The organism is Kitasatospora sp. SC0581 (assembly GCF_048159585.1).
Lineage (GTDB): Bacteria > Actinomycetota > Actinomycetes > Streptomycetales > Streptomycetaceae > Kitasatospora.
Genome location: NZ_JBLRWA010000015.1, coordinates 112,004 through 159,624 on the forward strand (window position 1 = coordinate 112,004; position 47,621 = coordinate 159,624).

Sequence of the window (47,621 nt, forward strand, 5' to 3'; positions counted from 1 at the left end):
CCACGTTGTAGACGAGCGGCAGCCAGGCGGCGACCAGCGCCTCCCGGGCCTGCCGGTCACCTGCCTGCGCCGCGAGCACCAGGGTGGTCCCGGTCCTGTTCTGCACCTCAGCGTTCATGGTCCGCACTCCGTGTTGCCGTGTATCCGTCCGCCGCTGCCTCCTCGGAGACCCGTGGGGAGTGATCAGATAACAACAATGTGCACGGAATCGGAAAATCGGCCCGGATCGGCGGGCCCGGTCTGAGGGTCAGACCGGGCCTGGGCAGGAGCGGAAGCCGGGACGATCAGGCGTGAGCCACGGTCGGAGCGGGTCCGAACGGAGGCCGGACCAGGGTCGGTTCAGGGCCGGTTCACGCCGGGGAGGCGAACACCTGGGTCCACCACGGGCCGTTGTTGCCGGTCCGCACGCCCACGCCGAGCTGCTTGAACGCGCAGTTCAGGATGTTGGCCCGGTGGCCGGGGCTGTTCATCCAGGAGTCCATCACCGCGGCCGGGTCCTTCTGGCCGCGGGCGATGTTCTCGCCCCAGGTGCTCCAGCTGTACCCGGCGGCCTCGATCCGGTAGTCGGCGTGCTTGCCCTCGGGGCTGGCGTGGTCGAAGTAGTTGCGGTCGGCCATGTCGTCGCTGTGCGACTGGGCCGCACTCGTCAGCCGGGGCTCGGCGCTGACCGGCCCGCAGCCGGCCTTGCCGCGCTCGACGTTGACCAGGTCGACGACCTGCTGGGCGTACGACGGGGCCGCGCCTCCGCCGGCCGGCACGCCCCCTCCCCCAGGCATGCCCCCGCTCCCCGGGAAGCTGCCGCCCCCCGGCATCCCCGGGATGCCCCGCTTGGCGGTGCCCTGGCCCGCGGTGGAGGCACCGGCGGCGGTCGGGGTCGCCTTGACGGCGGAGGCCGTGGGAGTGGGGACGGCCGTCGGGGAGGCGGCGGCCGAAGCCGTCGGGGAGGCCGGAGCGGTCGGCGTGGCGGAGGCGCCCTGGGTGGCCGCCGGGTCGGCCGCGGTGGGGGTGGCCGGCAGCGGAACGTCCGGGTTCGTCCCCCCGGCGCCGGGCACCTGGATGCCGTCGTGCGTGCCCAGCTCCGCCGAGATCAGCATGTCGGCGGCCAGCGACTGGCCCGCCATGTCGCGGTCGGTCTGCTTGCCGCCGTACGCCGCGTAGCCCGCACCGGCCAGCGCGGCGAACAGCCCCGTCCCGGCCACGGCGACGACGACCGCGGTCACCGGCACGATCCCGCCGCCCCGCCGCGCCCGGCGGCCCCGGCCGGCGTGCCGCTCGGCAGCCCGCCGCGCCGCCCGGCCACCGGAGCGGCCGCGGGCCCCATGCCCGCTGTCGCTGCCGGCGCCGCCCCCGCTCGCCGGGAGGATGGTCGTCCTGTCGTCGCTGTTCACGTGGCCACGCTTTCTGTTCCGGGTCGACTGGTCGGGTGTCGACACATGGGAGACCTCCCGGCGGGGCGCCGATAACAGAAATTCCGAACGAATGTCCGGGGGCCAGGCCGCGGTCTCAGCCGGCCGGTGCCTCCGGAGCCATGTCGTAGGTGATGAACCTGGTCTGATTGGCGACCTTGTCATATTTTCCACGGGCCCGGTAATTGTCTTCAGAGGTGATCCAGCGGACGGTGTTCCACCCGCGTTCCGCCGCGATTTCCCGCAGCCGGCCCAACAACGCGTCCACCGCCCCGCCGCCGCGGACCTCCGGCGCCACGAACAGATCGTCCAGGAAGCACCCGACCGCCCCGTGCAACGGCCGCGAGAACGGCCGGTAGTGCGCCAGCCCGACCGGCCGCCCCTCCCCGTCCCGGACCAGCAGCCCCGCCACCTCGTGCCCCGGATCCATCACCCAGGACCACACCAGCTCGGCCTTCTCCTCCGGAATCGGCACCCGGTAGAACTCGCAGTACCCACGGAAGAGTTCACGCCAGGCCGGGTAGTCACCGGCCTCGGGCACGCCGACGCTCCAACGGGCCGTGGAGGTGTCGTTCATCTCGGTCTCCATCACTCAGGGGGCGGTACGAGCCACCCAGCATGACGCCCCGTCGCCCCACCGCGGATCACCGCCCCGGCCAAGAGCACGTACCCGCTACGCCACTCCGGCGCCTTGCCTCCCCGGCCAGGACCCCCGGACGCAGCACCGCCCCGATCAGCCCAACCCGCCCGGGGCGGGGGCAGGGGCGGCCTCGGACACCGGCCCGCCAGGCGCGCGAGCGGGTGGACACGGGGGCCGGGCCGGGCCCGGCTGGGCGACGGCTGCACGGGTGCTCGGGTGCGGGGGTGGGGGTGGGGGCGGATGCTGAGGGGGGTGGAGGTGGTGGTGTGGCGGGGTTGTCGAGCTTGGCGTCGGTGTCGCGGGAGGTGGCGGCGGAGGCGGGGCGGCGGGCGAAGACGGGGCTGTTGGCCGGGTGTCTGCGGGGGCTGGGGCCGGTGGAGGGGGCGGCGGCGGTGGCGTTGCTGTCCGGGGAGTCGCAGCGGTTGCGGACCGGGATCGGGCCGGCGGCGTTGCGGGGTTTGCCCGGGCCCGCGGCGGAGGCCTCGCTCGGGGTGCGGGAGGTGGAGCGGGAGCTGGAGCGGATCGCGGGGGTGCACGGGGCCGGGGCGCAGGCGGAGCGGCGGCGGCTGCTGCACGGGCTGTTCGCGCGGGCGACGGCGGAGGAGCAGGGGTTCCTGCGGGCGGTGCTGGTCGGGGACCTGCGGCAGGGGGCGCTGGAGGCGGTGGTCGGGGACGCGGTGGCGCGGGCGGCGGGGGTGCCGTCGGCGGCGGTGCGGCGGGCGCTGATGTTCCGGGGGTCGGCGCGCGCGGTGGCGGAGGCGGCGCTGACCGGCGGGGAGACGGCGCTGGCGGCGTTCCGGCTGGAGGTGGGGCGGGCGGTGCGGCCGATGCTGGCCGCCTCGGCGCCGGACGTGGCGACGGCGCTGGAGCGCACCGGTCCGGCCGCGCTGGAGTGGAAGCTGGACGGCATCCGGGTGCAGGTGCACCGGGAGGGCGGGGAGGTCGCGGTGTTCACCCGCGGCCTGGAGGACATCGCCGCCCGCGTCCCCGAGGTGGTCGAGGCCGCGCTGGCGCTGCCGCTGCGTTCGGCGGTGCTGGACGGCGAGGCGATCGCGCTCGGTCCGGACGGCCGGCCGCGCCCGTTCCAGGAGACCGCCGCACGCACCGCCTCCCGGCGGGACCCGGACCGGCTGCGCGCCGAGGTCCCGCTCGACGCCTACTTCTTCGACCTGCTGCACCGGGACGGCGAGGACCTGGTGGACCGTCCCGGCCGGGAGCGCTGGGCGGCGCTGGCCGGGGCGGTGCCGGACGGCCTGCGGGTGGCCCGCACCGAGACCGGGGACCGCGACCGGGCGCTGGCCTTCTTCCGCGACACGCTGGCGCTCGGCCACGAGGGCGTGCTGGTGAAGGACCCGTCGGCCCCGTACGCGGCCGGGCGGCGCGGCGCGGGCTGGATCAAGGTGAAGCCCCGGCACACCCTGGACCTGGTGGTGCTGGCCGCCGAGTGGGGCAGCGGGCGGCGGCGCGGCTTCCTCAGCAACCTGCACCTGGGCGCCCGGGCGGCGGGCGAGCCGGGGCTGGGCCCGTGGGTGATGCTCGGCAAGACCTTCAAGGGCCTGACCGACGAGACGCTCGCCCGGCAGACCGTCGAACTGCTGGCCCGGGAGACCGGACGGGACGCCTGGACGGTGCGGGTCCGGCCGGAACTGGTCGTCGAGATCGCCTTCGACGGGGTGCAGCGCAGCTCCCGCTATCCGGCCGGGCTCGCCCTGCGGTTCGCCCGGGTGGTGCGCTACCGGCCGGACAAGGACGCCGCCGAGGCGGACACCGTCGCGACCGTACGGGAGATCGCCGCCGCCGAGGGGCTCTGAGCCGGGAGCGGGCGGCTACGGGCAGCGCCCGGCGGCCGTGAACCACCGTACGGTACAGGCTTGTTGGGGTGATGCCGGTTCAAACCTCCCGCGCCGCTCCGGCGGCTCCGACGGGAGCCGAATCGGCCATTCTCGGCGATCCCGCCACCGCGCCCTCCGTGGACGGAGTAGCGGCGGTTAGGTTGGCAATGACAACGAGAGGCGGCCGCCGGGCAGCCGGCGGCGCACTGGCGAGAGGTGCCCGACCATGCGGGTGAGTGTCGACCGGGACCGCTGCTGCAGCTCCGGGATGTGCGTCACGAACGTTCCCGAGGTCTTCGACCAGGACGACGACGACAGTCTGGTGAAGCTCCGTCAGACTGCCTTCAGGCCCGACCAGTTCGAGGATCTCAGACTGGCCGCCCAGCTCTGCCCGGGCGGCGCCATCACCGTGGTCGAGGACGGGCCGGCGGAGGCCGGGGCCGCCTCGGTCGACGGCTGACCGTACGCCGGTCCGGGCCGGCCGCGGACCGGAACCGCACCCGGGACCGGCGAACGTCCGGCAACCCCACCCCCACCGGAGAACCATCGCGACGCAAGGAGACCCCGCCTTGACGAGCACACCCACCGTGCCCGCCGTCCCGCTGCCGGCCCGGCACTCCGCCGGCTGCCCGTTCGGCCCGCCGCCCGCCTACACCGAGGCCGCCGCCACCGCGAACCTGAGCCGCGCCGAGCTGCCCGGGGGCGAGTCCTGCTGGCTGGCCACCGGCTACGCCGAGGTCCGCGCCATCCTGTCCGACCGCCGGTTCAGCGCGGACCTGCGCCACCCGACCTTCCCGCTGCTGATCGCCGGCAGCCGGGAGCGGATCGGCGAGAACCCGAACTTCCTGAACCTCGACGACCCCGAGCACGCCCGGCTGCGCCGGATGGTCACCGGGGACTTCCTGGTCAAACGGGTCGAGGCGATGCGCCCGGACATCCAGCGGATCGTGGACGAGGCGCTGGACGGGATGACCGCGGGCCGCGCCGAGGCCGACCTGGTCGCCGACTTCGCGCTGCCCGTCCCCTCGCTGGTGATCTGCCTGCTGCTCGGCGTCCCGTACGAGGACCACGAGTTCTTCCAGGGCATCAGCCGGACACTGCTCAGCAACACCAGCCCGTTCGAGGAGCTCCTGGCGGCCCGGGACGAGATGCTGGAGTACCTGGAGGCGCTGACGGCCCGCAAGCGGGAGGAGCCGCGGGACGACATCCTCAGCCGGCTCGCCGTCCGCGACGACCTCACCCCGCGCGAGGTCGCCAGCACCGGCTTCCTGCTGCTGGTCGCCGGGCACGAGACGACCGCGAACATGATCTCGCTCTCCACCGCCCTGCTGCTGGACCGGCCCGAGCAGATCGCCAGGCTGGCCGACCCAGCCGCGGTGCCCGGCGCGGTGGAGGAGCTGCTGCGCCTCCTCACCATCATCCACACCGGGGTGCTCCGGGTGGCGCTGGAGGACGTGGAGCTGGGCGGTACGACCGTCCGGGCCGGGGAGGGCGTGGTCGCGATGCTCTCCACCGCCAACCGGGACGGGGCGGTGTTCGGCGGCGCCGACCGGCTGCCGGCCGACGAACTGGACCTGGACCGGGACGCCCGGCGGCACATGGCCTTCGGCTTCGGCGTGCACCAGTGCCTCGGCCAGCCGCTGGCCCGCGCCGAGCTCCAGATCGCGCTGGCCACGCTGTTCCGGCGGCTGCCCGGGCTGCGGCTGACCGTCCCGCGCGACGAGCTGGCGTTCCGCACCGACGCGTTCATCTACGGCATGCGGTCGCTGCCCGTCGCCTGGTGACGCCCGGGGGTCTCCTGGCGCTCGGGTGGGGTCCGCGGGGCGCTTCCCGGGTCACCCGGCTGGCCCTCGCGCCGGGGCGGAGGCAGGCTGGAGGGGCGAAGAGCCACCACCGGTCCCGCCGCGCCTCCGGCCCGGGCGCGCCAGGACCGGCCGAGGAGACGGAGCCCGCGATGACCGACATGAGTGACCGGTCCAAGGTGAGTACCGAGGACGACGAGGACATCCGCGCCGCGGACCCCGAGGAGGGCGTCCCCTCGATGCAGAACCTGCACGCACAGGACACCTCCCAGGCGGAGGGCGCCCCCATGCTGGACGAGCCCGGCCAGCCCGGCTGACCGTCCGCCGTACCGACTCGACCGCCCGGTGCCGCCGGGCGGTCGCCGCGACCGCAGGTGTCGCTGCTCCGGCGGCGGGCCACCCGCGGGGGAGGATAGGCGCATGACCGAACACGACCAAGGAAACCGCCAGGCCCAGCCGCCCGCGGACCCGCGCACGTCGTGGGCGACCTGGACCACCCAATCGATCATCAGCGGCCCCGGCGGGGTGACCACCACCGAGATCGGCCCGATCTCCGGCGACCTCACCGTGCACACCACCTGGGTGGACGGCGAGGCGAGGCTGACCGTCCAGTACACCGGAGCGCTGGACTGGTACACGGTCACCGGCAGCCCGGTGCCGGCGCAGGACGAGACCACCGCTCGGGCGATCCACCAGGCGATGGTGAACGGCGTCAAGGCCGGCCGGGGCGCGGGTGCCCCGGCGCCGCCGAAACCCTAGGAACCCCGGGAACCTGGACGCCCGGGGTTCCCGAGCCTCCGGCGACAGGCGCGCCCGGGACCGTCACCGGTCCCGGGCGCGCCTGTCACTCCTCCCCCGGTGGCCGCGGAGCCGTCTCCCCCTTCGGCGGCGGCGCGGCCGCGGCCCAGTAGGCGCCGTCCGCCGGGCGGCGCTCGCGCAGGTCCCCGCGCACCTCGCCGGCCAGCCGGCGGGTATCGCGGCGGTTCATGGTGGCACCTATGCCAGCGCCGACCAGCAGCGGCGTCACCGCCGGCAGGTGGCGCAGCGAGCTGCGGGTCAGCCGGCGGCGGACCTGCTGGCGCACCTCCGAGCCGATCGCCAGCGCGGCGAAGCCGGCCGGGCGCACCAGCAGGCCCGCGTCGATCCCGCGGCGGTTGGCCCAGGCGCCGAGGTAGGCGCCGGCCCGCTGGGTGGCGGTGCCCTGTGCCGGGGTGCCGTAGACCTCGTGCAGCTCGGCGATCAGCTTGATCTCCACGGCCGCGACCGCGAGCGTCTCGGCCGCGATCTCCAGCGGCATCGCGGGCGGCACCGGCAGCATGGCCGCCGCGCCGACGCCCGCGCCGAGCGCGCCGGAGGCCCGGACGGCGCCGGTGACCAGCAGGTCGGCCAGCTGCTCCGGGAAGGCCGCGTCGGGGTGCTGCGCCCGCAGGGTGGCGAGGTCGCGCACCGGGATCCGCGGCGCGGTCCGCACCAGCTGGTCGGTCAGCGCCTTGCCGCCGAACGCGGCGCCCTTGGCCGCTCCCCTGGCCGCCCCCTTGGCGGCGACCCGGCCGCCGTGGCCGAGCAGCCGGGCGGTGTGCAGGACCACGGCCCGGCCGCGGCCGCGCTGCCTCGCCGCGTACGCGGCGACCGGGCCCCGGCCGACGGGCTGCTCGGACTCCTCGACCAGTTCGGCGAGCCGCTCGCCCAGGTCGGGCTCTGCCACGTCGGGCCCGCTCGGGTCGGGCTCGGCCGGGTCGGATCCGGGACGCGGCCGGAAGCGGTCCGGCCTGCGGAAGACTGCCATGGGCTCCGGTACCCCTTTCGCGAGGACGGCACGGCCCGGGGCCGCCTACTCGGCGACCACCACCCCGCGCCAGAAGGCCACCCGGCCGCGCACGTGCTCGGCCTCGGGCTTCGGGTCGGTGTAGTACCAGACGGCGTCCGGGTTGGTCCGCCCGTCCACCTCCAGGCTGTAGTAGCCGGCGGTGCCCTTCCAACCGCACACCGTGGTGGTCTCCGAGGGGCGCAGGTACTCGGTGCGCACCGCCTCGGCCGGGAAGTAGTGGTTGCCCTCGACGACGACGGTGTCGTCGCTCTCGGCGATGACGACGCCCTGCCAACTCGCTGTGGTCATACCGCGATTGTGCCCGACGGACGGAATCCGCGCCGGGGTTCCGAGTCCTCGCCCAGGGTTCCGGGCGGTCAGGGCAGCGGGTGGGCGTGCACCGGCAGGTGCGGGCTCTGGTGGCCGCCGCTGGCGAGGATCCGGACCTCGCCGGCGTCGCTGATCTCCGCCCGGACGATGCCGCTCTCGTCCTCGTACACCGGGTGGCCGCCCGGACCGGTCGCGTCGGTGCGGGTGACCACCACGACGTCCTGCGGGGCCTGGGTGCCCGGGGTGCCGGGGAAGGTGAGGGCGTAACGCTCGGCGTGGCTCATCACAGCTGCTCCTGCCTACCCGGCGGCCTCGGCCGGCACGGCGGCCCGGGCGTGCGGGCCGCGGACCTCCAGCTCGGCGAGCAGCCGGGCGGTGGCCTCCGCGACGGCGTCCACCGCCCGGTCGAAGGCCTCCCGGTTGTGCGCCGCGGGGGCGCGGAACCCGGACACCTTGCGGACGTACTGGAGGGCTGCGGCGTGGAAGTCCTCCTCGTCGGCGTCGGGCGTGACGGGAGGTCGCAGCGTCTTGATGTTGCGGCACATGCTCCCAGTCTCGCGCGCGGGAGCCGCGTCGGCGACCCCCTTTCGTCAGCCGGCGACGCCCTTTCGTCACACGCACCTCACGGCGCCGTCATCCGGCCGGATTAGGATTCCGGACGAACGAATTCATCCCGCCGTCCTTCCCGCCTTCATCCCGCCGCGCGCTTCCCCGGTCCGTCGGCATCACTCCGGAGTCACCCCCTTGCCTCTCGCGCTGCTCGCGCTGGCCGTCACCGCGTTCGCCATCGGAACCACCGAATTCGCCGCCATGGGGCTGCTCCCCCAGGTCGCCGACAGTCTCCACGTCTCCATCCCGCAGGCGGGCTGGCTGATCTCCGCGTACGCGCTGGGGGTGGTGGTCGGCGCGCCGCTGCTGACCGCGCTGGCCGCCGGACGGCCGCGCAAGGCGGTGCTGGTGGCGCTGGCCGCGCTGTTCGCGACCGGCAACCTGCTCTGCGCGGTGGCCCCGGACTTCTGGACGCTGGCCGCCGCCCGGCTGATCACCGGGCTGCCGCACGGCGCCTTCTTCGGAGCGGGCGCGGTGGCGGCGGCCGAGCTGGTCGCACCGGACCGGCGGGCCCGGGCGGTGGCCGTGATGTTCTCCGGACTGACCGTCGCCAACATCGTCGGCGTCCCGGCCGCCACCCTGCTCGGCCAGCACCTGGGCTGGCGGGCGACCATGCTGGTGGTCGTGCTGATCGCGGCCGCCGGAACGGTCGCCATCGCCCGGCTGGTGCCCGCGCTCCCCTCCTCCGGCCAGTCCGGGCTCCGGCACGAGCTGCGGGCCTTCCGCAGCGGCCAGCTCTGGCTGGCGCTGGCCACCGTGGTGTTCGGCTGCGGCGGCTTCTTCGCCTGCTACAGCTACATCGCGCCGCTGCTCACCGAGGTCTCCGGGTACGCGACCGGCTCGGTGACCCTGGTGCTGGCGCTGTTCGGGGTCGGCATGACGATCGGCAACGTGCTGGGCGGCTTCGCCGCCGACCGGGCGCTGCGCCCCACCGTCTGCGCGGCCTTCGTGCTGCTCTCCGCCACCCTGGCGCTGTTCGCGCTGACCGCGCACGCCCGCTGGTCGGCGGCCGTCACGGTGGTGCTGATCGGGCTGTTCGGCTTCGCGATCGTGCCGGCCGTGCAGACCCTGGTGCTCCAGAAGGCGCGCAGCGCGCCGACCCTCGCCTCGGCGACCGTCCAGGGCGCCTTCAACCTGGCCAACGCCCAGGGCGCGTACTTCGGCGGGCTGGCGCTGGACGCCGGGCTCGGCTGGACCGCGCCGACGCTGGTCGGCGCGGTCCTCGCGGCCGCGGGCGCGGTGGTCGCGGTGCTCGCCTGGGCGGCCGACCGCCGCCGGCCCGCCCCGGTGGCGACGGAACCGGCGGCCGCGGCAGCGATGACCACGGCCTAGCCGGGAAGCCGCTAGATCTCGCGGTGGGCGTCGGCGAGCAGCTGGTAGCCGGCGCCGTTGGCCTTGATGCCGGTCTTCTCGTCCTCGGTCAGCTCGCGGCGGACCTTGGCCGGGACGCCGGCGACCAGCGAGCCGGGCGGGACGACCATGCCCTGCGGCACCACCGCGCCGGCCGCGACCAGCGAGCCGGTGCCGATCCGGGCGCCGTTGAGCACGGTGGCGTTCATGCCCACCAGGACGTCGTCCTCGACCGTGCAGCCGTGCAGCACGGCGTTGTGGCCGACCGAGATCCGCTCGCCGACCACCAGCGGGAAGCCGGGGTCGGCGTGCAGGGTGCAGTTGTCCTGGATGTTGCTGCCCGCGCCGACGCTGATCGACTCGGCGTCGCCGCGCAGCACCGCGCCGTACCAGACGCTCGCGCCGGCGGCGACGGTCACGTCCCCGACCACGACGGCGTTCGGCGCCACGAAGGCGCCCGGGTCGACGGCGGGCACCCGGCCCCCGACTGCGGCGATCAGCGGCTCTGCCATGGGTCGTCCTCCTGTGACGGTCGGCGGTTCTGTCGCCGGTCAGCGTAGGGGGTCGGTCACGGTGCCATGCGGGCGAGGTCGGGTGCCGCGGCCGCCGCCTGGGCGCCGCACAGGGCGGTCGTGGTCACCTTGCGCCAGGCGGTGTTGGCGGCGTCCGGGTCCGGGGCGTCGTAGAAGGTGGTGTCGGCGGCGAACGAGCGGCTGCCGTCCGGGGCGGCGAGCATCATCGTGCTGTAGCCGGGGATGCCGCCGGCGTGGCCCCAGAACGGGCCGCAGGGGGTGTCCAGGCGCTGGAGGCCGAGGCCGTACGTCCGGCCCTCGCCGTGGTCGGTGGTCCGCTTCATCGCGGCGAGTTCGGCCGGGCGCAGCAGGCGGCCGCCGAGCAGGGCGTCGAGGAAGGCGGTCAGGTCGGTGGTGGTGGAGATGCCGCCGCCGGCCGAGCCGGCCATGGACGGGTTGAGCACGGTGACGTCGGCCGGACCGGTGTCCGTCCTGACGTAGCCGTGGGCGTGCGGGCCGGGGATGAACGGGAGGTCGCCGGGCATCCAGGTGCCGGTGAGCCGCAGCGGGCGGATGATCCGGCGGGTGACCTCGTCGTTCCAGCTGTGGCCGGTGAGCTTCTCGATGATCATCCCGACCAGGATGTAGTTGGTGTTGGAGTACTGCCATCCCTCGCCGGGGGCGAAGTCCGGCGGGTAGGTGTTCGCGAGGTCCACCAGGTCCCGCAGCCGGTAGGACTTGTAGCGGCGGTCGGCCAGCCAGTCCCGGTCGACCTCGAAGGCCCGGTCCCGGGTGTAGTCGGCGACGCCGCTGGTGTGGTCGAGCAGCTGCCGGACGGTGATCGCGGTGCTGTTCGGGACGATGCCCGGCAGCAGGCACTCCAGGCGGTCGTCGAGGTCCAGCCGGTGCTCGCCGACGAGTTGGAGCAGGGTGGTGGCGACGAAGGTCTTGGTGGCGCTGCCGATCCGGAACGCGCCCTCCGGGTCGGCGGGTTCGCCGGTGCCGAGTTCGGCGACGCCGGTGGCGTTGCGCCAGACCAGCCGGCCGTTCTCGCGGACGGCGGCGAGGGCGGAGGTCGAGTAGCCGGGGTCGGTCATCCCGGCGAGGGCGGCGTCGGCGGCCGTCCAGTCGCCCCGCCGTTCGGCGGCGCCGTCGGTGCCCGTGCCATCGCCGGGCGTGCCGCCGGTGACCGCGAGGTGCACGGCGCCGTGGCAGCCGGGGGCCGGCGGCCGGCCGGCGGGCCCGGCGACGGCGGTCGGGGCGAGGGTGGTGAGCAGTCCCGCGCCCACGGCGGCGGCGACGGCGACGCGCGGGGCGGTCCGGCGGCGGGCGGGGGCGGTCGGGTCGGCGGTCATGCCGTCCTCCCTGGTCCGGGGTCGGCGGAGTGGGCAACTCCGGTCGGCTGGTGCTCACCTGACACCTTGCCGGATCGGCCGGGCCGGATCGTCCGCCTGGGGAGGGGGTCCCGCCCCCGAGGGATCCCGGAGCCGGACCCCGAGACGCCTCGGGGTCCGGCTTCGGGATCAGCGCTAGACGAGCGGCGCCTTGGTGCGCAGGACCTCGATGAAGGCCCGCAGCCAGGCCGGGTGGTCGGGCCAGGCGCGGGCCGAGACGACGACGCCGTCCACCACCGCTTCGCCGTCCACGAACTCGGCGCCCGCCGCCTTGATGTCCGGGGCCAGCGCCGGGTAGGCGGAGCTGCGGCGGCCGTCCAGCAGGCCGGCGGCGGCGGTGATCAGCGGGCCGTGGCAGATCTGGGCGACGGGCTTGTCCTCGGCGAAGAAGTGCCGGGCGATCCGCTGTACGTCCGGGTCGTTGCGCAGGTACTCGGGGGCGCGGCCGCCGGGGATGACCAGGGCCGCGTAGTCGGCCGGGTCGACGTCGGCGAGGGCCACGTCTGCGGGCCAGGTGTAGCCGGGCTTCTCGGTGTAGGTGTCGAAGCCCTCGACGAAGTCGTGCACCACGAACTGGAGGCGTTTCTTCGTCGGGGCCGCGATGTCGACCTGGTAGCCCTCCTCGCGCAGCCGCTGGTAGGGGTAGAACACCTCCAGTGACTCGGCGGCGTCCCCGGTGACGAGCAGGATCTTCGATGTCATCGCCGACATCCCTCCACGTGGTCGAGCCTCGGATCGGGTACGGGCGCCGGGCGGTGGCGGCCGGCCCGGGCCCGGTCCAACCTCCCGTACCGGCGACACCGTTGGCAACGGGGCGCACCGGGCGTACGACGGCGCATACGGAGCTACGCGCGCCGGTTGCGGGGAGTGCGCGCCTGGTCGGGCGCCCGGCTGCGGGGGTCGGCGGCCCGCGTCCTAGACTCCTGCTGCCCACGACCGTCCCGCTCCCGGAGGAGCCCATGCCCGACCGCACCACCTACCTCGTCCTCCCCGGCTACCAGAACTCCGGCCCCGAGCACTGGCAGACCCGCTGGGAGGCGGCCGGGCCGGAGTCCTTCCGCCGGGTCGAGCAGGCGGACTGGGACCACCCGGAGCGGACGGACTGGGTGGCCCGGGTGGACGCCGCGGTGGCCGCGGCCGCCGCCGAAGGCCCGGTGGTGCTGGTCGCCCACAGCCTGGGCTGCGTCACCGCGGCCCACTGGGTCGCCACCGCCTCCGCCGAGCGGACCGCCGCCGTCCGGGGCGCGTTGCTGGTCGCCCCGGCGGACGTCGACACCGCCGAGGTCCCGGAGCTGGTGAACTTCCGCCCGGTGGCGCTGGAGCGGTTCCCGTTCCCGGCCCTCGTGGTCTCCTCGACCGACGACCCGTGGGTCTCGGCCGAGCGGGCCCGCGCGTTCGCCGCCGCCTGGGGCGCCCGGTACGTCGAGCCGGGCGCGTACGGGCACCTCAACTCCGACTCCGGACTGGGCGACTGGCCGGAGGGCCGCGAACTGCTCGCCGGGCTGTGACCGCGGCGACGGGGGGAACGGGGGCGCGGGGACGATGAACCGGGGGACGATGAACCGACGGACGTCCCGGACCAGGCGCGTCCTGGTCCGGCTGCTGGCGGGCAGCGGGCTGGCCGCCGTCCTGCTCTACACCGAGGGGCAGTGGGAGAGCCGCTCGGGCGGGCTGATGCTGGTCGCCGACCTGCTCAACCAGCCGGAACTGCTGATCGGCGGGGCGCTGGCGGCGCTGATCGCGGCCGCCTGGCTGAGCGACCCGCGCGCCGCCGTGCGGACGGCCACCCGGGCGGTCACGGTGACCGCCGGGGTGGTGTTCCTGCTCGGCGTGCTGGCCGCGCACAAGGTGTCGGCGGCCGAGACCCGCAGCCGGGAGGACGCCCCGGCCGGGGCCGAGCGGGCCCTGGTGGTGGTGCACCGCTCGTACGCCACCGGGCCGGGCCCGGACGAGCGCTGGCAGGTGCTGCTGGAGAGCGGCGAGGGCTGGTCGGCCCGGCGCTGGTCGCTGGCGGACATCGGCCGGCGCCCGGGCGACGCCCGGCTGGTGGAGGCGAGCTGGACCGGGCGCTCGCAGATCACCGTGGTGACCGACTCCTACCGGCGGGTGTTCAACCTCGACCAGGACAGCGGCGAACCGGTCGAGGCGCGGTAGCCGGCCCCGCCTGGGTACGGGTACTCAGGCGGGGCCGGGCAGTTCACCGGTCGTCGGGGTCACCGCTGCTCGGGGTCACCGCTGCTCGGAGTCGCTGCTCCTCGGGGTCACTGGTCCGACGGGTCGGTGGTGCCGGGCGGGGCGGACGGCGCGGTGCGGCCGGTCGTCGGGCCGGTGTCGCGCGGCCGGCCGGTGTTCCCCGGGCCCCCGGTGGCGGGCGCGCCGCTGCAGGTGACCGAGCCCGGCGAGCCGCTGGCGGTGGTGCAGTTGGCGTCCCGCCGGGGCGGGTCCGGGATGCGGACGGTGGCGAACGGCTTCTCCGGCATGCTCCGGACGGCGTCGCTCATCGCCTGCTGCCAGATCGGCCCGGGGCCGGTGGCGCCGAAGACCTCGGCCTGGTACTTGCCGCCGATCCGGATGTTGCGCATCGGCACCTTGGTGCCCGGGCTGCCCAGCCAGACCGAGCCCGCCAGGTTGCCCGTGTAGCCGGTGAACCAGGCCGACTTCTTCTCGTCCGTCGTCCCGGTCTTGCCCGCGATCTGGCGGCCGTCGTCCAGGCCGAGGTCGCGCGCCGTGCCGCCCTTCTCGGTCACCCCGAGCAGCACGCTGTTGATCACGTCGGCGGTGTCCTCGGACATCGCCGGGGAGCAGCGGACCGGGGGCACCGGGACGTCGGTGCCGTCCACGGTGGTGATCCTGTTGATCGCCAGCGGCGCGCAGTAGGTGCCCCGGGCGGCGAAGGTCGCGTACACGTTGGCCATGGTCAGCGGGCTGACCTCCTGGGTGCCGAGGCCGAGCGCGGGCAGTTCCTGGAGCGGCTCGCCGTTCGCCTTGCCCTCCATGCCCAGCTTGTTGGCCATCTGCTTGACCGCGCAGAGGCCGATCTCCTGCTCCATCTGCACGAAGTAGGTGTTCACGGAGAGCGCCATGGCCTGCTTGAGCTCGTACGGGCCGACCTCACCGGCGCTCTCGTTGGGGATGGTCCCCTCCTTCTTGCCCTTGCTGAGGTTCTTCCAGGTGCCGTCGCAGGTCTTCATCGTCGGCCAGTCCATCCGGTTCGGCGAGTCGTACCGCTGGGTGGGCGACAGGCCGGCCTCCAGGGCCGCGGCGGCCACGATCGGCTTGAAGTTGGAGCCGGGCTGGAAGCCGATGCCACCGCCCATCGCCGCGTCCACGTTGTAGTTGACGACGGTCTCGTTCTTCTCCTTGGCCAGGCCGTACGGGCGGGTCTGCGCCATCGACAGGATCTTGCCGCTGCCGGGCTCGACCATCGTCATCGCGGCCGAGACCGGGTCGGTGACGTACACCTTGGTGGAGACGGCGTTCTGGGCGGCGGCCTGCTTGTCCGGGTCCATCGTGGTGTAGATGTTCAGGCCGCCGGTGTCCCACAGCTTCTTGCGTTCGGCCGAGCTCTTGCCGAACACCGGGTCCTGCTTGACCACGTGCCGCACGTAGTCGCAGAAGAAGCCCATGCCGGCCTTGGCGGTGATGCAACCGTTCTGCGGGTCCCGGTAGTTGAGGCCGAGCGGGGCGGCCTTCGCCTCCCTGGCCTGGTCCGCGGTGATGTGCTTGTTCTCCACCATCTTGTCGATGACGGTGTCGCGGCGCTTCTGCGCGGCCACCGGGTGCAGCTTCGGGTCGTACTGGGACGGGTTCTGCACCAGCCCGGCGAGCATCGCCGCCTCGGGCAGGCTGAGGTCCTTGGCGTCCTTGCTGAAGTAGCGCTGGGAGGCGGCCTGGATGCCGTACGCCTGGTGGCCGTAGAAGGTGATGTTGAGGTAGTTGGTGAGGATCTGCTCCTTGCTCAGGTCCTCCTCCAGCTTGATGGCGTACCGGAGTTCCTGGATCTTGCGGCCGAGGGTCTTGCGCTGCGCCTCGCGCACCGCGTCCGCGTCGTCCCCGGCCTTCTCCACGTTGACGTTCTTCACGTACTGCTGGGTCAGGGTGGAGGCGCCCTGGACGGCGGCGCCGCTCTCCGCGTTCTTGGTGATCGCGCGCAGGATGCCCTTGAGGTCGACGGCGCCGTGCTCGTAGAACCGGGCGTCCTCGATGTCCACCTGCGCCGTGCGGATCAGCGGGGACATCTGGTCGGCGGGTATGACGGTGCGGTCGCGCTCGTAGACCTTGGCGATCAGGCCGCCGTTGGCGTCGAAGATCTGCGTCGCCTGGCTCAGCGGCGGGGTCCTGAAGTCGTCGGGGATGCTCTCGAAGCCCTCGGCGCCGTTCTTCGCGCCGAGCCCGACCGCCCCGGCCGCCGGGAGGATCAGGCCCGCCAGCAGCACCCCGCCCAGCACGCTGGAGCCGAGGAAGGTGGCCGCGTGGCCCAGGAAGCCGATCGGGGTCTCGCGGCGCCTCGGTCGCGGCACCCAGGTGTCGCCCGGGTCCGAAGCGGCGGGTATGCGGCTCTTCGGTGACATAGATCGAACATTACGGCCGTGAACAGGCCGTGGGGAGCGGGTGTTGGCGAAGGATTGTCACAAAATCGCGACGGATTCGACTCATTCCCGAGGGTCGAACGGGCGTGCACGACGGGGCAAGGACCGTTCGTCCACGGCCCGTTGCCCCGCGCGCCGCCCGGCCGACCTCGCTCGGCCGGTTCCGCTCAGCCGAACCCGCTCAGCCGGCCGGGCAGAAGACGTCCCGGGCCGGGCGGTGGCCGGTGACCAGGTAGTCCGTCACCACCTCGTCGCCGCAGGCGTTCCCGTTGGCCCGGTACACGTCGTGGCCGCCCGAGTCCACCGTCACCATCCGCGCCCGGTCGCCGAACGCCGCACGCAGCTTGAGCGCGCCGGTGTACGGCGTCGCGGGGTCGCGCAGGTTCTGCGTGAGCAGCACGTTGGACGGGCCCCGGTCGGTGACCCGCACCGGCGGCTCGGCGGGCGCGAACGGCCAGAAGGCGCAGGGCATCACGTTCACCGGCAGGCCGGCGGTGAGCGGGCGGGCGGCGCGGTCGGCGGTCACGGCCTTGGCGTAGCCGGCCGGGTCGGCGGGCCACCGGACGTCGTTGCAGAGGGTCCCGACCGAGACGGCGATGGTGTTCTGCACCGCCGCCTCCGGCGGCACCACCGGGGCGGGCAGCGGACGGCGGCCGAGCCCGGCCAGCATCAGCCCCGCGACGTCCGGGAAGCGGGCGTCCGCGTTCATGCCGTCCAGCAGGGTCTGGCGCAGCACGTTGCCGTTCAGCTCCTCCGGGTTGGCGCCCGGCCAGGGCAGCGGGGCCCGGTCGAGGCGGGCGGCGAGGTCGAGGAAGAGCGGGCGGACCTCCTCGGGGGTGTCCGCGACCCGGTCCGGGTTGTCCGGCGCGGACGCCCACCTCGCGAAGTCCGGGAAGCGGTCCTCGACGCCCCGGCCGTAGGCGTCCAGCCAGCCGCGCCCGACCCGCGACGGGTCCGGGTCGTCGTTGCTGTCCAGCACGACCCGGTCGGTCCGCTCCGGGAACATGGTGGTGTAGACGGCGCCCGCGTAGGTGCCGTACGAGACGCCCCAGAGGGAGAGCCGGCGCTCGCCGAGGGCGCGGCGGATGCCGTCGAGGTCGCGGGCCTCGTTGGCGGTGGAGATGCTGCGCAGCACCGGGCCGCCGTTGCGCGCGCAGGTGTCGGCGACGCGGCGGGCGGTGGCCAGGTTCCCGTCGATCGAGCCGTCGGCGGCCGGCCAGGGACGCAGTTTGACCATCGACAGGTCGGCGGGGTCGAGGCCGCAGCTGACCGGGGTGGAGCGGCCGACGCCGCGCGGGTCGAAGCCGACCACGTCGTAGCGGTCCCGGACGGACTGGGGCAGGCGCCCGGCCATGCCGTGGACGAGGTCGAGGCTGGAACCTCCCGGTCCGCCGGGGACGGCCAGCAGGACGCCTCGGCGCCGGCCGGGCTCGGCGGCGCTGATCCGGGAGACGGCGAGGGTGACGCGGGCGCCGTCCGGATCGGCGTAGTCCAGCGGGACGGTGACCTCGGCGCACCGTTGGGGGCTGTCGGCCGGGGCGCCCGGACACGCGGCCCAGGCGAGGCCGTCCCGCCCGGGGTTCGCGCTCTCGGCCGCACCGGCGGGCAGGGCGCTCAGCGCGGTCACGGCCAGGGCGGCGGCCGCGGTGAACGCGGCGGTGACGGTGCGGGCGGGTGTGGTTCGGGTGGGCTTCGTCATGCCCAAGAGTCTGCTGGGGCACGGGACTTGGAACCATGCGGGCAGCGGGCCGGTCGGGGGTGGGGAAATCCCCCGGGCGTCGGGGAGGGGGCGGAGACCGCTTCCGGCCGCGGTCTCCGGCCGCGCGGGGTGGGGGTGGTGGGAGCGGTACGGCGGGGTCCGGTCCGGCTCAGAGGCCGAGCAGGCCCGGTTCGGCGGCCAGGGCGCGCAGCGGCTCGCGCGGGTCGGCGACCAGCCTGCGCTCCGCCAGGTCGAGGATGCCGCCGACACCGGTGATCTCGGCCGCCAGCACGCCGTCCTCGCGGACCAGCCGCTGCACCACCTGGAAGGTCTTGCCGTCCCGCCAGGTGAACGAGCAGCTGACCGCCACCGAGTCGCCCGCGCGCAGCTCCCGCAGGTACTTGACCGTGGTCTCCAGGACCACCGGGCCGACCCCCTCGGCGACCAGGTCCGCCTGGCGGATCCCGGCCGCCCGGAGGTACTCCCAGCGGGCGTGCTCGGCGTACTGGAGGTAGACCGCCTGGTTCAGGTGCCCCTGGGAGTCCGTCTCGTACCCGCGGACGGTGATGTGCGTGGTGAAGTCCTGATCACTCATGCCCCGCACGGTACTCCGGGCCCCCGGGGCACCACCTCGTGTCCTCCGTCACCCGTCCCGCCCGTCCCACCCCGGATCACCCGGATCACCCGGACAGGACGGCCAGCAGCGGCGTGAGGGCGTCCGGCCGCCGGTCGACCGGCAGGTGCTCGACCGGGTGGAAGCCGCAGCCGAGCGCGGTCGCGCCGCCGTCGCAGGTCCGGTCGTCGCCGACCATCAGGACGTCCGCCGGGGCGAGGCCGAGCCGCTCGCAGGCGGTCTCGAAGATCACCGGGTCGGGCTTCTGGGCGCCGACCTCGTAGGACAGCACGTAGACGTCGACCAGCTCCTCCAGGCCGTACGCGCGGAACACCGGCCGCAGGTCCCAGGCGATGTTGCTCACCACGGCGACCGGCACGCCCCGGCGGCGCAGCTCGCGCAGCACGGGGGCGGCGTCCGGGTACGGGCGCCAACTCGCGGGCGCCAGGTGGGACTCGTAGAGGGCGTCCACGTCGAGGGCCGCGGGCGGCTCGGCGGCGCGGGTCAGCGCGGTGTACGCGGTGCGATGCAGCTCGGGGGTCAAGTCGCGGGTGTCCCAGGCCTGCTGGACCTCCGGCGGGATGCGGCGCGGCGGCACACCGCCGGGCAGGGCGCCGAACTCCTCCAGCCGGGCTATCAGTTCGGCCTCCTCCCCGGCGGGCAGGGCGAGGCCGGTGGCGGCGAGGTGGGCCGCCAGCCACTCGGCGGTGGAGACGACCCTGAAGAGGGTGCCGGAGAAGTCGAACATCACAGCTTTGGTCATGGCCCGAGCCTAAGTCCTTCCGGATCAGGGCAGGGTGAGGATCCGCGGGCCGTCCTCGGTGATGGCGACGGTGTGCTCGATGTGGGCGGCCCGGGCGCCGTCGACGGTGCGCAGGGTCCAGCCGTCCGGGTCGGTGCGGTGGTCGTCGCGGCCGCCGGCCAGCAGCATCGGCTCGATCGCCAGCACCAGGCCGGGGCGCAGCGGGTAACCCCGGCCCGGGCGGCCCTCGTTGGGCACGTGCGGGTCCTCGTGCATCCGGCGGCCGATGCCGTGGCCGCCGTAGCCGCCCAGCAGGCCGTACCGGCCGGCGCGGGCGACGGCGCCGATGGCGTGGGCGATGTCGCCGGTGCGGTTGCCGACCACGGCGGCGGCGATGCCGGCCTCCAGGGCGCGCCGGGTGGTCTCGATCAGAGCGGTGTCCTCGGGCCGGGCGGTGCCGACGGTGAAGCTGACCGCCGCGTCCCCGGCCCAGCCGTCCAGGAGGGCGCCGCAGTCGATGCTCACCAGGTCGCCGTCGCGCAGCCGGTAGCCGTCCGGGATGCCGTGCACCACGGCGTCGTTCACCGAGGCGCAGATGACGGCCGGGAACGGGACGGGCGCGAAGGCCGGACGGTAGCCGAGGAACGGCGAGGTGGCCCCGGCCGCCTTGAGCACGCCCCGCGCCACCTCGTCCAGCTCCAGCAGGCTCACCCCGACCGCCGCCTGCTCCCGGACGGCCGCCAGCGCGTCCGCCACCACCCGCCCGGCCTCGCGCATCGCGGCCAGCCCGGCGTCCGACTTGAGTTCGACCATGGTGCTTCTCTCCCCTGGATCCAATTCTTATACCGGTATTTGTATCACGGTCGTGGGGGTGGGACGCCCCAGGGCGGGAGGGCCTGGGCCTGTCTTCAAGCTCCCGTCGTCCGCCCGGAGGGCGGGCGGGGCGGCGTTGGGGTGCGTGCATCGCAAGGCGGAGGAGGGAGCCACTGCGGAGCATTGGCGACCGACGACAACGCGGCGAGGTGCGTGCCCCGGCGGCGCCCCGCAGACGGGAGCTTGAAGACAGGCCCTAGACTCGTCGGCATGGTGAGGACTCCGCTGACCCCGTGGGAGCGCGAGCGCGGCGAGCACTTCGGGGCGCTGCTGCGCGAGGCGCGCGGCGAGCGCAGCATGGTCGAGGTGGCGGCGGTGGCCGGCGTCTCGGCGGAGACGCTGCGGAAGATCGAGACCGGCCGGGCGCCGACGCCGTCCTTCTTCACCATCGCGGCGCTGGCCTTCGCGCTCGACCTGTCCCTGGACGAACTGGCGGCCGCGTGCGCCCCCTCGGAGGACGGCGAGGCGCTCTCCGCCTAGCCCGCGCATGCCCGCCCGCGGCGGACCGACGAACGGCGGCGGCCCGCCCCGCGCGTGGTGCGCGGGGCGGGCCGTCGTCGTGGGCCAGGAGGTCAGCCGACCGAGCTGTTGTAGCTCTCGATCGCCGGCTGGAGCTCCTTGGCCGCGTCGGCCAGGGCCTGCTGGGCGGGCTTGGTGCCGGCGATGGTCTGCTCGATCGCGGTCTCCACGCCCTTGCGTGCCTGCGGCATCACGCCGAGCAGGCAGCCGGCCGTGGCCGGGGTCGGCTTGGTGGCCTTCAGCTGGTCGATCGCGGTCTGGAACTGCGGGTACTTGGCCACCCACTCCTTGTCCTTGGGGTCGTCCAGGGCCTTGGTGTTGACCGGGAAGTAGCCGGTGCCGGTGTGCCAGACGGCCTGCTGCTCGGGGGCGGAGACGAACTTCTCGAACTCCCAGGCGGCGCGCTTCTCGGCGTCGGAGTGGCCGGGGCCGCTGATCCACAGCGAGGCGCCGCCGATCACCGGGCCGCCCTGGTCGGCGGCGGTGACCTTCGGGAAGGCCGCGGTGCCGACGCCGAACTTCGCGGCCTCGGTGTAGCCGCGCAGCACGCCGGTGGACTCCAGGTGCATCGCGACCGTACCGGCCTTGAACGCGGCCTGGGCGTCGTCGGTGGTGCGGCCGGTGTTGGCCGCGTAGCCGCCCTTGACCAGGTCGGCCCACCACTGGACGATCTGGGCGCCCTGGGCGGAGTCGAAGACGACCTTGCCCGCCTTGTTGCCGCGGCCGTTGTCGTTGTCGCAGTACATGGTGCCAGACTCGGCGAGCAGCTGCTCGACGAACCAGCCGTAGATGGCGGCGCCGAAGCCGTACCGGACGGTCTTGCCGTCGCCGTCCTTCTTGGTCAGCTTCTTGGCCAGCTCGCCCAGCTCGGCCAGGTCCTTGGGGGCCTGGGCCGGGTCGAGGCCGGCCTCCTTGAAGGCGTCGGTGTTCAGGTAGAGCAGCGGCATCGAGGAGTTGAACGGCATCGCCTGGAGCTTGCCGCCGACCGAGTAGTAGTTGCGGATGTTGGCGTCCAGGTCGTCCAGCGAGTAGCCGTCCTTGTCGGCGAAGGCCTGGGCCGGGACGGTCTGCTTGGAGTCGATCATGAACCGGGTGCCGATGTCGTAGACCTGCGCCAGGGCGGGGGTGCCCTTCTGCTGCACCGCGGCCTTGTACTTGGTGACCAGCTCGTCGTACTTGCCCTGGAACTGCGCCTTGACCTCGATCTTGCCCTGGTGGGCGGCGTTGAACTGGCCGACCAGCCCGTTCAGCACCTCGGCGTTCTTGCCGGTCATCGAGTGCCAGAACTCGACGCTGGTGACACCGGAGGCCTGGTCGAGCGCCTGGGCGCCGGGCGCGCCGGCGTCGGCGGAGCCGCCGGAGCCGGAATCGGAGCCGCTGGAGCTGCAGGCGGTCAGGGACAGGCCGGCCACCAGCAGGGCAGCGAGCGCGCGCGCACTCTTCTTCACGAGGGTTCTCTCTTTCGAGCGTTCGAGGAGGGGGGACACAGGAGGAGCGGGAGGGGCACGGTCAGCGGACCGCGCCCGCGGTGAGGCCGCGGACGATGAAGCGCTGGCCGAAGACCACCAGGGCGAGGGTGGGCAGCAGGGAGAGCACGACGCCGGCCAGGATCAGCCCGGGGTCGGCCATCTCGGCGTCGCGCAGCGAGGTGAGGCCGATCTGGAGGGTCTGCATGTTCGCCGTGCGGGTGATGATCAGCGGCCAGAAGTACTGGTTCCACGCCGACAGGAAGACGTAGATCGACAGCGCCGCGAGGGCCGGCTTGTTGAGCGGGACGACGATCCGCCACAGGAAGCGCCAGTGGCCGGCCCCGTCGATCCGGGCGGCGTCGCGCAGTTCGCCGGGCAGCTGGCGGAAGGCCTGGCGCAGCATGAAGGTGCCGAAGCCGGAGGCCAGGAAGGGCAGCACCAGGCCGAAGTAGGTGTTGCCGAGCCCCCAGCCGGACAGCGTCAGGTAGTTGGGGATGATGATGGCCTCCCACGGGACCATCAGGGTGGCCAGGAACACCCCGAACACCACGGCGCGGGCCTTCATCGGCAGGAAGACGAAGGCGTACGCGGCGAGGACCGAGGTGAACAGCTGGGCGAGGGTGATGACGGTCGCCACGATCGCCGAGTTGGCGTACTGGCGGGCCAGCGGGATGGCGTCCACGGCGCCGGAGAAGTTCCGTCCGGTGACCGAGTGCGGCACCAGGGCCGGCGGGTAGGAGGAGAGCTCGGACGGGCCCATGAAGGCGCCGGCGACGGCGTAGTAGACCGGGAAGGCCACGGTGACGACGGCGACGGCGAGCAGCAGGTAGACGGCGGCGCGGCCGAGCAGGTCGCGCGCGGAGCGCCCGGCGAGGGCGCGGGCGCGGGCGGGCGGACGGGGCGCCCCGGCCTTCGGCTCGGCCTCGGTGGTGAGGGTGGTCATGCGTAGTGCACCTTCCGCTCCAGGACGCCGAACTGGACGGCCGTGCAGGCGAGGACGACCACGAGCAGCACCACGGCCTGGGCGCTCGCGGTGCCGAAGTCGCTGGAGCCGTAGGCGAAGGCCTTCTCGTAGACGGAGTAGACGAGGGTCCGGGTGGAGCCGTCCGGCCCGCCCTTGGTGAGGATGTGGATCTGGCCGAAGCTCTGGAGCGCGTGGACGGTGGAGACCACGGTCAGGAAGAACAGGTTCGGACCGAGCATCGGGACGGTGATCGAACGGGCCAGCCGCAGGCCGGAGGCGCCGTCGATGCGGGCCGCCTCCAGGATCTCCCCCGGGATCGAGCCGATGCCCGCGGAGAGCACCAGCACGTTGTAGCCGAGGTTCATCCAGACCGTGGTGACGGCCACCGAGAGCAGGGCGTACCGGGAGTCGGTCAGCCAGCCGATCGGGCCGAGGCCCACGTGCGAGAGCAGCCCGTTGAGCACCCCGCTGGCGGGGTTGAAGAACACCGCGAACACCACCGAGGCGCTGGCCACCGAGAACGCGAAGGGCAGCGCGAAGGCCGAGCGCAGCAGTCGCACGCCCCGGATCCGGTTCTCCAGGAGCAGCACCAGCACCAGCGCGCCGAGCACCCCGGGCACCACGGTGAGCAGGGTGAACAGTGCCGTGGTCGTGAGGGTGCGGACGAAGTCGGCCGAGGCGAAGAGGTCGGTGTAGTGCTTGAACCCGACGTAGCGGGAGGGCGCGCCGAAGAGGTCGTTGGCGTGCCCGCTGAGGTAGAGGGTCCGTCCCAGCGGGTAGCCGATGAAGAGGACGAAGACCACCAGGGAGGGCAGCAGGAAGGCCCAGGCCAGCCCGTGTTCTCCCCAGCGGCTTCGACGGGCCGGGAGGGGCCCGGTGTGCGGTGCGGTCGGCATGTGTCGCGCGTCCGCCTTTCGTGATGTCGGTTCCGGCCGAAACCGTGTCTTGCCCGAACGACGGCGCGGAAACCCCGCGGTGATCAACGGGTGTCGCGGGGATTACGCGTTCGCGTCAGATCCGGCCGGTCGTGCCCGGACGGGCGGCGAACCGGCGGCAGAGGGCCAGTTGGGCGACCCACCGCGCTGTCGGAGGGGTGGCGTACGGTGCGCGGGTGGACGAAACGGAATTCGACATCCCGGCCGCAATGGCCGAAAGTGTGCGCTCCCGCGCGGGCGCCTGGGCACTCGTCAGGGGCTTCGCCGCGTACTGGGGCGAGCCGCTGGGGCCCGGCGACGGCTTCACGGACGCGGAGCTGGACGCCGCCGAGCGGCGGCTGGGCCTGCGGCTGCCGGTGGCACTGCGCGAGGCGTACCGGCTGTTCGGCCGCCGGGCGGACCTGACCAGCAGCCAGGACGTGCTGCTGACACCGGACGAGCTGCACGTGCTGGACGGCGCCCTGGTGTTCCGGGCCGAGAACCAGGGCTGCGCGCACTGGGGCGTGCCGTTGGACGGCCTCGACCGGGAGGATCCGCCGACGGTGTTCCGGCTCGACCTGGCGGACAAGTCGCAGGAGCGGTGGGAGCCCTGGGACGAGCGCTTCTCGGCGACGGCCGCGGCGATGGCGCTGATGGAGAAGCTGCTGGAGGACCACGAGCTGACCGACTTCCTCGACTGGGACGAGGAACTGCCGGACGGTCTGGGCGAGTTGCCGGCGCTCGGTCGCCACTTCCGCTGGTACCAGGGCCCGGAGGTGCTGGTCGGGGTGGCCGAGGAGGCCTGGGTGGTGGTCCGGGCACGCACCCCGCAGGCGCTGGACGCGTTCTACGGGGTGGTGCCCGGGGAGTCGCCGGACGAGTAGCCCGGCGGGGATGACGCGATCGGGCGGTCAGGCCGTCAGGCGGTCACGCGATCGGGCGGTCAGGCGGTCAGGCGGTCAGACGGTCAGGCCGAGGAGCCGCCGTCCAGGACGAGGTCGCTGCCGACGGTGTAGCCCGCCTCGTCCGAGGCCAGGTACAGCACCGCGGCGGCCACCTCCTCCGTCGCCCCGGCCCGGCCGACCGGGACCTCGGCCTTCATCCGGCCGGCCTTGGTCGCGGCGTCCTCGCCCGGCCGGGAGGACATCGGGGTGTCCACCGCGCCGGGGCTGACGGTGTTGATCCGCACGCCCTCGGCGATGTGGTCGAGGGCGGCGGCCCTGGTCAGCACGGTGACCGCGGCCTTGCTGGCGGCGTAGGCCCCGACGCCCGCGAGCCGCTTGTGGGCGCCCAGGTTGGACGAGACGTTGACGATCGCGCCGCCGCCGTGGGCCCGCATGTGGGCGATCTGCGGCTGCATGGCGAGCAGGGTGCCGGTGACGTTGATGCCGAACACCCGCTGCCACTCGGCCTCGTCGATGTCGGCGACCGGGCCGGCGGCACCGAACACCCCGGCGTTGTTGACGGCGACGTCCAGGCCGCCGAACCGCTCGACGGTCTCACCGACCAGCCGGGCGGCGTCCTGGGCGTTCGTCACGTCGCCGGTGAGCGCCGCGGCCTTGCCGCCGGCCCGCTCGATCAGCTCGACGGTCTCGGCGAGCGGTCCGGCGGTGCGGCCGGCGACCGCGACCCGGGCGCCCTCGCGGGCGAAGGCGAGCGCGATGGCCCGGCCGATGCCGCTGCCGGCACCGGTGACCAGGACGGACTTGTCGGCGAAACGCGTGCTCATGAGGTGAACTCCTTGATCCGGGTGGTGTGTTCGGGTGCGGTGGTGCTGGTGGTGCGGGTGGTAGGGGTGGCGCGGGACAGGGCGGCGACCGCGACGGCGGTCAGCGCCAGCCCCGCGGCGGCCGCCGCGAAGGCCGCGGCGTAGCCGCCGACGACGCTCGGGCGGGTGGCGGCGAGCGCCATCAGAGCGGCCAGTCCGGCCGTGGGGCCGAGTTCCATCGCCGTGTTGAACACTCCGGCGGCCAGCCCGGTGCGCTCGGGCGGCACCCCGCCGGTGGCGAGCACGGCCGCCCCGGCGAAGGCCGCGGCGGCGCCGGCGGGCAGCAGGAGCAGTCCGGGCAGCAGGCCGGACGCGTAGCCGCTGCCGGGGGCGAGCCCGGCCAGCAGGCCGAGTCCGGCGGCCGCCACGGCGAGGCCGCCGGCGGTGACCGCCACCGGTCCGTACCGGACGGTCAGCGGGCCGGCCAGTCGGCCGGAGAGCAGCAGGACCACCGCGTACGGCACGAAGGCGGCGGAGGTGGCCGCGGCGCTCCAGCCGCGCAGCTGCTGGAGGTAGAGCGAGAGCAGGACGAAGGTGAGCGCGGTGCCGGCGGCGGTGGCCATGACGGCGGCGAGCGCGGTGGCGCGGCGCCGGTCGGCGAGGAAGCCGGGTGGCAGCAGCGGGTCGGCGGTGCGGCGCTCGACGGCGGCGAAGGCGAGCAGCAGGGCGAGTCCGGCGGCCAGCGGGCCGTACGTCCCGGGGCTGCGCCAGCCCTGCTCGGTGGAGGCCACCAGGGCGTAACTCGCCGCGCAGACACCGGCGGTGGCGAGGGCGGCGCCGGGCAGGTCGAGGGCCGGTCGGCGGACGGCGGGGGCATGACCAGGGGCTGCGGGCAGGGCGGCGGGCAGGGTTCCGGAGCGGGCGAGGCCGGCCAGGGCGACCAGGACGGGCACCGCGAACAGCCAGCGCCAGGAGACCGCGGCGGCGACCGCGCCCGAGACCACGCTGCCGACGGTGGCGCCGAGCACCGACAGGCCGCCCCAGGTGGCCATCGCCCGCCGGTAGGCGGCCGGTTCGGGGTGCAGCACCCGGACCACGGCGACCGCCGCCGGGGCGGTGAGGGCCGCGCCCGCGCCCTGTACGAAGCGGCTCGCCAGCAGGACGGGGTAGCCGGGCGCGAGGGCGCAGGCGATCGAGGCGGCGGCGAGCAGCACCAGGCCGGCGCGGAGCACCGGGCGCCCGCCGTGACGGTCCGTCAGCTGTCCGCCGAGCAGCAGCAGGGAGCTGAAGGAGAGGCCGTAGGCGGCGCTGAGCAGCAGCACGCCGGACGGGCCGAGCCCCAACTCCCGTGCCACCAGCGGCAGCGGCACGGTCAGGATCATGATCGTGAAGATCAGCACCGCCTGGACGACGCCGAGCAGCGCGAAGCCGTACCGGCCGGTAGCGATGACGGGCATGTAAAACCCTCCCCCCTATGTAGACCGTTCGGTCCAGTATGAGCCCAGCAGAAGACCCGGCCCGAGCCGGCCGGGTGTCAGTCCAGCAGTGCCAGCGCCTGTTCGGCGGCGTCCCGCGCCAGGGGCGCGCCGTCGGCGGTCTTGCCCACCACCCGGATGCCCTGGAGCAGCACCACCAGCATCCTGGCGAGCGCCCGCGGGTCCCGCCCGGCGGGCAGTTCGCCCTGCGCGGCGGCCCGCGCCAGGGCGGCGGCGAGCAGCGTCTCCAGGCGGTCGAAGCTCGCCTCCACCCGGCGGGACGCGGCCGGGTCGTGCGGGGCCAGCTCCACCGCCGTGTTGGTGACGAAGCAGCCGAGCCGCCGCTCCCCCTCCTCCGCCGTCGCGTACTGGCGGACCAGCGCGCGGACCGCCGGCAGCGCCGGGCCCGGCTGGGACAGGTCGTCCAGCCGCGCCGAGTCGCTCTGCTCGCAGTAGCGCTCCAGCGCCCGCAGGTACAGCTCGCGCTTGCTGCCGAAGGTCGCGTAGAGACTGGCCCGGGCGATGCCGAGCCGCTCGACCAGGTCGGCCATCGAGGTGGCCTCGTAGCCGCGCTGCCAGAACAGCTCCAGGGCCGCCTGCAGCGCCGCGTCCGGGTCGAATTCCTTCGTTCGCGCCATGCCGGGAACAGTAGCCCTTTCTGGATCGGTCGGTCAAGAAAGGGTGATCAGTGGTCCAGACCTGATCTCTGACGGAGCATTGCCAAGTGGACTAGACCATGGCTACCCTTACCGCTCCCACATCCACCTCCTTCCCCCACAGGAGGCGCTTCGCATGTCCACACCCCGTCCCGCCCACTCCCGGCAGACCGCCGACGCCGTCAGACCCGTCGTGCTGACGGCGTTCCGGATCGTCGTCGGCCTGCTCTTCGCCTGCCACGGCGCCGCCTCGCTGTTCGGCGTGCTCGGCGGCGCCAAGGGCGGCGGCACCGTCCCGCTCGGCCAGTGGCCCGGCTGGTGGGCCGCGCTGATCCAGCTGGTCGGCGGCGTCCTGGTGCTGCTCGGCGCCGGCACCAGGGTGGCCGCCCTGCTCTGCTCCGGCTCGATGGCCTACGCCTACTTCACCGTCCACCAGGAGCACGCGCTGCTGCCGCTGCAGAACGGGGGCGAGCCCTCGGTGCTGTTCTGCTGGGCCTTCCTGGCCATCGCGGCGCTCGGCTCCGGCCCGTACGCCGTGGACCGCCTGCTCACCCGCCGGCCCCTGGCGGCGTCGGCCGAACCGGCGGTCCGGCCGACGTCGGCGGTCTGACGCACCGCCCGGGGCCGGTCAACGGTCCGACGGACCGCCCGCCGCCAGGTGTCGCTCGACCGAGGCGACCTTGGCGGTGAGGCCGTCGGTGACCCCGGCCCGGTCGTCGATCTTGATGACCGTGCTCACCCGGTTGCTATGCGCCTTCACCGCCTCGATCGCCGCCCTGATCACCGGCATCACCTCGTCCCACTCCCCCTCGATGCTGGTGAACATCGCGTCCGTGCGGTTCGGGAGACCGCTCTCCCGGACCACCCGGACGGCGGCGGCCACCGCCTCCCCCACGTCCTCGCCGATCCCCAGCGGGGTCACCGAAAAGGCTGCGATCACGGCTCTGCGCTCCTTGTGGTCGACGGCACCGGCCGCGGCCCGGGCCTGCACCCGGACCGCGACCAGGCTAGACGTCCGGCGACCGGGCTGGACGCCCCCGACCGGACCGGACCTCAAGCCACCGAAGGCAGCGGCGGTTCGACGGCCAGCGGGGCGGTGGAGCGGGCCCGGTGCTGGTCGGCCCAGGAGACCAGCGCCACCGTGCAGGCGTGGTCCAGGTGGCGCAGCCCGGACCAGTCCAGTTCCACCGGCCGGTCCCCCGGCAGCCGTTCCAGGGTGTCCAGCAGCCGGGGCAGCCGCAGGAAGGTGGCGTTGCCGCTCAGCCGCACCCGGTGCAGCGGCTGCCCGGCCGGCTGCTCCTGCTCCTCCACCGCGATGTGCAGGTGCGAGGTCTGCCAGGCCGACTTGGCCACCGCCAGGCCCACGCCGATCAGCACCCCCTCGAACAGGTCGGTGGCGATGATCGCGACGGTCGTGACCACCAGCACCACCGCCTCGCCCAGGTGCCCGCGGCAGAGCGCGACGATCCGGCGCACCGGCACCAGCTTGGCGCCGGCGTGCACCAGGACGGCGGCCAGCGCGGTGAGCGGGACGAGCCCGAGCGCGCCGGGCAGCAGCGCGGTGAACACCAGCAGCCAGCCGCCGTGCAGGACCCGCGAGGCCTTGGTGCGCGCGCCGGCCTGGACGTTGGTCGCGCTGCGCACGATCACCGCGGTCATCGGCAGCGCGCCGAGCAGCCCGCAGACGGTGTTGCCGATGCCCTGGGCGGTGAGCTCGCGGTCGTAGTCGGTGCGCGGGCCGTGGTGCATCCGGTCGACGGCGGCGGCGCTGAACAGCGTCTCGGCGGAGGCGATCAGGGTGAAGGCGACGACCGTGCCGATCCCGGCGGGGCCGGCCAGGGCGGTCAGGGCGTCGCGGCCGGGCAGGTGCACCACGTCGAGCAGCCCGGCCACGTGGACGCGGGCCACCGGCAGGTCGGCGGCCGCGGTGACGGCGGCGGCCAGGCCGACGGCGGCCAGCGGGGCGGGGACGGCACGGGCGGCCCGTTCCGGCAGGTACTTCCAGGCGACCAGGACCAGCAGGGTGCCGAGGCCGAGGGCGACGGCGCTCGGGTTGGCCGCGGCGGTCAGCACGTCGCCCAGCAGGCCGGGCAGTCCGGCGATCTTCTCCGGCCCGGTGGCGGGGGCGCGGCGGTCGGCGAGCGCGTAGAGCTGGCCGAACACCAGGGTCAGTCCGATGCCGGCCAGCATGCCGTGCACCACCGAGGCGGACATCGCCCGGAACCAGCGGCCGAGCCGCAGGGCGCCCATCGCCAGCTGGAGCAGGCCGGTGCCGAGCACCAGCAGGCCGAGCGCGCCGACGCCGAAGCGCTGGACGGCGTCGGCGACCAGGACGGTCAGTCCGGCGGCGGGCCCGCTGACCTGGAGGCTGCTGCCAGGCAGCAGGCCGGCCACCAGGCCGCCGACAATACCGGTGACCAGCCCGAGTTCGGCCGGGACGCCGGAGGCGACGGCCACGCCGACGCAGAGCGGGAGGGCGACCAGGAACACCACCAGCGAGGCCGGCAGGTCGTGGCGCCAGGGAACGGCGCGCAGGACGGCGGCCGGGGTGCGGGGCCGGCCCGGCGGGCCGTGCTTGCGGAGGCGGCCCGGCGGGCTGTCGCTCCGGTGGGGCGGCGGGTTCACCCGGTCACCGCCAGGGACCGGGCAGGGGTGCAGCAGCGCATGGGGACGTTCCTTCCGCGCGTCCGCCGCAGCGGGCGCGCCGTTGCAAGGGCGGGGAGCAGGAGGAGGAGCGGGGAACGGGAGGGCAGGGGAAACAGCGGCGACAGCGGTACGGCCGCGGGTCCGGGCGGACCAGAGCGCGGCGGCGGGTGTCGGGTCGGTGCGGCCGGGGGTGCGTCCCTCGCTCGGGTGCGGCGGACCGGGCGCGCTGGTCCTGGACGGGGCCACCGGCGGAGTTCCCCCGCTCCGCGGTGCTCCCGAAACCCCCTGCCGCGGCCTCAGTTGGACGTCACGGGCCCGGCGTGGCACCGACGGTACCCAGCCCGGCGGGGCGGGCCCACAGCAGGCACCGTCCCTTCACCGCCACTGCACACCGGCCGCTCTTCCCGGCGCGGAGCGTCCGCTTCCCCGGGCACACCAGCGCGATCACCGTCCTGGCGTACGAATCCCCGCCGCCCGACGGTCCGCCCACCGCCTTCCACATTCCGTTGAAGTCCCCTTGACGCCCCGACGAGCCCCGCCCTACCGTGTTTCCACATACAGAAACCGTTCTTCCGTATGGTGGAATTCAGGAGATGAGCCCTCCGAGCCACTGCGGGCCGACGCAGGAGAGATCCGATGCCTCGTATGACAGCCGCCCGCGCGGCCGTGGAGATCCTCAAGCTCGAAGGCGTTGAGGTCGCGTTCGGCGTGCCGGGCGCGGCCATCAACCCGTTCTACGCCGCACTCAAGGCCGCCGGCGGGATCGGGCACACGCTGGCCCGGCACGTCGAGGGCGCCTCCCACATGGCCGAGGGCTACACCCGCGCCAGGGCCGGCAACATCGGGGTCTGCGTCGGCACCTCGGGGCCGGCCGGCACCGACATGATCACCGGCCTGTACTCGGCGATCGCCGACTCCGTCCCGATCCTCTGCATCACCGGCCAGGCACCCGTCGCCCGGCTGCACAAGGAGGACTTCCAGGCCGTCGACATCGCCTCGATCGCCGGGCCCGTCACCAAGGCCGCCACCACCGTGCTGGAGGCCGCGCAGGTCCCCGGCGTGTTCCAGCAGGCCTTCCACCTGATGCGCTCCGGGCGCCCCGGCCCGGTCCTGATCGACCTGCCGATCGACGTCCAGCTGACCGAGATCGACTTCGACCCGGAGGCCTACCAGCCGCTGCCGGTCTACAAGCCGGCCGCCAACCGCGTCCAGATCGAGAAGGCGGTCGCGCTGCTCCAGCGGTCCGAGCGCCCGCTGATCGTCGCGGGCGGCGGCGTCATCAACGCCGACGCCGCCGAGCTGCTGCGGGAGTTCGCCGAACTCACCGGCGTCCCGGTGGTCCCCACCCTGATGGGCTGGGGCGTCATCCCGGACGACCACGCGCTCAACGCCGGCCTGGTCGGCCTCCAGACCTCGCACCGCTACGGCAACGAGACCTTCCTCGCCTCCGACTTCGTCCTCGGCATCGGCAACCGCTGGGCCAACCGCCACACCGGCGGCCTGGACGTCTACACCGCGGGCCGCACCTTCGTCCACGTCGACGTCGAGCCCACCCAGCTCGGCCGGATCTTCGCCCCGGACCTCGGCATCGCCTCCGACGCCGGGGCCGCGCTGGAGCTGTTCGTCGAGGTGGCGCGCGAACTGCGGGACGCCGGCACGCTCAAGGACCGCACCGCCTGGGCCGCCGCCGCCCAGGAGCGCAGGGCCCGGCTCCAGCGCCGCACCCACTTCGACGACGTGCCGCTCAAGCCGCAGCGCGTGTACGAGGAGATGAACCGGGCGTTCGGCCCGGAGACCCGCTACGTCACCACCATCGGCCTCTCCCAGATCGCCGGCGCGCAGCTGCTGCACGTCTACCGGCCGCGGCACTGGATCAACTGCGGCCAGGCGGGCCCGCTCGGCTGGACCATCCCGGCCGCGCTGGGCGTCGCCACCGCCGACCCGGGAGGGCAGGTGGTCGCGCTCTCCGGCGACTACGACTTCCAGTTCATGATCGAGGAGCTGGCGGTCGGCGCCCAGCACCGCATCCCGTACGTCCACGTGCTGGTGAACAACTCCTACCTGGGCCTGATCCGCCAGGCGCAGCGCGCCTTCGACATCGACTACCAGGTCAACCTGGAGTTCGAGAACGTCAACGCGCCGGAGGTGGGCGTCTACGGCGTGGACCACGTCAAGGTCGTCGAGGGCCTGGGCTGCAAGGCGATCCGGGTCACCGAGCCGGAGGGCCTGCTGCCCGCCTTCGAGGAGGCCAAGAAACTGGCCGCCGAGTTCCGCGTCCCGGTCGTGGTCGAGGCGATCCTGGAGCGGGTCACCAACATCTCGATGGCCGCCGCCGACATCGACAAGGTCAACGAGTTCGAGGAGTTGGCCACCCTCCCCGAGCACGCGCCGACGGCGATCCGGCCGCTGGTGCCGTAACGCGGCGCACGCACCGGTCGCGCACGCCGGTCGCACGCACCGGCCGTACGCGCCGGGCGTCCGCGCCGGGCGGGTGGGGGCGGACGAGCCGCTCCGCACGCTCCCACCCGCCCCCGTGCCCGGAACATCGGCACGCCGACCGCAGTTGACCAGGTGACGGCCGCTACCGTGGCCCACGAAGAGGCCCGGCCCGACGACTTCCCGAAAGGACCACCCCCGTGAGCCTGTACGACATCCCGCTGCGCACCCTCGACGGCGCGGCCACCTCGCTGGCCGACCACAAGGGCAAGGCGCTGCTGATCGTCAACGTCGCGTCCAAGTGCGGTCTGACCCCGCAGTACGAGGGCCTGGAGCGGCTCCAGCAGCGGTACGCCGGGCGCGGGTTCACCGTGCTGGGCTTCCCCTGCAACCAGTTCGCCGGACAGGAGCCCGGCAGCGCCGAGGAGATCCGCACCTTCTGCTCCACCACCTACGGCGTGACCTTCCCGCTGTTCGAGAAGATCGACGTCAACGGCGAGGACCGCCACCCGCTGTACGCCAAGCTCACCGAGGTCGCCGACGCCGAGGGCCAGGCCGGGGACATCGCCTGGAACTTCGAGAAGTTCCTGCTCTCCCCGGACGGCACCGTCGTCGCGCGCCTGCGCCCGCCCGTCGAGCCGGAGTCGCCGGAGCTGGTCGCCGCGCTCGAGGCCGTCCTGCCGGCCTGACCACACGCACCGCGGAGGCCCGGGGCCCGCGGCCCCGGGCCTCCGTCGTGCGCGCACGCAAGGCCCTCCTCGGGGTGTTGCGGACATGCCCAAGCGCCCCTACCGTGTGTGCCCCCGTTGATCCATCGCCCACGGAGGGCCCACCCTGATGATCCGTCACATCAGAACAGCGGCAGGGGTGCTGCTCGCGGCCGGCCTGCTCGTCACCGGCACACCGGCCGGTGCCTCGCCGGCGGCGGCCGCCGAGGCGCCGACGGCCCTGACCGCGTCCGACTACACCCTCACCTCCGACTACCACCAGTACGACACCCTCGACTCGGCGCTCGCCACGACGCTCGGGACCTCCGCCGTGCACACGGTGATGGAGCACGCGAACCACGACCGGCAGGCGCTCCCCGCGTCCTTCTCCGTGGCCGGCCTGACCACCGGCTTCCGGTTCGACGACGGCGACGACTCCGACTGCCAGAGCTTCCCCCAGGGCATCACCACGAGCCGGGACGCCGTGGGGACCGCGAACAGCGGCAACTACGACGGCCACCAGCTCGTGCTGGTGAGCTGGTACACCAAGGACGGCTGCGGCGGCGCGCAGCAGCGCAGCCGGATCACCCTGGTCGACTGGGACGCCACCTACCCCGACACCTACCGCAAGATCCTCCTGGTGGAACCGACCGGCACCGCGGCCGCGCCGGACTTCAAGGACGTCCCGATCCACGCCGGCGGCATCTCCTGGTACGGCGACCACCTCTACGTCGCCGACACCGGCCGCGGCATGCGCGTCTTCGACCTGCGCAAGATCCTCAACACCGACACCGGCGGCACCGCCGACCAGATCGGCCGCCAGCCCGGAGGCGCCTACTACGCCCACAACTACGCCTACGTGCTGCCCCAGGTCGGCACGGTCACCGCGCAGACCGCCTCCGGAGCCAAGCTGGTGTGGTCGTCGGTCTCCCTCGACCGGGTCAGCAAGTCGATCGTGATGACGGAGTACACCTGCCAGGCGGACTGCGTCGACTACCCGAACCGCCCGCCGAGGGCCGTCCGCTTCCCGTTCGCCGCCGGGGCGACGACCTTCGCCGCGACGACGACCGCGAGCCAGGCCCTCCAACTGCCCTGGTACAACCTCAACGGCGTGGCCTCCCACAACGGCCGGTGGTGGTTCAACTCCTCGGGGCAGAAGGAGCTCTACTACTGGACCCCGACCGCGGGCGCCTCGACCTTCGCCTGGGTGGGCGGCGGCGAGAGCCTCTCCTACTGGGAGGACGCCACCGGCCCCGACCTGCTGTGGTCGCTGCAGGAGACCACGGGCGGGCGCAACGTCTTCGCGGTCACCCAGTCCACCTACGGCGGCGGCTGAGCCCCTGGCTCGGGGTCGGCGGGGACGACTCGCCGGGGCCCCGTGGCGCACGGCCCGGTCGACGACGGCGACCCCGGGCAGGACCGTCGGCGACGGTCTGCCGGATGATGGGGGCAGGGGCACGGCAGCGGATGTGAGGGCGACACGGTGACAGCAGGCGAATCCATGGGGCTGGAGTCGGGACACCGGTCGGCGGACCGCGAGGGCCCGGAGACCGTCGCGGCCGCCGACCGGCCCGAGGCGGGCACGGAGCCCCCGGGCGGGGGCGCGGGGCGTCGGCGTTCCCTGGTCCGACGGCTGGCGGTCCTGGTGCTCGTCCTCGTCCTCCTCTGCCTCCCGCCCTGGTGGACCCTATTCGCCTCCGGCGCCGACTGGCCGTTCCCGGTCCTCCTGGCCGGCACGGTCGTCCTCGCGGCCTGGATGGTCTCCTTCCCCTTCCTGATGGTCGCGGGCCACGGGCGGCGGCGCAGCGACCGGGCCGCCCGCGTCGCGGACACCAGCCTCGGGGTGGTCTGGGTGCTGTTCACCTGGTCGGTGCTGGGCGGCTCGGTGGACCTGCTGCTGGCCGGGCTCGACGTCGGCGGCACCGACCGGGCCAGGGTCGTGGCGGTGGCCGTCGCCGTGGTCTCGGCCGGGCTGCTGGGCTGGGGGCACCACGAGGCGATGCGCGTGCCCCGGGTGAAGCGGGTGGACGTGCACCTCCCGCGGCTCGGCGCCGGCCTGGACGGGACCAGGGTCGTGGTGCTGGCCGACACCCACTACGGGCCGATCGACCGGGCGGACTGGTCGGCGCGGGTCGCCGAGGCGGTCAACGCGCTCGACGCGGACGTCCTGGTCCACGCCGGCGACATCGCCGACGGCACCCCGGCCCAGCGCCGGGAGCAGTCCGCGCCGCTCGGGACGGTCCGGTCCCGGCTGGCCAAGGTCTACGTCACGGGGAACCACGAGTACGGCAGCGAGGCCCAGGGCTGGCTGGACCGGATGGCGGACCTGGGCTGGGAGCCGCTGCACAACCGCCACCTCGTGGTGGAGCGCGGCGGCGACGCCCTCGTGCTCGCCGGGGTGGACGACGTGACCGCGGAGTCCTCCGGCCTGGCCGGACACCGCGCGAACCTGGTCGGCGCGCTGGCGGGGGCGGACCCGGCCCTGCCGGTCCTGCTCGTCGCCCACCAGCCCAAGTACGTCCCGCAGGCCGCTGCCGCCGGCATCGACCTGCAGGTCTCCGGGCACACCCACGGCGGCCAGATCTGGCCGTTCAACTTCCTCGTCCGGATCGACCAGCCGGTGGTGCACGGCCTGAGCCGGCACGGGGAGCGGACCCAGCTCTACACCAGCCGCGGCACCGGCTTCTGGGGCCCGCCGTTCCGGGTCTTCGCCCCGAGCGAGATCACCCTGCTCACCCTGCGCTCGGGCGGTCCGTCGCCCGCCGCGTGACCGACCGCTGAAAGGCTCGAACCGGGGCTCAGGGCAGCAACAGCCGCGTCCCCGGCGGCAGTTCGCCGTCCCGGGCGGCGTCGCGCAGGTGCGCCAGCAGGGTGTCCCGCAGCGCCTCCGCCGCGCGGGTGAGCGGCACCTCGTGGCCGTGGGCGACGGCGATGGTGCGGCCCAGGCCGGGCCCGGCGAAGGCCGTCACCGCGAGGCCGGAGCGGGCGGCCACCATGCCGGGGACGACGGCGGGCCCGATCCCGGCCCGGACGAAGCCCAGCACCGCGTCCATCTCGCCGCCCTCCACCGCGAACTCCGGCTCGAACCCGGCCGCCCGGCAGGCCGCCAGGGTCGCCTCGCGGACGTCGTAGCCCTCCCGGAACATCACCAGCGGCCGGCCCTTCAACTCCGTCACCCGGACCTTGCGCCGGGCCGGCCGCCCGGCCGCGACCAGCACCAGCTCCTCGTGCAGCAGCTCGGTGACCGCCAGCGCGGGCTCCTGCTCCCCGCTCGGCCGGGTGATGGTCAGCGCGAGGTCCAGCTCCCCCGCCGCCAGCCAGCCGACCAGGTCACGCGAGCCGCCCTCGCGGACCACCAGCGCCACCCCCGGGTAGCGGTCCCGGAAGACCCGCAGCACGTCCGGCACCAGGCTGGTGCACAGGCTCGGCGGTGCGCCCAGCCGGACCCGGCCGCGGCGCAGCTGCACCGTCTCCTGCACGGCCAGCCGGGCGGTCTCGGTGTCCGCGAGGATGCGCCGGGCCAGCGGCAGCAGGGCGTCCCCGGCGTCCGTGAGCGCGATGTTGCCCCGGGTGCGGTGGAACAGTTCCGCGCCCAACTCCCGTTCCAGGGCCCGGATCTGTTGCGAGAGTGACGGCTGCGCGACATGTGCCGCCTCGGCGGCCCGGGTGAAGTGCCGGGTCTCGGCGACGGCCAGGAAGTAGCGGAGTTGCTGGAGCTGCACAGGGCCAGGATAGGCCGCATCGATAGCCCATGCCTATCGTCATGAGCCGCATCATGTCTTGGACGTACCCTCGCCGCCGTCCCTACCGTTGCTGCCATGACAACCGCGACTCGGACGGCCCGGCATCCGTCCACCCTGGCGACCCTGTGGCGGTCGACCGTCGGCAAGAAGGCGGTCATGGCCGTCACCGGACTGGCCATGCTGCTGTACCTGGTCGCGCACATGCTGGGCAACCTCAAGGTGTTCTTCGGCCCGGACGACATCAACGGCTACGCGGCCTGGCTGCGCACCATCGGACAGCCCTTCCTGGGCCACGAGTGGTTCCTGTGGATCGCCCGGGCGGGCCTGCTGGCCGCCGTGGTGCTGCACGGCGTCTCCGCGTACCAGCTCAGCCGCCGCGACCTCGCGGCCCGCCCGAGCCGGTACGTGCACAAGCGCCGCCGCGCGAGCTACGCGACGCGGACCATGCGCTGGGGCGGGGTGATCCTGGCGCTGTTCATCGTCTGGCACATCCTCGACCTCACCACGCTGACCGTGAACCCGGGCACCGATCACGGCCAGACGTACCAGAACATCGTGGCCTCCTTCGGCCGCTGGTACGTCGACGTGTTCTACGTCGTCGCGATGCTGGCCGTCGGCCTGCACATCCGGCACGGGTTCTGGAGCGCCGCGCAGACCCTCGGCGCCAACAACGCCCGCCGCGACCGGGCGCTCAAGCTGGTCGCGAACGGCCTGGCGCTGGTGCTGACCGCCGGCTTCCTGTCCGTCCCCGTGGCCGTGATGACCGGAGTCGTGAAGTGAGCAGTGGTGGCCCGAGGCGTGAAGTGAGCAGTGCTGACCGGAGCGGTGAAGTGAGCAGTGGTGACATGAGCTACCTGGAGTACACCCTCGGCGAGCCGGTCGCCGACGCCAAGGCCCCCGCCGGGCCGATCGAACAGCGCTGGGACCAGCGGCGGTTCGACGCCAAGCTGGTCAACCCGGCCAACCGGCGCAAGCACACCGTGATCGTGGTCGGCACCGGCCTGGCCGGCGGCGCGGCCGGCGCCACCCTGGCCGAACAGGGCTACCACGTGGTCCAGTTCTGCTTCCAGGACTCCCCCCGGCGCGCCCACTCGATCGCCGCCCAGGGCGGCATCAACGCGGCCAAGAACTACCGCAACGACGGCGACTCGGTCCGCCGGCTGTTCTACGACACCGTCAAGGGCGGCGACTTCCGGGCCCGCGAGTCCAACGTGCACCGGCTGGCCCAGGTGTCGGTGGAGATCATCGACCAGTGCGTGGCCCAGGGCGTGCCCTTCGCCCGCGAGTACGGAGGTCTGCTGGACACCCGGTCGTTCGGCGGCGTCCAGGTCTCCCGGACCTTCTACGCCCGCGGCCAGACCGGCCAGCAGCTGCTGCTCGGCGCCTACCAGGCGCTCTCCCGGCAGGTCGCCGCCGGGAACGTGGAGCTGCACCCGCGCACCGAGATGCTCGACCTGCTGGTGGTCGACGGCCGGGCCCGCGGCATCGTCGCCCGCGACCTCGTCACCGGCGAGATCCGCTCCTACACCGCGGACGCCGTGGTGCTCGCCAGCGGCGGCTACGGCAACGTCTTCTACCTCTCCACCAACGCCAAGAACTCCAACGCCACCGCGATCTGGCGGGCGCACCGGCGCGGCGCGTACTTCGCCAACCCGTGCTTCACCCAGATCCACCCGACCTGCATCCCGCGCTCGGGCGACCACCAGTCCAAGCTCACCCTGATGAGCGAGTCGCTGCGCAACGACGGCCGGATCTGGGTGCCCAAGGCGAAGGGCGACAACCGGCCGCCCGGGCAGATCCCGGAGGAGGAGCGGGACTACTACCTGGAGCGGATCTACCCCTCCTTCGGCAACCTGGTGCCGCGCGACATCGCCTCCCGGGCCGCCAAGAACGTCTGCGACGAGGGCCGCGGCATCGGCCCCGGCGGCCAGGGCGTCTACCTGGACTTCGCCGACGCGATCCGCCGGCTGGGCCGGGACGCCGTCGAGGCCAAGTACGGCAACCTCTTCGAGATGTACGAGCGGATCACCGCCGAGGACCCGTACCGGGTGCCGATGCGGATCTACCCGGCGATCCACTACACGATGGGCGGGCTCTGGGTCGACTACGACCTGCAGACCACCGTCCCGGGCCTGTTCGCGATCGGGGAGGCCAACTTCTCCGACCACGGCGCCAACCGACTCGGCGCCAGCGCCCTGATGCAGGGCCTGGCCGACGGCTACTTCGTACTGCCGCCCACCATCAACGACTACCTGGCCCGCCACCCGCTGCCGGCCGTGCCCGCCGACCACCCGGTGCTCGCCGAGGTGGAGGCCGAGGTCGAGGACCGGCTCAACCTGATCCTCGCGGTGGACGGCGACCGCACCCCGGACTCCTTCCACCGCGAACTCGGCGAACTGCTCTGGGACGAGTGCGGGATGGCCCGCGACGAGGCCGGGCTGCGCCGGGCGCTGGAGCGGATCCCGCTGCTGCGCGAGGAGTTCTGGCGCCGGATCAAGGTGCCGGGCACCGGGCAGGAGCTCAACCAGTCGCTGGAGAAGGCCAACCGGCTGGTCGACTACTTCGAACTGGCCGAGCTGATGTGCCTGGACGCGCTGCACCGCGCCGAGTCCTGCGGCGGCCACTTCCGCACCGAGAGCCAGACCCCCGACGGCGAGGCCGCCCGCCGCGACGAGGACTTCTCCTACGCCGCCGCCTGGGAGTTCACCGGCACCGGCGCGGCACCCGTCCTCCACCGCGAGGAACTCGACTTCGAGTACGTCCACCCCACCCAGCGGAGCTACGCATGAACCTCACCCTGCGCATCTGGCGCCAGGCGGGCCCGGACGCACCCGGCTCGATGACCACCTACCGGGTCGACGGGATCAGCCCGGACATGTCCTTCCTGGAGATGCTGGACACCCTCAACGAGGAGCTGATCACCCGCGGCGACCAGCCCGTCGCCTTCGACCACGACTGTCGCGAGGGCATCTGCGGCGCCTGCGGCATGGTCATCAACGGCCAGGCGCACGGCCCCGAGCGCACCACCACCTGCCAGCTGCACATGCGGCACTTCCAGGACGGCGACACCATCGACGTCGAGCCCTGGCGGGCGGCGGCGTTCCCGGTGGTCAAGGACCTGGTGGTGGACCGCTCGGCCTTCGACCGGATCATCGGCTCCGGCGGCTACATCACCGCCCCCACCGGCAGCGCCCCCGAGGCGCACGCCACGCCCGTCCCCAAGGAGACCGCCGACACCGCCTTCGAGCACGCCGAGTGCATCGGCTGCGGCGCCTGCGTGGCGGCCTGCCCGAACGGCTCGGCGATGCTCTTCACCTCCGCCAAGGTGGTGCACCTCAACGTGCTGCCGCAGGGCGCGCCGGAACGGGCCGCCCGGGTACGGGACATGGTCTCGGCCATGGACGCCGAGGGCTTCGGCGGCTGCACCAACACCGGTGAGTGCGCCACCGCCTGCCCCAAGGGCATCCCGCTGCCCAGCATCGCGGCGATGAACCGGGAGTTCCTGCGGGCCGCCCGCGGCTGACGACTCCCCCACGACGGTCGGCCCCTCGCTCTGGTGCTCAGGCGAGGGGCCGACGCCGTTCTGGAACAGGGCGTGCGGTCGCGGTTCGCGCTACCCGTACGGGTGGTGGATCGCCCGGGGCCGTGCTTCCTGACGGGGAATCGCGCTACGGTGGTGTCCGCTACGGAAGGACGGCATATGCCCGAGGTTCAGTCCTGTTCCGGTTGCGGCGGGTCCGGGGGGACCCAGAAGACCGAGGCCACGGTCGAACTGGACGAGGAAGGAAGCATGGTGCCCAGTGTCCACACCTTCTGGTCGCCCTGCGGCCGGTGCCACGGATCCGGAACGGTGATCGTCGGATGAGGTTCGTCTTCGAATGCGTCGAGTGCGGTGGGCACTACCTGCCGCCCGAGGAGATGGTGTACCCGGACGGGCCGGCCTCGCCGGTCTGGTGCACCGCCTGCCAGAGCGCCAAGCGCGCGGCCGGCGTCCGGGAGGACCCGTTGCTCGCCCGGGTCGCGCTGGCCGCCGCCCGGGCCGCACTGGCCCGGCGGGCCGCGGAGGCGGCCGAGCAGCCCGCCCGCCCGGACGTCCGCCCGTCCCGCCCGCCGCGGTCCCGCCGGGCCCGCTCCGGCCCCGGCGTGCTGCGCGGCAAGCTGGGCTGACGGCCCGCGGGACGACGGGTCGGCGGGACCAGGGCCGGGGCACACGAACCGACGGTGCGTCAGTTATCCGCCACGACAATGAACTTGTGCGGACCCGGGACGTGCTGGCACATTGTCCTCCCTCGCACGACAGCCTTGGGGGACATGGCCATGCAGCCGACCGATCCTTCCGATTCGACCCGGGCCGGACAGACCGGCTCCTTCCCGTTCGTTCCGCCGCCTCCGCCCGGCGGGCCGCCGACACCGGCCCCGTTCGGGCCGCCGCCGCCCACCACCCCGCCGCCGGCCTTCACGAGCGGTCCCGCCGGCACCCCGACCACCACCCGCGTCGCGGTCACCAACCGCATCCTCTGGATCGGGCAGGCCGCGTACCCGCTCGCCAACGTGGCCCGGGTCGGCACCTCCCTGATCGTGCCCGGCCGGCGCCGCGCGCTCCTGCGGCTGCTCGCCTTCGGCCTGGTCGTCTTCCTGCCGGTGCTCGTGATCGCGCAGGCCACCGACGGATCGTCCTCGGACTCCGGGTCCGGCACGCTGCTCCTCGTCGCGATGATCCTCGTGGCGCTCTACTTCCTGATCTTCACCTGGCCGGTGCTGCGCCGGCCCGACCTGTACGTGCTGGCCGTGGACACGGCCGGCCCGCCGACCGCGGTGCTGGCCTGGCTCACCGCGGAGCCGGCGTTCGAGCTGCAGGCCACCATCACCCGCGCGATCGAGAACCCGCAGGCCGAGTTCCAGCAGATCGTCCAGACCATCAGCGTGGACCTGCGGCAGTACCAGTTCGGCGACAGCGTCAACATCTACGGCGGCCAGGGAAACACGGGAGTCAGCAAGTGAACGACAACGAGCGTCCGGACGTCCAGTACGGCGACCGCGTCACCATCCACGGCGGCAGCGGCAACGTCGGCATCCAGCACAACAACGGGGCGGTCGGCGACCAGGCGCTGCCGCCGGAGGTCGCCGCGCTGTTCGCCCGGCTCGCCACCGTGGTCACCGAGCTCGCCCGGGACGGCCGGCTCCACGAGGCGGACCGGCAGAGCCTCGCCGAGGCCCTGCCGGTGCTGACCAGCCCCGCCGCCGAGGAGCCGAGGAGCCGGCGCAACACCCTGCTGCTGCTGGCCGGCCTGGCCCAGAGCGTCGGCGAGGCCGCCGCGCCCGCGCTGGGCCTGGCGAACCAGCTCCTGGCCCTGCTCAGCGGCTGACCGACCGGCCGGCGCCCGCCCGCTCGCGGGCGCCGGCCTACGCCGTACCCCTGGCCTCCGTCTCCGCCGCCGTCTCGGTGAGGAAGCGTTCCACCAGCTCGGCGACGGTCTCCGGGGCGTCCTCGGGGCTGTAGTGGCCGACGCCGGGCAGTTCGACGGCCCGGCCGCGCGGGAACGCCTCGGCGAACAGGGGCAGGAAGTGCCGGGCGGCGAGGGTGCGGTCGGCCGCGCCCCAGAGCGCGAGCGCGGGCAGGGCGGCGAGCGCCGCGCGGGCCTCGGCGCCCGGGGTCTCGAAGGTGTGCGCCCCGGTGGCGAAGCCCTTCGCCCAGCCGATCGCCCCGGCGGCCTCCGCGGGGGACGGGAAGGCCGCGCCGTAGGCGGCCAGCCAGGTGTCGGTGATCAGGGCGTTGTTCTCGAAACCGTTGAGCTTCAGGGTGCTGAGGACGGTGTGCCGGAGTTCGCCGAGGACGGCGTCCAGGCTGCCGTCGGCGTGCGCCCGGGCGATCCAGCCAAACCACGGGGACTCGGCCGCGTTGGCGGCGAGCGCCGCGCCGAGGCCGGGCTGGCCGAACGGCGTGGGCCCGTTGACGCTCACCACCCGGGCGATCAGCTCCGGGCGGCGGGCGGCCAGGCCCATGCCGACCGGCCCGCCGAAGTCGTGCAGGACCAGGGTGAGTTCGCGCAGGCCGAGGTCCAGGACGAGCGCCTCCAGGTTGTCGACGTGGTCCTGCAGCCAGTAGGTCCGGTCGGCCGGGGTGGCGCTCTTGCCGAAGCCCATGTGGTCGGGGACGACCACCCGGTGGGTCGGGGCCAGGCGGCGGACCAGGTCGCGGAAGAGGTAGCCCCAGGTGGGTTCGCCGTGCAGGCAGAGCACCACGGGGCCGCTGCCCTCGTCCACGTAGTGCTGGCGGAAGCCGGCGGCGGTGCTGAAGTGCGGCCGGTACGGGAAGGTGCCGTCGAAGGTCTCGTGGGCGGCGATCATGGTCGGGCTCGCTCCAAGGTGGTAGCAACTTAAAACCGCAAGGCCGAGGCTAGGCCTTGCGGTTTTATTACGCAACCACGCTGGTCGGAGCGGTCCTTAGCGGTCTCAGAACAGCGCCTCCTGGGTGTCCGGCTCCGGCGGGCGCAGACGCTCCTGGAGAACCAGGCCCTCGGACCCGCGGCGGGTGACCGGGCTGAGCGTCCAGCCGGTGAGCAGCCGGGTGTCCAGCAGCAGCGGTCCGGAGCCGTCCGCCTGGTCCAGGAAGAGGTGCCGGCCGACCGGCGCGCGGAGCCGGCCCGCGAGCACCGCGCCGTCGGCCAGCCCGGCGATCTCCCGGTACGCCTCCGGGGCGCCGCCGGCCAGTCCGTAGCGCTCGACGTGGTCGACCACCGGCCGGTCGGCGAGCAGCTCCACGGCGTGGCCGTCCAGCAGCCGGTGCGCCCGGGCGCGGGCGTCGCCGAGCACCGTACGGCGGTACGGGACGTCGCCGTGCGACCACCACTGCTCGGTCTTGATCCGGGACTTGTACCGCTCGCGGGCCAGGCCCGAGGCGGCGACGGTGAGTTCGGCGCGCCGGACCGCCGGCAGGGCGCCGCGGGCGGTGAACGCGTAGGCCAGCGCGCCCTGTTCGAGCAGCCGGCTGTCGCCGCGCTGCTCGGCGGTCAGGCCGACCTTGAGCAGGCCCTCGCCGAACCAGGCGAGGTAGAGCAGGTAGGTGCGGCCGTCGTCGAGGATCTGGTCCCGGGCGAGGGCGAGGCCGCGGTCCACGCTCTGGCAGGCCGGGCACTGCGTCGCGCCGCCGCCCGGGTCGATCACCGCGTGGTGCGGGCAGGGCGTGCGCTCCGTCGCCCCGACCAACCAAGCCCCCACGCAGCGGCGCGGGCCGCCCAGCAGCCAGCCGACCTCCACCCCCGGCGCCACGGCGCGCTCGTGCACCTGCGCGCCGCGCGCGGCCCCGAGCACGGCGCGGCCGTCCCGCCAGCTCAGGCCGGTGGAGACCCAGCCGGCGGGGCGGGCCTGGCGCTCGGGGGTCTGCGGGGGCTGCGGGGGGATCGTCACGTTTCTCCTGGCCGTCGGTAGCCGACGAGACTACCCGGTGCCACCGACAGGCCGGGCGGCCCGACGCCGCCACACCCCTGCCACCCCGCCCGCCGGCCCCCTCGACAGGGTGTCAGGTCCGTGGCGGCCGGCCCCTCCTTCCCGCCCGAAAGCCCCGCAGGTCACCGGCGCTTGGCCGGGCGGGGTGTTCACGTTCTATTGTGGCGGGCGCGGTCGGCGGCGCGGTCGGGAGGCGGTGCCGCAGCGGCCGCATCGGGCGCGAGGCGAATGGGGTGGGCGGACGGTGTCGGGGCGGCGGAGCAGCGGGGTGCTGGCGATCTGGGCGGAGGCGCAGCGACAGCAGCAGCGCCGGGAGGAGGCCCGGTGGCGCGCCGAGGCGGCGGAGCAGCGCCGCCGGGAGCGGGAGCAGCGGGAGGTGCAGAAGGCGGCGGCCCGCGGCGAGCGCGAGGCGCAGCGCGCCTACCAGCAGTCGCGGGAGGCGGAGGTGGCCCGGCGGACGGCCGAACTGGACGCCCGGGTCGAGGAGTTGCGGGGGCTGCTGGCCGCCGGGCTGGCCGCGCCGGCCTTCGGCCCGCAGGCCCTGCTGGCGCCGCGGGCGGTGCCGCCGTTCGATCCGGGGCCGCTGGGCGAGCCGGTGCCGATGCCGGACCAGTCCTCGGCCCGGTACTTCGTGCCGCCGCCGGACCCGGTGCAGGCCCGCAACCCGGGGGTGCGGCAGCAGTACGAGCAGTACCTGGCCCAGGCCCGGGCCCGGTTCGAGCAGGACTGGTACGCCGCGCAGGCCCGGGAGGTGGACCGGCAGCACCGGCTGGCCGCGTACCACCAGGAGTACCTGGCCGGGGTCGAGCAGTCCCGCCGGCAGCAGGAGGAGCTGGCCGCCCGGACCGAGGAGCTGCTGCGCCGGCTGCGGGCGGGCGAGCCGGAGGCGGTGCAGGAGTACTTCACGGCCGGTCTGTACGCCTCGGCGGCCTGGCCGGAGGGCTTCCCGCACCGGCTGGCGGCGGCGTTCGACGCCGGGAGCCGGCAGCTGGTGGTGGACTGGGAGCTGCCCGGGCCGGACGTGGTGCCGGCCGCCGGCCGGGTGCGGTACGTGAAGTCGGACGACCGCGAGGCCGAGGTGGCCCGCCCGGCGACGGAGCGCAAGGCGCTGTACCGGGAGGTGCTGGCGCAGTCGGCGCTGCGGGTGGCGGTGGAGCTGTTCCGGGCGGACCGGGACGGGCTGCTGGACTCGGTGGTGCTGAACGGCTTCGTGCTCGGCATCGACCCGGCGACCGGCCGGGAGGCCGAGCGCTTCCTCTCCACCCTGACCGCCACCCGGGCGGGCTTCGCCGCCCTGGCACTGGACCGGGTGGACCCGGTGGAGTGCTTCCAGGGCCTGGGCGGCCGGCTGTCGGCGCGCCCGGAGCGGCTGGACGAGGTGCGGCCGGACCGGCGGCCGGAGAGCGTCGGCGGGAGCCTGGCCGGGCACGGCGGCGAGGACGAGCCGGACCTGTTCGAGATGGACCCGCTGGACTTCGAGGAGCTGATCGCCGAGCTGTTCCGGCTGCGCGGCTTCCGGGTGATGACCACGGCCCGCAGCGGCGACGTCGGGGTGGACGTGGTGGCCGAGGACCTGGACCCGGTGACCGGCGGCACGATCGTGATCCAGGCGAAGCGCTACAAGAAGACCGTCCCGCCGACGGCGGTGCGCGACCTGGAGTCCACCGTCCGCCACCACGGCGCGATCAAGGGCATCCTGGTCACCACCGCGGGCTTCGGCCGCGGCTCGTACAGCTACATCGAGGGCAAGCCGCTGGCCCTGGTGAGCGGCCCGGAGCTGGTCGCCCTGCTCGCCGAGCAGGGCCTGCGCGGCCGGCTCGGCGGCGACGGCTCCTCCGCCGCCGCCTCGGCCGCCGCGAACGACCGGTCCGAGGAGGCGCGCGAGACCGCCCTCACGGTGAGCTGGCAGAGCCGGACGGCCGGCGGGGACGCGGTGGAGCTGGACGTCACCGCCTTCCTGTGCGCCGGCGGCCGGGTGCTGAGCGACGAGCACTTCGTCTTCTTCAACAGCCCGCAGGACCCGGACGGCGCCGTGCGGCTGCACCCGACCCGCTCGGTGCCGGGCGAGCCGACCCGGGCGGCCCGGCTGGCCCTGGACCTGCACCGGCTGCCGGCCGCCGTCGAGGAGGTGGTGGTCGCCGTCTCCACCGAGGAGGAGGACCACCCGGCGCTGCCGCTCGGCTACGTGCACGGGCTGGCGCTCGCCGCCGCGTACGGGCCGGGCGCCGGCGGACCGGACGCCTGGGCGGGCCCGACCGGCGGGGTGCCGGACAGCGCGATGCTGCTCGGGGCGTTCCGCCGGGCCGCCGGCGGCTGGGAGTTCAGCCCGTCCGGGCGGGCGGTGACGAACGGCCTGGCCGGGCTGGCGGCGGCCTTCGGCGTGGCGGTCGAGTAGTCGGCCGGGCCCCGGCCCCTTCCGGAACCGTCCGGAGCCTGCCGGGGCCCTTGGTCCTCAGGGTCCGGCGTCATACCTGAGGAGGAGAAGGCCCCCCGCCGTCCCGCCGGGTCGGCGGGGGCCGACCCTCCGCGTGGCATACGAATCGCATTCGAACAGCTTGGGATGATGTTACGGAGTTAAACATTCCGTTAATCAGCCCGAGGAGTCCACGTGACGTTCCCCGCAACCGCCGTCCACACCGGCCGCGCGGCCGCCCGAGCCACCAGCCTGAACAAGGTCTACGGGGAGGGGGAGACCCGCGTCGTCGCCCTCGACAACGTCAGCGTCGTGTTCCCCCAGGGC

At 74.2% G+C, this 47,621-nt stretch carries 48 protein-coding genes and 1 pseudogene (1 of these 49 cut by a window edge); 23 read left to right on the forward strand and 26 right to left on the reverse strand.

Features of this window, described 5'->3' with window-relative positions; genetic code table 11:
- The 3 genes from ACLWS4_RS22825 to ACLWS4_RS22835 form a co-directional block, all read right to left on the reverse strand.
- Nucleotides 1–118: the start of a sigma-70 family RNA polymerase sigma factor gene (locus ACLWS4_RS22825; RefSeq protein WP_416875081.1), read on the reverse strand. Its footprint begins 1,463 nt before the window's first position; the window shows 118 of its 1,581 coding nt (coding positions 1–118); it begins with the start codon at nt 116–118; its stop codon lies off the left edge, out of view.
- A 232-nt stretch (nt 119–350) separates the two neighbouring features.
- Nucleotides 351–1,388 carry a CAP domain-containing protein gene (locus ACLWS4_RS22830; RefSeq protein ID WP_241852977.1) on the reverse strand — a complete coding sequence of 346 codons (1,038 nt, stop codon included), beginning with the start codon at nt 1,386–1,388 and terminating at the stop codon, nt 351–353.
- 115 nt (nt 1,389–1,503) lie between these two features.
- The gene (locus ACLWS4_RS22835; protein ID WP_049661127.1) at nt 1,504–1,983 is read right to left on the reverse strand and encodes a GNAT family N-acetyltransferase; all 480 of its coding nucleotides are present in this window, start codon (nt 1,981–1,983) and stop codon (nt 1,504–1,506) included.
- A gap of 329 nt (nt 1,984–2,312) precedes the next feature.
- Here ACLWS4_RS22835 and ACLWS4_RS22840 point away from each other — a divergent pair, with 329 nt between their 5' ends.
- The 5 genes from ACLWS4_RS22840 (at nt 2,313) to ACLWS4_RS22860 (ending at nt 6,439) form a co-directional block, all read left to right on the forward strand.
- Entirely contained in the window at nt 2,313–3,857 is a 1,545-nt protein-coding gene (locus ACLWS4_RS22840; protein ID WP_416875082.1) for an ATP-dependent DNA ligase, read from the forward strand.
- Between the two features lie 247 nt (nt 3,858–4,104).
- Nucleotides 4,105–4,338, forward strand: a complete 234-nt coding sequence (locus ACLWS4_RS22845) for a ferredoxin (protein ID WP_416875083.1) — start codon at nt 4,105–4,107, stop codon at nt 4,336–4,338.
- 109 nt (nt 4,339–4,447) lie between these two features.
- Entirely contained in the window at nt 4,448–5,662 is a 1,215-nt protein-coding gene (locus tag ACLWS4_RS22850; protein WP_416875084.1) for a cytochrome P450, read from the forward strand.
- A gap of 170 nt (nt 5,663–5,832) precedes the next feature.
- On the forward strand, nt 5,833–5,997 hold the full coding sequence (locus ACLWS4_RS22855) for a hypothetical protein (RefSeq protein ID WP_158077733.1): 165 nt from the start codon (nt 5,833–5,835) through the stop codon (nt 5,995–5,997).
- Nucleotides 5,998–6,100: 103 nt separating this feature from the next.
- A complete protein-coding gene (locus tag ACLWS4_RS22860) occupies nt 6,101–6,439 on the forward strand; it encodes a hypothetical protein (RefSeq protein ID WP_117486557.1) in 339 nt (112 codons plus the stop codon).
- Nucleotides 6,440–6,524: 85 nt separating this feature from the next.
- Here the strand turns inward: ACLWS4_RS22860 and ACLWS4_RS22865 are convergent, their stop codons facing one another.
- From ACLWS4_RS22865 to ACLWS4_RS22880, 4 genes are all read right to left on the reverse strand, one after another.
- The gene (locus ACLWS4_RS22865; RefSeq protein ID WP_416875085.1) at nt 6,525–7,385 is read right to left on the reverse strand and encodes a hypothetical protein; all 861 of its coding nucleotides are present in this window, start codon (nt 7,383–7,385) and stop codon (nt 6,525–6,527) included.
- Nucleotides 7,386–7,511: 126 nt separating this feature from the next.
- Nucleotides 7,512–7,796: a DUF427 domain-containing protein gene (locus ACLWS4_RS22870; protein WP_049659097.1), complete on the reverse strand. Its 285-nt coding sequence runs from the start codon at nt 7,794–7,796 to the stop codon at nt 7,512–7,514.
- A 68-nt stretch (nt 7,797–7,864) separates the two neighbouring features.
- Nucleotides 7,865–8,101: a DUF6296 family protein gene (locus tag ACLWS4_RS22875; protein WP_049659098.1), complete on the reverse strand. Its 237-nt coding sequence runs from the start codon at nt 8,099–8,101 to the stop codon at nt 7,865–7,867.
- Nucleotides 8,102–8,116: 15 nt separating this feature from the next.
- On the reverse strand, nt 8,117–8,362 hold the full coding sequence (locus tag ACLWS4_RS22880) for a DUF2277 domain-containing protein (RefSeq protein WP_117486559.1): 246 nt from the start codon (nt 8,360–8,362) through the stop codon (nt 8,117–8,119).
- A 199-nt stretch (nt 8,363–8,561) separates the two neighbouring features.
- Between ACLWS4_RS22880 and ACLWS4_RS22885 the strand changes: the two genes are divergently transcribed.
- A complete protein-coding gene (locus ACLWS4_RS22885) occupies nt 8,562–9,758 on the forward strand; it encodes an MFS transporter (protein WP_049659100.1) in 1,197 nt (398 codons plus the stop codon).
- Nucleotides 9,759–9,769: 11 nt separating this feature from the next.
- Here ACLWS4_RS22885 and ACLWS4_RS22890 read toward each other — a convergent pair whose 3' ends face one another.
- The 3 genes from ACLWS4_RS22890 to ACLWS4_RS22900 all read right to left on the reverse strand — a co-directional run bounded on the left by ACLWS4_RS22890 (nt 9,770) and on the right by ACLWS4_RS22900 (nt 12,384).
- Nucleotides 9,770–10,288: a gamma carbonic anhydrase family protein gene (locus ACLWS4_RS22890; RefSeq protein WP_049659101.1), complete on the reverse strand. Its 519-nt coding sequence runs from the start codon at nt 10,286–10,288 to the stop codon at nt 9,770–9,772.
- Nucleotides 10,289–10,344: 56 nt separating this feature from the next.
- Nucleotides 10,345–11,643, reverse strand: coding sequence for a serine hydrolase domain-containing protein (locus ACLWS4_RS22895; protein WP_416875086.1), 1,299 nt, complete (start codon nt 11,641–11,643; stop codon nt 10,345–10,347).
- A gap of 174 nt (nt 11,644–11,817) precedes the next feature.
- Entirely contained in the window at nt 11,818–12,384 is a 567-nt protein-coding gene (locus tag ACLWS4_RS22900; RefSeq protein ID WP_416875087.1) for a DJ-1/PfpI family protein, read from the reverse strand.
- Nucleotides 12,385–12,641: 257 nt separating this feature from the next.
- Here ACLWS4_RS22900 and ACLWS4_RS22905 point away from each other — a divergent pair, with 257 nt between their 5' ends.
- Together ACLWS4_RS22905 and ACLWS4_RS22910 are read left to right on the forward strand one after the other, a co-directional pair.
- The gene (locus ACLWS4_RS22905) at nt 12,642–13,190 is read left to right on the forward strand and encodes an RBBP9/YdeN family alpha/beta hydrolase (protein ID WP_416875088.1); all 549 of its coding nucleotides are present in this window, start codon (nt 12,642–12,644) and stop codon (nt 13,188–13,190) included.
- A 49-nt stretch (nt 13,191–13,239) separates the two neighbouring features.
- Nucleotides 13,240–13,836, forward strand: a complete 597-nt coding sequence (locus tag ACLWS4_RS22910) for a hypothetical protein (RefSeq protein WP_049660092.1) — start codon at nt 13,240–13,242, stop codon at nt 13,834–13,836.
- A gap of 107 nt (nt 13,837–13,943) precedes the next feature.
- Here ACLWS4_RS22910 and ACLWS4_RS22915 read toward each other — a convergent pair whose 3' ends face one another.
- The 5 genes from ACLWS4_RS22915 to map form a co-directional block, all read right to left on the reverse strand.
- Nucleotides 13,944–16,253: a transglycosylase domain-containing protein gene (locus tag ACLWS4_RS22915; RefSeq protein ID WP_416875089.1), complete on the reverse strand. Its 2,310-nt coding sequence runs from the start codon at nt 16,251–16,253 to the stop codon at nt 13,944–13,946.
- Between the two features lie 199 nt (nt 16,254–16,452).
- Entirely contained in the window at nt 16,453–17,970 is a 1,518-nt protein-coding gene (locus tag ACLWS4_RS22920; RefSeq protein WP_416875090.1) for an alpha/beta hydrolase, read from the reverse strand.
- A 169-nt stretch (nt 17,971–18,139) separates the two neighbouring features.
- Nucleotides 18,140–18,565 carry an acyl-CoA thioesterase gene (locus ACLWS4_RS22925; protein ID WP_416875091.1) on the reverse strand — a complete coding sequence of 142 codons (426 nt, stop codon included), beginning with the start codon at nt 18,563–18,565 and terminating at the stop codon, nt 18,140–18,142.
- Nucleotides 18,566–18,650: 85 nt separating this feature from the next.
- Nucleotides 18,651–19,346: an HAD-IA family hydrolase gene (locus tag ACLWS4_RS22930; RefSeq protein WP_416875092.1), complete on the reverse strand. Its 696-nt coding sequence runs from the start codon at nt 19,344–19,346 to the stop codon at nt 18,651–18,653.
- Between the two features lie 24 nt (nt 19,347–19,370).
- On the reverse strand, nt 19,371–20,138 hold the full coding sequence (gene map / locus ACLWS4_RS22935; protein WP_380781058.1) for a type I methionyl aminopeptidase: 768 nt from the start codon (nt 20,136–20,138) through the stop codon (nt 19,371–19,373).
- 270 nt (nt 20,139–20,408) lie between these two features.
- On the opposite strand from map, the gene ACLWS4_RS22940 reads away from it, so the two are divergent.
- Nucleotides 20,409–20,678 carry a helix-turn-helix domain-containing protein gene (locus ACLWS4_RS22940; RefSeq protein ID WP_049655616.1) on the forward strand — a complete coding sequence of 90 codons (270 nt, stop codon included), beginning with the start codon at nt 20,409–20,411 and terminating at the stop codon, nt 20,676–20,678.
- 92 nt (nt 20,679–20,770) lie between these two features.
- Here the strand turns inward: ACLWS4_RS22940 and ACLWS4_RS22945 are convergent, their stop codons facing one another.
- From ACLWS4_RS22945 to ACLWS4_RS22955, 3 genes are all read right to left on the reverse strand, one after another.
- Nucleotides 20,771–22,165: an ABC transporter substrate-binding protein gene (locus ACLWS4_RS22945; protein ID WP_416875093.1), complete on the reverse strand. Its 1,395-nt coding sequence runs from the start codon at nt 22,163–22,165 to the stop codon at nt 20,771–20,773.
- A gap of 61 nt (nt 22,166–22,226) precedes the next feature.
- Complete coding sequence (locus ACLWS4_RS22950) at nt 22,227–23,129, reverse strand: carbohydrate ABC transporter permease (RefSeq protein WP_079272327.1); 903 nt, start codon at nt 23,127–23,129, stop codon at nt 22,227–22,229.
- Entirely contained in the window at nt 23,126–24,046 is a 921-nt protein-coding gene (locus tag ACLWS4_RS22955) for a carbohydrate ABC transporter permease (protein ID WP_049655615.1), read from the reverse strand. Before ACLWS4_RS22955 ends, ACLWS4_RS22950 begins: the two co-directional genes overlap by 4 nt.
- A 215-nt stretch (nt 24,047–24,261) precedes the next feature.
- Here ACLWS4_RS22955 and ACLWS4_RS22960 point away from each other — a divergent pair, with 215 nt between their 5' ends.
- Nucleotides 24,262–24,948 (forward strand): SMI1/KNR4 family protein, encoded by a 687-nt coding sequence (locus tag ACLWS4_RS22960; RefSeq protein WP_387971047.1) that lies wholly within the window; start codon nt 24,262–24,264, stop codon nt 24,946–24,948.
- 83 nt (nt 24,949–25,031) lie between these two features.
- Here ACLWS4_RS22960 and ACLWS4_RS22965 read toward each other — a convergent pair whose 3' ends face one another.
- The 3 genes from ACLWS4_RS22965 to ACLWS4_RS22975 all read right to left on the reverse strand — a co-directional run bounded on the left by ACLWS4_RS22965 (nt 25,032) and on the right by ACLWS4_RS22975 (nt 27,885).
- Nucleotides 25,032–25,793: an SDR family NAD(P)-dependent oxidoreductase gene (locus ACLWS4_RS22965; RefSeq protein WP_380779591.1), complete on the reverse strand. Its 762-nt coding sequence runs from the start codon at nt 25,791–25,793 to the stop codon at nt 25,032–25,034.
- The gene (locus ACLWS4_RS22970; RefSeq protein WP_416875094.1) at nt 25,790–27,229 is read right to left on the reverse strand and encodes an MFS transporter; all 1,440 of its coding nucleotides are present in this window, start codon (nt 27,227–27,229) and stop codon (nt 25,790–25,792) included. Before ACLWS4_RS22970 ends, ACLWS4_RS22965 begins: the two co-directional genes overlap by 4 nt.
- 77 nt (nt 27,230–27,306) lie before the next feature.
- Nucleotides 27,307–27,885 carry a TetR/AcrR family transcriptional regulator gene (locus ACLWS4_RS22975; protein ID WP_074003635.1) on the reverse strand — a complete coding sequence of 193 codons (579 nt, stop codon included), beginning with the start codon at nt 27,883–27,885 and terminating at the stop codon, nt 27,307–27,309.
- A gap of 154 nt (nt 27,886–28,039) precedes the next feature.
- On the opposite strand from ACLWS4_RS22975, the gene ACLWS4_RS22980 reads away from it, so the two are divergent.
- A complete protein-coding gene (locus ACLWS4_RS22980) occupies nt 28,040–28,513 on the forward strand; it encodes a DoxX family protein (protein WP_049652696.1) in 474 nt (157 codons plus the stop codon).
- Nucleotides 28,514–28,531: 18 nt separating this feature from the next.
- On the opposite strand, the gene ACLWS4_RS22985 is transcribed toward ACLWS4_RS22980, so the two are convergent.
- Together ACLWS4_RS22985 and ACLWS4_RS22990 are read right to left on the reverse strand one after the other, a co-directional pair.
- On the reverse strand, nt 28,532–28,843 hold the full coding sequence (locus tag ACLWS4_RS22985) for an MTH1187 family thiamine-binding protein (protein WP_049652700.1): 312 nt from the start codon (nt 28,841–28,843) through the stop codon (nt 28,532–28,534).
- Between the two features lie 113 nt (nt 28,844–28,956).
- Nucleotides 28,957–30,438, reverse strand: a complete 1,482-nt coding sequence (locus ACLWS4_RS22990; RefSeq protein WP_380742609.1) for a SulP family inorganic anion transporter — start codon at nt 30,436–30,438, stop codon at nt 28,957–28,959.
- Nucleotides 30,439–31,185: 747 nt separating this feature from the next.
- Between ACLWS4_RS22990 and gcl the strand changes: the two genes are divergently transcribed.
- The 4 genes from gcl to ACLWS4_RS23010 all read left to right on the forward strand — a co-directional run bounded on the left by gcl (nt 31,186) and on the right by ACLWS4_RS23010 (nt 36,462).
- On the forward strand, nt 31,186–32,967 hold the full coding sequence (gcl, locus tag ACLWS4_RS22995) for a glyoxylate carboligase (protein WP_416875095.1): 1,782 nt from the start codon (nt 31,186–31,188) through the stop codon (nt 32,965–32,967).
- 218 nt (nt 32,968–33,185) lie between these two features.
- Nucleotides 33,186–33,674, forward strand: a complete 489-nt coding sequence (locus ACLWS4_RS23000; protein ID WP_049652707.1) for a glutathione peroxidase — start codon at nt 33,186–33,188, stop codon at nt 33,672–33,674.
- A gap of 148 nt (nt 33,675–33,822) precedes the next feature.
- Complete coding sequence (locus ACLWS4_RS23005) at nt 33,823–35,028, forward strand: hypothetical protein (RefSeq protein WP_416875096.1); 1,206 nt, start codon at nt 33,823–33,825, stop codon at nt 35,026–35,028.
- Between the two features lie 165 nt (nt 35,029–35,193).
- Nucleotides 35,194–36,462, forward strand: coding sequence for a metallophosphoesterase (locus ACLWS4_RS23010; protein WP_416875104.1), 1,269 nt, complete (start codon nt 35,194–35,196; stop codon nt 36,460–36,462).
- A 28-nt stretch (nt 36,463–36,490) separates the two neighbouring features.
- Here the strand turns inward: ACLWS4_RS23010 and ACLWS4_RS23015 are convergent, their stop codons facing one another.
- The gene (locus ACLWS4_RS23015) at nt 36,491–37,414 is read right to left on the reverse strand and encodes a LysR family transcriptional regulator (RefSeq protein ID WP_074003639.1); all 924 of its coding nucleotides are present in this window, start codon (nt 37,412–37,414) and stop codon (nt 36,491–36,493) included.
- Nucleotides 37,415–37,510: 96 nt separating this feature from the next.
- Between ACLWS4_RS23015 and ACLWS4_RS23020 the strand changes: the two genes are divergently transcribed.
- The 6 genes from ACLWS4_RS23020 (at nt 37,511) to ACLWS4_RS23045 (ending at nt 42,801) form a co-directional block, all read left to right on the forward strand.
- Nucleotides 37,511–38,215 carry a succinate dehydrogenase cytochrome b subunit gene (locus tag ACLWS4_RS23020; protein WP_049652714.1) on the forward strand — a complete coding sequence of 235 codons (705 nt, stop codon included), beginning with the start codon at nt 37,511–37,513 and terminating at the stop codon, nt 38,213–38,215.
- Between the two features lie 65 nt (nt 38,216–38,280).
- Nucleotides 38,281–40,224, forward strand: a complete 1,944-nt coding sequence (locus tag ACLWS4_RS23025) for a fumarate reductase/succinate dehydrogenase flavoprotein subunit (protein WP_074003640.1) — start codon at nt 38,281–38,283, stop codon at nt 40,222–40,224.
- Nucleotides 40,221–40,958, forward strand: coding sequence for a succinate dehydrogenase/fumarate reductase iron-sulfur subunit (locus ACLWS4_RS23030; protein WP_074003641.1), 738 nt, complete (start codon nt 40,221–40,223; stop codon nt 40,956–40,958). The genes ACLWS4_RS23025 and ACLWS4_RS23030 overlap by 4 nt, the downstream gene beginning before the upstream one ends.
- Before the next feature lie 338 nt (nt 40,959–41,296).
- Nucleotides 41,297–41,602 carry a hypothetical protein gene (locus ACLWS4_RS23035; protein ID WP_074003642.1) on the forward strand — a complete coding sequence of 102 codons (306 nt, stop codon included), beginning with the start codon at nt 41,297–41,299 and terminating at the stop codon, nt 41,600–41,602.
- A gap of 144 nt (nt 41,603–41,746) precedes the next feature.
- Nucleotides 41,747–42,436, forward strand: a complete 690-nt coding sequence (locus ACLWS4_RS23040; protein ID WP_416875097.1) for a DUF6232 family protein — start codon at nt 41,747–41,749, stop codon at nt 42,434–42,436.
- A complete protein-coding gene (locus ACLWS4_RS23045; protein ID WP_416875098.1) occupies nt 42,433–42,801 on the forward strand; it encodes a hypothetical protein in 369 nt (122 codons plus the stop codon). The genes ACLWS4_RS23040 and ACLWS4_RS23045 overlap by 4 nt, the downstream gene beginning before the upstream one ends.
- A gap of 37 nt (nt 42,802–42,838) precedes the next feature.
- Here ACLWS4_RS23045 and ACLWS4_RS23050 read toward each other — a convergent pair whose 3' ends face one another.
- Both ACLWS4_RS23050 and ACLWS4_RS23055 read right to left on the reverse strand, forming a co-directional pair.
- A complete protein-coding gene (locus tag ACLWS4_RS23050) occupies nt 42,839–43,783 on the reverse strand; it encodes an alpha/beta fold hydrolase (RefSeq protein ID WP_416875099.1) in 945 nt (314 codons plus the stop codon).
- 105 nt (nt 43,784–43,888) lie between these two features.
- Nucleotides 43,889–44,842: a DUF2797 domain-containing protein gene (locus tag ACLWS4_RS23055; protein WP_416875100.1), complete on the reverse strand. Its 954-nt coding sequence runs from the start codon at nt 44,840–44,842 to the stop codon at nt 43,889–43,891.
- A 307-nt stretch (nt 44,843–45,149) separates the two neighbouring features.
- On the opposite strand from ACLWS4_RS23055, the gene ACLWS4_RS23060 reads away from it, so the two are divergent.
- Together ACLWS4_RS23060 and ACLWS4_RS23065 are read left to right on the forward strand one after the other, a co-directional pair.
- Nucleotides 45,150–47,276: a restriction endonuclease gene (locus ACLWS4_RS23060; RefSeq protein ID WP_416875101.1), complete on the forward strand. Its 2,127-nt coding sequence runs from the start codon at nt 45,150–45,152 to the stop codon at nt 47,274–47,276.
- Between the two features lie 213 nt (nt 47,277–47,489).
- A pseudogene (locus ACLWS4_RS23065) lies at nt 47,490–47,621 on the forward strand (ABC transporter ATP-binding protein); the annotation flags it as partial.

Bases quoted from the DNA above. Each gene is read 5' to 3' on its own strand.
- ACLWS4_RS22835 (WP_049661127.1), bottom strand. From the start codon at position 1,983: ATGAACGACACCTCCACGGCCCGTTGGAGCGTCGGCGTGCCCGAGGCC.
- ACLWS4_RS22845 (WP_416875083.1), top strand. From the start codon at position 4,105: ATGCGGGTGAGTGTCGACCGGGACCGCTGCTGCAGCTCCGGGATGTGC.
- ACLWS4_RS22855 (WP_158077733.1), top strand. From the start codon at position 5,833: ATGACCGACATGAGTGACCGGTCCAAGGTGAGTACCGAGGACGACGAG.
- ACLWS4_RS22860 (WP_117486557.1), top strand. From the start codon at position 6,101: ATGACCGAACACGACCAAGGAAACCGCCAGGCCCAGCCGCCCGCGGAC.
- ACLWS4_RS22870 (WP_049659097.1), bottom strand. From the start codon at position 7,796: ATGACCACAGCGAGTTGGCAGGGCGTCGTCATCGCCGAGAGCGACGAC.
- ACLWS4_RS22875 (WP_049659098.1), bottom strand. From the start codon at position 8,101: ATGAGCCACGCCGAGCGTTACGCCCTCACCTTCCCCGGCACCCCGGGC.
- ACLWS4_RS22880 (WP_117486559.1), bottom strand. From the start codon at position 8,362: ATGTGCCGCAACATCAAGACGCTGCGACCTCCCGTCACGCCCGACGCC.
- ACLWS4_RS22890 (WP_049659101.1), bottom strand. From the start codon at position 10,288: ATGGCAGAGCCGCTGATCGCCGCAGTCGGGGGCCGGGTGCCCGCCGTC.
- ACLWS4_RS22895 (WP_416875086.1), bottom strand. From the start codon at position 11,643: ATGACCGCCGACCCGACCGCCCCCGCCCGCCGCCGGACCGCCCCGCGC.
- ACLWS4_RS22900 (WP_416875087.1), bottom strand. From the start codon at position 12,384: ATGACATCGAAGATCCTGCTCGTCACCGGGGACGCCGCCGAGTCACTG.
- ACLWS4_RS22905 (WP_416875088.1), top strand. From the start codon at position 12,642: ATGCCCGACCGCACCACCTACCTCGTCCTCCCCGGCTACCAGAACTCC.
- ACLWS4_RS22910 (WP_049660092.1), top strand. From the start codon at position 13,240: ATGAACCGACGGACGTCCCGGACCAGGCGCGTCCTGGTCCGGCTGCTG.
- ACLWS4_RS22915 (WP_416875089.1), bottom strand. From the start codon at position 16,253: ATGTCACCGAAGAGCCGCATACCCGCCGCTTCGGACCCGGGCGACACC.
- ACLWS4_RS22920 (WP_416875090.1), bottom strand. From the start codon at position 17,970: ATGACGAAGCCCACCCGAACCACACCCGCCCGCACCGTCACCGCCGCG.
- ACLWS4_RS22925 (WP_416875091.1), bottom strand. From the start codon at position 18,565: ATGAGTGATCAGGACTTCACCACGCACATCACCGTCCGCGGGTACGAG.
- ACLWS4_RS22930 (WP_416875092.1), bottom strand. From the start codon at position 19,346: ATGACCAAAGCTGTGATGTTCGACTTCTCCGGCACCCTCTTCAGGGTC.
- map (WP_380781058.1), bottom strand. From the start codon at position 20,138: ATGGTCGAACTCAAGTCGGACGCCGGGCTGGCCGCGATGCGCGAGGCC.
- ACLWS4_RS22940 (WP_049655616.1), top strand. From the start codon at position 20,409: ATGGTGAGGACTCCGCTGACCCCGTGGGAGCGCGAGCGCGGCGAGCAC.
- ACLWS4_RS22950 (WP_079272327.1), bottom strand. From the start codon at position 23,129: ATGACCACCCTCACCACCGAGGCCGAGCCGAAGGCCGGGGCGCCCCGT.
- ACLWS4_RS22955 (WP_049655615.1), bottom strand. From the start codon at position 24,046: ATGCCGACCGCACCGCACACCGGGCCCCTCCCGGCCCGTCGAAGCCGC.
- ACLWS4_RS22965 (WP_380779591.1), bottom strand. From the start codon at position 25,793: ATGAGCACGCGTTTCGCCGACAAGTCCGTCCTGGTCACCGGTGCCGGC.
- ACLWS4_RS22970 (WP_416875094.1), bottom strand. From the start codon at position 27,229: ATGCCCGTCATCGCTACCGGCCGGTACGGCTTCGCGCTGCTCGGCGTC.
- ACLWS4_RS22975 (WP_074003635.1), bottom strand. From the start codon at position 27,885: ATGGCGCGAACGAAGGAATTCGACCCGGACGCGGCGCTGCAGGCGGCC.
- ACLWS4_RS22980 (WP_049652696.1), top strand. From the start codon at position 28,040: ATGTCCACACCCCGTCCCGCCCACTCCCGGCAGACCGCCGACGCCGTC.
- gcl (WP_416875095.1), top strand. From the start codon at position 31,186: ATGCCTCGTATGACAGCCGCCCGCGCGGCCGTGGAGATCCTCAAGCTC.
- ACLWS4_RS23005 (WP_416875096.1), top strand. From the start codon at position 33,823: ATGATCCGTCACATCAGAACAGCGGCAGGGGTGCTGCTCGCGGCCGGC.
- ACLWS4_RS23010 (WP_416875104.1), top strand. From the start codon at position 35,194: ATGGGGCTGGAGTCGGGACACCGGTCGGCGGACCGCGAGGGCCCGGAG.
- ACLWS4_RS23020 (WP_049652714.1), top strand. From the start codon at position 37,511: ATGACAACCGCGACTCGGACGGCCCGGCATCCGTCCACCCTGGCGACC.
- ACLWS4_RS23025 (WP_074003640.1), top strand. From the start codon at position 38,281: ATGAGCTACCTGGAGTACACCCTCGGCGAGCCGGTCGCCGACGCCAAG.
- ACLWS4_RS23030 (WP_074003641.1), top strand. From the start codon at position 40,221: ATGAACCTCACCCTGCGCATCTGGCGCCAGGCGGGCCCGGACGCACCC.
- ACLWS4_RS23035 (WP_074003642.1), top strand. From the start codon at position 41,297: ATGAGGTTCGTCTTCGAATGCGTCGAGTGCGGTGGGCACTACCTGCCG.
- ACLWS4_RS23040 (WP_416875097.1), top strand. From the start codon at position 41,747: ATGGCCATGCAGCCGACCGATCCTTCCGATTCGACCCGGGCCGGACAG.
- ACLWS4_RS23050 (WP_416875099.1), bottom strand. From the start codon at position 43,783: ATGATCGCCGCCCACGAGACCTTCGACGGCACCTTCCCGTACCGGCCG.